The organism is Microbacterium sp. LCT-H2 (genome assembly GCF_001866135.1).
Lineage (GTDB): Bacteria > Actinomycetota > Actinomycetes > Actinomycetales > Microbacteriaceae > Microbacterium.
In genome coordinates this window covers 1-56,680 of sequence record NZ_MODW01000001.1, presented here as the reverse complement: position 1 = coordinate 56,680, position 56,680 = coordinate 1, and the positions used below count along the sequence as shown (strand labels likewise).

The window sequence follows — 56,680 nt, the reverse complement described above, 5'->3', positions numbered from 1 at the left end:
GCCGCCGCGTGCTGCTCGTGGACGATGTCGCCGACTCCGGTCGCACGCTGGCGCTCGCGGTCCGGCTGCTGCAGGAGAAGGGCGCCGACGTGCGCTCGGTCACGATCTACACGAAGCCCTCGACGATCATCCAGCCGGACTTCGCGTGGAAGGACACCGACCTCTGGATCGACTTCCCCTGGTCGTTCCGCGGCACGGTGCGTCAGGAGGACGAAGGACTCCCGCCCACGGCCTGATCAGGCGTCGTCCGTCGCACCCCGCCGCAGGGCCAGGAGCGTCTGGATCGTGTCGGCCTCCGCAGCGGTCTTGTCCGGACGGTAGCCCTTGACCCTGGCGAAGCGGAGGGCGAGGCCGCCGGGGTAACGCGGGGACCGCTGCACGCCGTCGATCGCGATCTCGACCACGAGCTCCGGCCGGAGGAACACCGTCGACGCGGAGCGATGGGTCTCGTGCGCCGGGAACTCGTCGGTCTGCCACTGCAGCAGCGCGTCAGTGAGGCCCTTGAACGTCTTGCCCACCATCACGAACCCGCCGGGTTCGCCGAAGTCGCCGCCCGGGTCCCGCGCGCCGAGGTGCAGGTTCGACAGCCATCCGCGGCGGCGCCCCGACCCCCACTCGGCGCCGAGCACGACGAGGTCGAACGTGAGGACAGGTTTCACCTTGACCCACGATTTGCCGCGACGGCCGGCGGTGTAGGTCGAGTCGATGCCCTTGACGAGCACACCTTCGTGACCGGCTGCGAGAGCCTCGCGAGAGAGCTGCTCGGCGGCCTCGGGGTCAGCAGTGACGATGCCGGGCATGCGCCACTCGCCGGCCACCCGCTCGAGTTCGGCGAGACGCACCGCCAGGGGCTGGTCGATGAGGTCGCGACCGTCGACGTGGAGCACGTCGAAGAACCAGGGGCGGAGCGCGAGCTCCCTGGCGGCGTCGGCGCCGAAGCGCGACATGGTGTCCTGGAACGGGCGGGGGCCGCCGTCTTCATCGAGCGACAGCGTCTCGCCGTCGAGGATCACATCGTCGACGGGAAGGCGGCGGACGATCTCCACGAGTTCAGGGACCCGATGTGTCACGTCGGCAAGGCTGCGGGTGAAGACGCTGACGGCGTCGCCGTGGCGGTGCACCTGGATTCGAGCACCGTCGAGCTTGTACTCGACCGATGCCTCGCCGGTGAGCGCGAGGGCAGCGGTCGGAGTCGCCGCTGTGCCGGCGAGCATGGGAAGGACGGGGCGTCCGACCGCGAGGCCGACCGCGTCGAGCTCCTCTGCTGCGCCCGTGAGCGCCACCACAGCCGTCTCGCCGAGGTCCCCCGACAGCATCGCAGCGCGTCGCACGATGTCGGCCGGGCGAGCGGACGCTCTGGCAACAGCCTCGAGCAGCACTCCGGCAAGGGCGCCGGTGCGCAGCTCGCCGAGCAGGGATCGGGAGAGGAAGTCCCACTCGGGAGCTGTCGAGCGCGAGGCGAGATCGGTGAGGACGCGGATGCGCGCGGCGGCCGACCCGGAACCCGATGCCGCTGCCAACTCCTCGAGAGCAGCGTCCACGTCGGTGAGGGTCAGTACCGGATCGTCGCTGTGCGGCGCGTCCAGCGCCGACAGCCCGCGCCATCCGATACCCAATTTGCCCTGTCGCGGTGCCGCGAGGAGGAGACCGACGAGAACGGGCAGCTCCGCGGCTTCCGCCCGCGAGAGCAGGGTCGCGAGGGCGTCGATCTTCGCGAGGCGTGAGGAGGTGGACGCGACCATCTCGGCGGTGGCGGCGACGTCAGCGAGCTTCATCCCCGCAGTCTGGCACCGCGGACGGACATCAGCCCAGGCCCTTGCGCCACGATGTCCCCGCCGCATGCCACACTGGGCGAATGCTCGTCGAGACCGCTGACATGGGAAGACGCACGCTCGGCGAACCGCTCGCGATCCGCGGCGCCGAGGGTGACCTCACTCTTCGCGCGCTGCTGCGCATTCTCGTCGATCACGAACTCGCGGAGTACGCGTCGCATCGCGAGAGATCGGCGGCGCTGCAGATCCTCACGCCTGCCGACCTCGTGCGGGGAGCCGAGAGGGGGCGTTACGGGAACGAGGGGCGCGAGCTGCCACCAGCGCCGGCCCTCGACGACGCCCATGCGAGGGCGATCGAGGCCTTTGACGACCAGCTCTTCTTCGCCTTCCTCGACGATGTCCGGATCACGGACCTTGACGCCACCCATGCGATCGGACCGTACTCCCGCCTTCGGCTGGTGCGCCTCGTCGCTCTGACCGGATAGGACTCCCGTGCTGAGTGCCGACCAGGCAGCCGACCAGCTGCGCGCATTCTGCTCCTGCAAGGCCGGAGCGATGCAGGACGTCCGCGCGCGCGGGCTCACGGCCCCGCGCCTCGCGCGCCGCATCGCCGACAACCTGAACGACAAGAGCGGTGCGCACGACGAAGCGGCGGCCGAGGTGGTGCGCGCCACGTCTCGCGCCCTCGCTGACGAATTCGACACCCTGCACGAGCGGGCGGCGGCGAAGGTGCTGTCGGCCCTCTGCCCGACGGTCGGGGCGGAACTCGCGTTCTGGTGGGACTGGTCCCGGTCACGCCCGTATCTGCAGGATTGGTGGGGCTCGCAACCCTTCCGCTCCTTCGATCTGGCGTCGACGCTGTCCTCCCGCTGGGAGCGGCTGACGTCGCTCATCCGGCACTTCACCCACTACCCGCAGCCGATGACGTGGCACGCCACCTGGCTCCTTCACCTCTCGGAATACACCCATCTCGGTGACCTCCTCGCGTCGGCGGTGGATGCGGGCGACAGCGAGGTTCGTCGCATCCTGGTGGAGAGCCTCACCGGATCGCCGGCGATCGGCGGACCGTCCGCGCACGCGTATGTCGCGCTGCTCGCATCGGCCGACGAAGGCGCCTGGGATGTGGTCGTGGAGCAGCTGCGCGACGCCGGACGCGCGGAAGGACTGCGCACGACGATCCTCACCGCCCTCGACAGCGCCCATCCCGATGCGATCGAACGCGTCCTCGACGTCGTGGTCGATGCGCAGCTCGAGCGTTTCTCGAGCTCGACCCGAGCCGTCGCGGCATGGGTGGGCGAGGAACTGACCGTGCGCGACACCGAGGCCGTGCGCTCCGCACTCGCGACGACCCTGCGCTTTCTCCGCACGCCACCGGACGCCGAGAGTCTCCGGGGCGTCGATCGCGTCGAGGCGTACTTCGGGGTGTGGGCCCTCGCAATACGTGACATCGCGGTCGCGGTCGACGTGGCGACTGCCTTGCTGCGCGACGGGGAGGTCGGGCACCGGATCGCCGCGGCGAGGATGTTGGTCAGACTGTGGCACCCGGCGACCGCTCAACCGCTCGCTCTCGCGCTCGCGGACCAGGAGTTCGCGGTCTTCGCCGCGGCGCTGCAGGCATGGCCTGTCAGCGACGGAACGGCTCAGCGCGACCTGCCTCTGACATCGGAGGCCGTAGCCGCTCTGCGTCGGCGCCGCGCCGAGTCGACCGCCGCGCGCGAGGCGGACATCGGCATCCTGACCCGCCAGAAGGTGTCGATCAAGAGCGCGGCGATCATCGACGTCATCAGCGTCTATGCGAGCGACGAGGAGGTCGATCTCGCTGACGCCTCGCCGGATGTGCGTCGCGCGGCTGCCATCCGATACGGCAGGGACGTCGACCGCTATCGCGCGCCGCTGTTCGCACTTCTCTTCGACGCGTCCTCGCAAGTACGAGGGGCGGCTCGGCGACAGTTTGACGTCGACCGCATCACGACCGCAGAAGCGGTGGAGCTGGAGGGGTCTCTCACGCGCAAGGCGGAGGACATCCGCAAGACCGCTCTCCGGCTGCTGCAGTTGCAGGATGACGAGGAGATCGCGGCATCCGTCAATCGCCTTGCGGTGGGCGCGGCCCTGCAACGTCGGGCTGCCGACGATCTCGCCGCAGTCGCCGGAGTGTCTTCGGCGCCTCCCGTCCAGGAGACGGTCCCCGAAGACGCCAGCGCTGAGGGGCCATATGCGGACCGCCCGGAGGTCCTCCGATTCAGCGTCGAGGAGCGCACCCCCTCCGTGCGTCCCCCCGCTCCAGCCGAGTCGCGCTGGCAGCGATACCACCCGGGAGTGCGTCGGATCTGGCTGTCATTCACGGCGTGGATGGATGAGCACTCAGGCGTGGAGGTGCAGTCGACGACCGGCGTCCGACTTCTCGCGAACCTCTCCTGGCACGAGCTGCGAGCGAACGAGGACGGGAGCATGCCTTTGTCCGAGCTCGTGGATCCCTGGTGGGAGCGCGTGCGCGGAGGGCTCGTCGACGGCGGAGTGGAGCTCGCTCTGCTCGATGTGCTCCATGCGAGACAGGACGCGCTCGGCCTGCGAGTACTCGGAGACATCGGCCGGAGTGCGAGCGACCAGCAGGCATCGTTGCGGTTGTCGCTCCTCGCGAACCTCGGTCGGCGAGAGAGGCGCACATCCTGGGCGGGGCCGATGATGGAGCTGCTCGCGCTCGCCGCGGCCGAGCTGCCGACAGACAGGCTCATCAGCCCGCGCACCATCGAGTTCAGCGAGAACGGCGCCCGCTCCGTCCAGGATCCCCGTGAGCGCAGCGAGTTCGGGAAACCGCTCGAATATGTGGATCCGGCGGCTCTCGACGACGACGAGTTGCGCCGGCTGTGGAGTATCCTGCGATTCATCGACGAGCCCGGCGGCGCGGTCGACCAGTGGGGCGGGCCGAAGGTCGAATGGTCCCCTCCTTTCTCTCGGGGCGTGGCCGAGGTCGCGGTCGATCAACCCTTCCGATTCCGCCCGCCGCTCGCCATCGTGCGCGCGGCATTCGAGCGCGGGATCGCCACCCGCGCCGATCTGGCCGACTGGGCGTTCGTGCGTCCGCCGCTGCGCGATGAGCCGCACGGAACGGTGCGGAATCCGCTCGCTTCGCTCAGCTCGATCACGGGCGCGGCGCCGGCGACGCAGACGGTCGTCGAGGCTATTCAGCGGACGGTCGTCGAGCTCGAGTTGCCCCGTGGTGATCTCATGACGCCGTATTCACGGATGGCGACCTCGCTGGAGCGGGCGACCGGGACCGAGACTCTGGTCGCGACGCTCCGAGCGCTCGGTCGTCGTCCGTTCGAGCGCAAGTCGATATCACCTGCCGACCGTGAATCGGTTCTGTCGCACCTCGTCAGAGTGCATCACCCCGCGCCGGACGAGTCCGCGGAAACGGCGCGTCGTGCTCTCGCCGGCTCCCAGATCACGGAGACCCGCATCGTCGAGACGGCGATGTATGCCCCACAGTGGGCGGAGGTGTTCGAGCAGTATCTTGGCTGGCCGGGATTCGCCTCGGCGGTCTGGTGGGTGCACGCTCACACGCCTGTGGACACGTATTGGCTCGACGGCAGCATTCGCGCATACCGGGCGCGGGAGATCGCGCAGCGCACGCCGGTGACGACGGAGGATCGGTACCGCGGCTGCGCGGACGCCGCGTGGTTCCGTCGGATGCGCGCCGAACTCGGTGACGAGCGGCTCGACCGCGTACTCAAGGCCGCGAGATACGCCTCCGTGTCGGGGGAGCACAAGCAGGCCGAGCTCTTCGCGGACGTGCTGCGCGGCCAGATCGGCGCGGACGAGCTGCTGACCCGCATGCACGAGAAGCGGCACCAGGATGCCGTCCGTGCCTATGGGCTCCTGCCCCTGCCGGAGCGGGAGTCGGACGTCCTTCTGCGTCGCTACGAAGTGCTGCGCGGCTTCGTGAGTACAGGGAGGTCCAATGGTCCTCAGCGTCGCGCCGCCGAGACGGCCGCGGTGCACACCGCACTGGAGAATCTGGCGCGCGGCGCCGGCTATCGCGATCCGCAGCGGCTGATCTGGGCCATGGAGGCGCGGACCGCCGCCGATCTGGCGCAGGGGGCGGTCGTCGCCGTCGACGGCGACGTCACCGTCAGTCTGTCGATCGACGAGCAGGGGATGCCGGTGATCGGGGTCGACCGTGCAGGCAAGGCGCTCGCCGCCGTGCCGTCGAAGAGCCGCAAGGTCGAGGCGATCGCGGCAGTGACGAATCGGGCCAAAGAACTCAAGAACCAGGCGCGGCGCATGCGGTCGTCTCTCGAGGCGGCGTGCGTGCTCGGCGACGTTTTCGACCCCGAGGAGTTCGTGCTCCTGCGCGATCACCCCCAGCTCGGCAGGATGCTGGCCGATCTCGTGCTCGTCGACGCGGAGGGGAGGGTACGTTTCCTCTCCGCCGATGGTGATCATCTCGTGAGCGTCGATGGGACGACGATCGAGCCGCTCGGACGACTGCGCATCGCGCATCCCGTTGATCTCCTCGCGAGCGGCGACTGGCCCGACCTGCAGCACGCGATCATGATGCGCGGACGCCCGCAGCCGTTCAAGCAGGTGTTCCGCGAGCTCTACACGCCCACCGAGAACGAGCGTGGCGAGGGCGGAGTATCGTCGCGCCGTTACGTCGGGCATCAGATCGACGCACGTCGCGCCTCCGGACTCTTCGCCGCTCGGAACTGGGTTCGGTACCACGGGAACGGCTTCGAGCGCACCTTCCACAACGAGAAGATCCACGTCTTCTGCAACGTCGAGGACGGCTGGGGGACAGCGGCCGAGGTCGAAGGCGCGACGATCAACGACGTGCGGTTCGGGCCGGTGGGATCGTGGCGGGCGATCGCGCTCGACAAGGTGCCACCGAGGGTCTACTCCGAGGCGATGCGCGACCTCGATCTTGTGGTCTCGGTCGGGCACGCGAGCGGTGTCGATCCCCAGGGGTCGGAGTCGGCGGTCGAGGTGCGCGCGCGCATCGTGGATGAGACGTGCCTCATGCTCGGAATCGTCAACGTCGAGGTGTCCGGCCACCACGCGCGCGTGACCGGAGCGCTCGGCACGTACTCGGTACATCTCGGCTCGGGCATCGTGCACCTGATCCCCGGCAACACCTTGTTCGTCATCCCGGTCGGTGCGCAGCACCGCGGGCGTGTCTTCCTGCCCTTCGTCGACGACGATCCGCGGACCGCGGAGATCGTCTCCAAGGTCGTCATGCTCGCGGCCGACGACAAGATCAAGGACCCGACGATCCTGGGTCAGTTGGTGCGGTGAGCGCAGCCCCGGCCATCGTCGGTCAGCGCCCGCGGAACTCCGGCTTCCGCTTCTCCTGGAACGCGGCGAAGCCCTCGCGGTAGTCTTCCGTGTCGCACAGGGCGGCCTGCGCCGCGTTCTCGACGTCGATGGACTCCCACAGGGTGAGGCGTTCGTCGCGGATGCGGGCGACGAGCTCCTTGCTCGCTCGGAAGGCGGCTGTGGCGCCGTGGGCGGCCTTCCCCGCAGCGGCCGTCGCGGCGGCCTGCACCTCGTCGTCCGGGAGCACCTGGGAGAAGAGCCCCGAGCGCACGGCTTCGGTGCCGCTCATGAGCCGGCCGGTGTAGATGAGGTCGAGCGTCTTGTGCGCGCCGAGCCGGTCGAGGAACAGCGCGTGCCCGCCGGAGTCGAGGGTCGCGCCGAGTGCGGCGAACGGGGAGCCGATCTTCGCGGACTCGGCGACGTACACGACGTCGGTCGCGATGAGCAGGCCGAGTCCCACGCCCAGGCAGGCGCCGTGCGCGACGGCGAACGTCGGCGCCGGGAAGCGGGACATCCGCTGCAGCAGCGGTGTCACCCGCCCGCCGAGGTAGCCGAGCACGTCGTCGTCGCGCGGATCGACGGCGGAGATGTCCCGACCGGCGCAGAACGCCCGCCCTTCACCGCGGAGCAGCAGCGCGCGCACCCCGGCGGCCTCGGCATCCCGGTACGCGGCGTCGAGCTCCGCGAGGGCGGCCTCGTCCAGGGCGTTGAGCTTCGCGGGGGCGTCGAGCACCACGGTGGCGACGTCGTCGGCGATGGCGAGATCGATCATCAGGACTCCTCAGACGTCGTAGTCCACGACCACGCGGTCGCTGGTCGGATGGGACTGGCAGGTGAGCACGTAGCCGCGCTCCAGCTCGTCTGGCTCCAGGGCGTAGTTCTCGGTCATCGTGACGCTGCCCTCGATCACGCGCGCGCGGCAGGTGCCGCAGACGCCACCCGCGCATGCGAACGGCGCGTCCGGCCGCACCCGCAGTGCGGCGTTCAGCACCGACTCGCGCGCCGCGACCGGGCTCTCCACCGTCGAGGACACGCCGTCGAGGTTCACCTCGATCCGCACCGTCTTCTCGCCCGAGCGCACCGTGACCGGCCGGGCGGCCCGCACCGGCTCGTCGCCGGTCGTGAACAGCTCGAAGCGCACGTGCTCGCGGGGTACGCCCACGTCGGCCAGCACCTCCCGGCAGAGGTCGACGAGCGCGAGCGGTCCGCACAGGAACCACTCGTCCACGTCGGCCGGGTCGATCAGCGCGTCGAGGATCGTCCGCAGTTTGGGCTCGTCGATGCGGCCGGAGAGCACCGGCGCGGTCCGCTGCTCGCGGGACAGCACGTGGTGCAGCGTGAGCCTCGTCGGGTAGCGGTCCTTGAGGTCGGCGAGGTCTTCCAGGAACATCACGTCCAGCGTCGACCGGTTCGTGTAGAGGAGCGTGAACCGCGAGGTCTGCGACCGGGAGAGCACGGTGTGCGCGAGAGCCATCAGCGGCGTGATCCCGGAGCCGGCCGCGATGCCGACGACGTGCTTCTCGTCCAGGTCGTCGAGGCCGGAGGTGAACGTGCCCTGGGGGCTCATGACGTCGATGCGGAAGCCCGGGTGCAGGCCGGTCTGGGCCCACGTGGAGAACGTCCCGCCCTCGTCGCGCTTCACGGCGACGCTCAGGCGGGTGGGCGCCCCGTCGGTGCGATGCTCGGGCGCCCGGCAGAGCGAATAGGAACGCCGCACCTCCACGCCGTCCAGCGTCGTGCGCAGCGCCACGTACTGCCCGGGGAGGTGGTCGTAGTCGTCGGCGAGCTCCGCGGGCACCGTGAAGGTCACCTCGACGGAGTCCTCGGTGAGCGGCCGGACGTCCTCGACCTCGAGCGTGTGGAACCGGGCACGGCCGCGCGCCCGGGCGGGGGAGGCGGGGGAGGGCGCCGGCGTCGTCGCCGGGCCGGGGGAGAACAGCGACATCAGTGCACCTTGAAGTGATCGAAGGGTTCCAGGCAGGCCCGGCACTCGTACAGCGCCTTGCACGAGGTCGAGCCGAAGCGGGAGACCTCACGGGTGTCGAGCGAGCCGCAGCGAGGGCAGCGCACGCTGAGGGCGAGCCGGATCGGACCGGCGGGGACGGCCGCACGGCCGCTGGGCGGCGCGATCCCGTAGGCGCGGAGCTTCTGCTTCCCGGCGTCGCTCATCCAGTCGGTGGTCCACGCGGGGGAGAGCACGAGCCGCACCTCGACGTCGGCGAACCCGGCGGCCGTGAGCGCGAGCACCACGTCGTCGCGGATCGTGTCCATGGCCGGGCACCCGCTGTAGGTCGGCGTGATGTCGACGACCACGCGCTCGCCGCGGAGCTCGACCGCCCGCAGCACCCCGAGGTCCTCGATCGTGAGCACCGGCACCTCCGGGTCCGGCACGGCGGCGGCGATCCGCCACGCCTCGGCCTTCGCGTCGGCGGTGGTCCGGGTCACCATGACGCCCCCGGGTGCCGTCGCGCCAGCACCTGCATCTCGGCGAGGATGTGCCCGAGCGGGGTCGCGTGCGCGCCGTTCCGGCCGCCCGCCGCCGACGCCGACACCTGCGGGACGGTGAGCTCGGCCTCCGCGAAGACGGTGGCGATGACCGCGTCGAACGGTGCACGGAGGGTCGACGGGCGCACGGCGACGTCGCCCAGTCGATCGATCAGGGATTCGTCGCGGAAGAGCTCGTCGACGTAGGGCCACACGTCCGTGAGGGCACGGATCATCCGCCGCCGCGACTCCTCCGTGCCGCCCGCGAGGCGCAGCACCCACTGCACGGCGTGGTCGCGGTGGTAGTCGACCTCCTTGAGCGCCTTCTCCGCGATCGCGGCGAACGTTGGCTCGGTGCTCGCACGGAGGGCGGTGTACAGCTCCACCAGGTAGACCGAGGCGACGAGCTGTCGGGCGATGGTCTGCGCGAAGTCGCCGTTCGGCTGCTCCATGATCCAGGCGCTGCGGAACTCCGGCTCGTCTCGGAAGTACGCGAGGTCGTCTTCGGAACGGCCGTCCCACGTGCCCGCGAAGTGCAGGAAGGAGCGCGCGTGGCCGAGCAGGTCGAGGGCGATGTTGCCGAGCGCCACGTCCTCCTCCAGCTCAGGGGCCCGGGAGATCCAGGCGCCGAGCTGCTGCGACAGGATGAGGGCGTCGTCGCCGAGCCACAGGGCGTACTCGGCGATGTCGGCGCTCGCCGCGGTCGTGCCCGCGCCGGCCAGTTCCTCGCTGAGCCTCAGCTCGTCGACGGAGACGTCGCCGTGTGCCTCCCCGTGGACGTCGCCGACCACCTGAGCGGAGCCGGTTCCCGGAGCCTGGCTGGGTCCCTGAGCTTGTCGAAGGGTCACAGGTGCGGCACCCCCTCGGAGGCGGTGTAGTACACCGCGTGCCGGTAGTTCTTGCCGGCGGGACTCTCGAAGTACGCCCCCTTGGCATCGGGGTCGCTCGTGGTGATCGCCTCGGCGGGGACCGCCCAGATCGACACGCCCTCGCCCCGGCGGGTGTAGAGGTCGCGCGCGTTGCGGATGGCCATGTCGGCGTCGGGGGCGTGCAGCGAGCCGACGTGCACGTGGCTCAGCCCGCGGTTCGCCCGCACGAAGATCTCCCACAGGGGCCACGGTTCGTGTTCGACGTGTCCGGGGGTCGCCATCACGCCACCGCCCCTTCAGGGGTCAGGCGGGAACGCTGCTTGCGGGCGTACTCCGCGGCGGCCTCCCGCACCCACGCGCCCTCGTCGTGCGCCGTGCGGCGGCGCTCCAGACGCTCGGCGTTGCACGGGCCGTTGCCGCGCAGCACCTGGAAGAACTCGTCCCAGTCGATCTCGCCCATCTCGTAGCGACCGGTCTCCTCGTCGAACCGCAGGTCCGGGTCGGGGAGGGTGACGCCGAGGATCTCGGCCTGCGGCACGAGCATGCCGACGAACCGCTGACGCAGCTCGTCGTTGGAGAAGCGCTTGATCTTCCACGCCATCGACTGGGCGGAGTTGGGGGACTGGTCGTCGGGCGGCCCGAACATCGCCAGGCTCGGCCAGTACCAGCGGTCCACCGCGTCCTGCGCCATCTGCCGCTGCTCGTCGGTGCCGCGCATGAGCGAGAGCAGGATCTCGAACCCCTGGCGCTGGTGGAACGACTCCTCCTTGCAGATGCGCACCATCGCGCGCCCGTAGGGACCGTAGGAGGCGCGGCACAGCGGCACCTGGTTGCAGATCGCGGCGCCGTCGACGAGCCAGCCGATCGCGCCCATGTCGGCCCAGGTGGGGGTGGGGTAGTTGAAGATCGACGAGTACTTCGCCGTGCCGGAGATGAGCTGGTCCATCATCTCGTCGCGGGTGATGCCGAGGGTCTGCGCGGCGGAGTAGAGGTAGAGCCCGTGCCCGGCCTCGTCCTGCACCTTCGCCATGAGGATCGCCTTGCGCTTGAGGCTCGGGGCGCGGGTGATCCAGTTGCCCTCGGGCTGCATGCCGATGATCTCGGAGTGGGCGTGCTGGGAGATCTGCCGGATGAGCGTCTTGCGATAGGCCTCGGGCATCCAGTCGCGCGGCTCGATGCGCTGCTCGTTCGCGATCAGCTCGTCGAACAGGCGTTCCTCGTCGGAGGTCTCGCCGTCCACGAGGGACAGGTCTGCGGGACTGGTCATCGTCGACTCCTCGGGCTCCGGTCCTTCTTTACTGACCGATCGTTAGGTAATTCTGACACACGCGACGGCCCGATTCAACAGGGCGTGTCAGCGGGAGCGCGAGATCAGCGCCAGCAGCGCGCGGCCGTAGGCCTCCGCCGGGTCCGGGTGCTCGAACCACAGGGGAGCGCCGCCGAGCTCGATCTCGACGCGGAACGTGTCGGGGAGGCGGGTGAGGGCGCGGAACGTCCCGCGGAGCAGGTCGCGCAGCTGGTCCTCGCGCGGCAGCCACACCGCATCGGCGAGCGTCACGGCGTCGAGCGCCCACTCCGTCGTGCCGTTGAAGGCGAGATCCGTCCCGGCCGGCGTCTGCCGCGCCTCGATGGTCATCGCGCTGACCGTGAAGACGTCGGCCTCCGCCTCCAGCTCCACCTCGTCCGGCAGATCGAGCTGGAAGCGGTCACCCTCCGTGGGCTTCCAGTTCAGACCGGCATCGCGAAGCGCGACGGCGAGTTCGCGGGTGATCATTCCTCCACGCTACGGCCTCCACGGCGGTCATCCACCGAGACCGGGCGGCGGTCGGAGTCCTGTCGGAGGTCTGCGGCAGAGTGGACGGTATGACCTCCCCGACTGCCGTGCCCCTCCGTGAGGCCGCCCGCGCCGCTCTCGGCGAACTCGTCGGCCGTCCCGACGTCGACTTCCATGCCGGCCAGTTCGAGGCGATCGAGGCGCTGGTGGAGGGGCGTCGCCGCGCGCTCGTGGTGCAGCGCACGGGGTGGGGGAAGTCGGCGGTGTACTTCGTCGCGACGCTGCTCCGCCGCCGGCAGGGGGCCGGCCCCACCGTGCTCGTCTCTCCGCTCCTGGCGCTCATGCGCGACCAGATCGCCGCGGCCGAGCGGGCGGGCGTGCGCGCCGTGGCGATCAACTCGACCAACGCCCACGAGTGGGCGGAGGTGCAGGAGCGGCTCGCCGGAGACGACGTGGACGTGCTGCTCGTCTCGCCGGAGCGGTTGAACAACCCGGCCTTCCGTGAGGAGCAGCTGCCCGCGCTGGTGGCGCGGCTCGGCATGCTCGTCGTCGACGAGGCGCACTGCATCAGCGACTGGGGGCACGACTTCCGCCCGGACTACCGCCGACTGCGCGACCTCATCGCGCAGATGCCCGCCGACGTGCCGGTGCTGGCGACGACCGCGACGGCGAACTCCCGCGTGGTGGCCGACGTGGCCGAGCAGCTCGGGGCGCTGCCTGGTGGCGCGGGCGGAGCGGAGGCGGTGCCCGTGCTCACGATCCGCGGGCCGCTCGCCCGCACCTCGCTGCGGCTCGGCGTGCTCCGCCTCAAGGACTCGGCGAGCCGCCTGGCCTGGCTGCTCAGCCACCTCGACGACCTCCCCGGCAGCGGGATCATCTACACGCTGACGGTGGCGGCGGCGGTCGACACCGCGCGGTTCCTGCGCGACCACGGCCACGACGTGCGCGCCTATACGGGGCAGACCGACCCCGAGGAGCGTGCGGAGTCGGAGGGCATGCTCAAGCGCAACGAGGTGAAGGCACTCGTGGCCACCAGCGCCCTCGGCATGGGGTTCGACAAGCCGGACCTCGGGTTCGTCGTCCACCTCGGAGCCCCGTCCTCACCCGTGGCGTACTACCAGCAGGTGGGACGAGCGGGGCGTGCCAGCGAGAGCGCCGACGTGCTCCTGCTCCCCGGTGTCGAAGACCGCGAGATCTGGCACTACTTCGCGACCGCGTCGATGCCCGATCGGGAGCGTGCGGAACGGGTGATCGCGGCGCTCGGCGACAGCCCGATCTCGACGCCGGCGCTGGAGGCCCTCGTCGACATCCGCCGCACGCCGCTCGAGCTGCTGCTGAAGGTGCTCGACGTGGATGGTGCCGTGCGTCGGGTGCAGGGTGGGTGGGTCGCGACGGGACAGCCGTGGACGTACGACGCCGAGCGCTACGAGCGCATCGCCGCCGAGCGGGTGGCGGAACAGGAGCACATGCTCGAGTACGAGCGCACGGACGGCTGCCGCATGGCCTTCCTGCAGCGGGCTCTCGACGACGACACCGCGGCTCCCTGCGGCCGGTGCGACAACTGCGCGGGCGTGTGGTTCCCGGCGGAGGTCGCGCAGACGGCGAGCGTGCAGGCGGCGGCCTCCCTCGACCGGGTCGGCGTGCCGGTCGAACCGCGTCGCGCGTGGCCGACAGGGGCCGACCGCCTCGATGTGCCGGTGCGTGGCCGCATCCCCGCGGGGGAGCAGGCCGATGAGGGACGTGCCCTCGCCCGGCTCACCGACCTCGGCTGGGGCGGCACGCTGCGCGAGGTCTTCGCGGCAGGCGCCCCGGACGCCCCGATCAGCCCGGCGCTGCTGCAGGCGTGCGTGCGCGTGCTCGCCGGGTGGGGCTGGGCGGAGCGGCCGGTGGCCGTGATCGCGATGCCGTCGCGGTCGCATCCGCAGCTCGTCGACTCCCTCGCCCGCGGGCTGTCCGAGATCGGGCGGCTGCCGTACCTCGGCGCGCTGGAGTGGCGGGGCGGAGGGCCGTCGGGGCAGGCGGGCGGGAACAGCGTGTTCCGGCTCGCGGGGGTGTGGGACCGGTTCGACGCGGCGCATCTCGAGGTCCCCGCCGGTCCGGTCTTGCTCGTCGACGACCTCATCGACAGTCGCTGGACCCTGACGGTCGCAGCGCGCGCGGTGCGGCAAGCCGGGGCCACGGCCGTGCTGCCGTTCGCGCTCGGCCTGCGCGGCTGACCACCGTCGTCAGTCCTCGGCGGGGGCCACGGGCGGTGGCCAGGTCGTCGCGCCGAGTTCGCGGGAGATGTTCCGTGCCGTCTCGCGGAGCGCGTGCATGACGGTGTCGGATGCCGGCGCCTCCGCGGTCGGCAGCACGACGGCCACCGCGGCGACGATCGTGTTCGAGGCGTCGGCGATCGGCGCCGCGAGGGACGACTCGCCGAGGACGGCCTCATCGCTCTCCGCCGCCGTCCCGCGCTCCGCGATCCCCGGCAGCTCGAGGGTCAGTCGGGCCACGTCGGTGATGGTGTCGCCGGTGAGGCTGCGCAGGGGCTCGGCGAACACGCTCTGCTGGAAGCCCTGGTCGTACGCGAGGAGCACCTTCCCCATCGCGGAGGCGTGCGCGGGGACCGCCATCCCCGTCTCCAGCATCTGCGGGCTGTCGTCGGGGCGGAGGTTGTGGTGGATGACGAGGACGTCCGTGAGGTGCGGGGCGCCGAGACGCACGGACAGCTCCGTCCGCCGCGCCAGGTCCTGCGTCCAGCGCATCGCCCGCGCCCGCACGTCCAGGGTGTCGAGGTAGACGTTGCTCAGTCGCAGCAGTGTGGGGCCGAGCATGTACCGCTGTCCGCCGCGCTCCTTCGCGACGAGGCCGTGCGCGCGCAGCGACTTCACCAGGCCGTGCACGGTCGACGGCGGCAGGCTCAGGGCCGCGGAGAGGTCCGTGATGCCGAGGTGGCGGGCGCCCTGGAGCAGGTCGAGGATCTTCGCCGCGCGGTCGATCGCCTGGATCATGCGCGTCCTCCTTCCGGTCGTCGTCGAGCCGGGTCTCCGGTCGCCGGATCGATCTTGACAACCCGGCAGGCTCCGAGCATATTCGACATTGACGAATTCCTTTCGGATTTTCGCTCGAGACTCACGCCGCATCAAAGGAGATCGCAGGATGAAGAAGCTCATCAACGCCCCGGAGGACGTCCTCGTCGAGTCCCTGAAGGGCGTCGCCGCCGCGCACCCCGAACTCTCGGTCGACCTGGAGAACCACGTCATCACCCGAGCGACACCGAAGGAACAGGGCAAGGTCGCCGTCGTCTCCGGCGGTGGATCGGGCCACGAGCCGCTGCACGGCGGCTACGTCGGCACCGGCATGCTCGACGCGGCCGTCGCCGGCGAGGTCTTCACCTCGCCCACCCCCGACCGCGTGCAGGTCGCCACCCAGGCGGTCGACCGCGGGGCGGGTGTGCTGCACATCGTCAAGAACTACACCGGCGACGTGCTGAACTTCGAGATGGCCGCCGAGCTCGCCGCCATGGAGGGGATCGAGGTCGGCACGGTCGTCGTGGACGACGACGTGGCCGTGCAGGACTCGCTCTACACCGCGGGGCGGCGCGGCGTCGGCCTCACGGTCCTGCTGGAGAAGCTCGTGGGGGCGGCCGCGGAGGAGGGCCGCGACCTCGCGGCCGTGGTCGACCTCGCGAAGCGCATCAACGGTCAGGGACGCTCCATGGGCATGGCCCTCACCAGCTGCACGGTCCCCGCGGCGGGCAAGCCCACCTTCGACCTCCCCGACGACCAGATGGAGATCGGCATCGGCATCCACGGCGAGCCGGGACGTCACCGTGAGCCGCTCGCCCCCGCGTCCGAGATCGCACGGCAACTCGTCGAGCCGATCTTGGGCGACCTCGACGCCACCGGGCCCGCGATCGTGATGCTCAACGGCATGGGAGCCACGCCCCTGATCGAGCTCTACCTCATGTACGGCGAGGTCGCGTCGATCCTGGAGAAGTCCGGCGTGCAGATCGCGCGCAACCTGGTCGGCAACTACATCACCTCCCTCGACATGGCCGGGTGCTCCGTCACGGTGCTGAAGGCGGACGACGAGCTGCTGCGCCTGTGGGACGCACCGGTGAACACCCCCGGCCTGCGGTGGGGCGCGTGATGGCGGCCGTCGACACCGACGTCCTCGTCGACTGGATCTCCCGCTACCGGGAAGCCGTCACCGCGCAGCGGGACTGGCTCACGGAACTGGACTCCGCGATCGGGGACGCCGATCACGGCGCGAACATGGCGCGCGGCTTCACGGCGGCCGGGGAGAAGCTCGCGGCGACGACGCCCGCGACGATCGACGAGCTGCTCAAGTCCGTCGGCATGACCCTGGTGAGCTCGGTGGGCGGCGCGAGCGGCCCCCTCTACGGCACGTTCTTCCTGCGCATGGGGATGTCCGCCGGTGCGGTGACGACGCTCGACGGACCGGCGCTCGCCGCCGCGCTCCGAGCGGGGCTGGAGGGCATCGTCGCGCGGGGCAAGCCCGAGGCGGGTGACAAGACCATGTTCGACGCCATGGCTCCCGCGGTGGACGCCTTCGACGCCGCCCTCGCCGGAGGAGCCGATACCGCGGCCGCCGCCAGGGCGGCGGCGGCTGCCGCGGATGCCGGGCGCGACGCCACGGTACCGCTCGTCGCCCGGAAGGGCAGGGCGAGCTACCTCGGTGAACGCAGCGCGGGCCACCTCGACCCCGGTGCCGCCTCGACGGCGCTCCTGTTCGAGGCGCTCGCGGCGGCCCTCGCGGACGCCGGATGATCGGGATCGTCGCCGTCTCGCACAGCGCCCGGCTCGGGGAGGCGGCGCTCGAACTCGCCCTGCAGATGGTCCCGGGCGGCGGCGTGCCGGTGCGTATCGCGGCCGGGGCGGGCGTGGACGCCGACGGCGCGCCCATCCTCGGGACGGATGCCGTCGCGGTGTCCGCGGCGATCGACGAGCTCGCCGCCGAGGTCGACGGCGTGCTCGTGCTGATGGACCTCGGGTCGGCCGTGCTGAGCGCCGAGCTCGCGCTGGAGCTGCGCAGCAGCGAGGTGCCGGTGCGGCTCGCGCCCGCGCCATTCGTGGAGGGGCTCCTCGCCGCGGTGGTGGGCGCGGCGGCCGGGGGCGACCTCGATGCGGTCGCCGCTGAAGCCGCCTCGGCGCTGGCCGCGAAGACCGGTCAGCTCGCCCCGACGGACGATGCGACGGCAGAAGACACCGAGCGGTCGCCCGCGGAGCCCGCTTCTGACGGGCCGAAGCCGGCCGGGGAGACCGTCTCCCGTCGTGTGCGGGTGCGCAACCCTCTCGGCATCCATGCCCGACCCGCCGCGCTGATCGCGGAGTCGGCGGCGGGCGCGGACGTCCGTCTGCGGCGGCTGCCGGACGGCCCGGAAGCCGCCGCCGGGAGCCTGACCCGGTTGCTCGCACTCGGCGCGCGGCAGGGCACCGAGATCGAGCTCACCGGTCGAGGCGCGGACGCGGAGGCGGCGATCGACCGCCTGGTCTCGCTCTTCGAGGGAGGGTTCGGCGAGGGCGTCGAGTCGGACGAGGGCGCCGCCGGAAGCCCCGGAACCGCACCCGCGCCCGCGCGCGACACCGCCCGGGACGACCAGGAAGGAGCCCGGGCCGACGACGAGTCGGCGCCGCCGCCGGAGATCGTCTCCGGGACCGTGCTGCAGGGCCGCGGCGTCAGCCCGGGACGGGTGGCCGCGAGGGCGGTGTCCCTCGCGCCGGCACTCCCGGAACCGGATGTCGAGACCGTCGTCCCGCCGGAGGGCCGGGAGGCCGAGGTCTCCACGATCGAGTGGGCCGCGGTGGCCGTCGCCGATCAGCTGCGTTCGCGCGCCGAACGGGCCCGCGGGGAGGCACGGGCGATCCTGGACGCGTCCCGGCTCCTCGCCTCCGACCCGGAGCTCGTCGCCGAAGCCACCGCCCTCGTGCGCGCACAGGGGCGCACGGCGGCGCGAGCGGTCTGGGAGACGTCCGCGGCGCACGAGGCGGCGCTCACGGCTCTCGGCGGGAGGATGGCGGAACGAGCCGCCGACATCCGTGACGTCCGCGACCGCATGATCGCCGAGATCCTCCGGGTGGACATGCCGGGAGTCCCCGAGCGAGACGAGCCCTTCGTCCTCGTCGCGAGCGACCTGGCCCCCGCCGACACGGCAGCGCTGGACGGCGGGAGCTGCGTCGCTCTCGTGACCGCGGACGGCGGGCCCACGTCGCACACGGCGATCATCGCGCGGGCACTGGGACTGCCTGCCGTGGTCGGGGTGCCAGGGGCGACCGGCATCCGCGAGGGCGCCATGCTTCTCGTCGACGGCGATCGCGGCACGATCCACGTCGATCCGGACGAGGCGGAGATCGCCGAGGCGCGGGCCGCGGCGGTCGTGGTGACCTTCGACGGACGGGGCCGTCTCGCGGACGGGACCCGCGTGCCCCTCCTGGCCAACGTCGGAGGAGCGTCGGATGCCGGGAGCGCGGCCGCGGCGCACGCCGAGGGGGTCGGGCTCTTTCGCACCGAGTTCTGCTTCCTCGACCGGACGGCGGCGCCGAGCATCCAGGAGCAGGTCGAGGCCTACCGCGGGGTGCTGCGCGCATTCCCCGGGCGGAAGGTCGTCGTGCGCACCCTGGATGCGGGGAGTGACAAGCCGCTGCCGTTCGCGAACGACGACGACGAGGAGAACCCCGCGCTGGGCGTGCGGGGTCTGCGCCTCTCGCGTCGCCGGCCCGCTCTGCTCGACGACCAGCTGCGCGCGCTGGCCAGGGCTGCCGATGCGGAATCCGCCGAGGTGGAGGTCATGGCCCCGATGGTCGCCACGGTCGACGAGGCGGCGGACTTCGCGGCGCGGTGCCGTGCCGCGGGGCTGGACAGAGCGGGGATCATGATCGAGACCCCGGCGGCGGCGCTGCTGGCCGCCGAGCTGTTCGAGGTCGTGGACTTCGTGAGCCTCGGGACCAACGATCTCGCGCAGTACACCCTGGCCGCGGACCGGCTGTCCAGTGCGCTCGCCGATCTCAACGATCCCTGGCAGCCGGCGGTGCTGCGGCTGATCGGGACGGTCGGGGCCGCGGGACGGGCGGCGGGAAAGCCGGTCGGGATCTGCGGGGAGGCGGCCGGGGACCCGGCACTCGCCCCCGTGCTCGTCGGGCTCGGCGCGACCTCGCTGTCGATGACGCCGCGCGCCCTCGGGCGGGTGGCGGCCGCACTCGACGCGGCGGACCCGGACGAGTGCCGTCGGGCGGCCGAAGATGCGAGCGGCGCGGCGACCGCCGCGGAGGCGCGGAGCGCAGCAGCTCTCGTGCTCGGCGGAGGCCAGACGGGCTGAGCCGAACCGCTGTCCGACCGCTACTCTTCCCTCAGGGGGCGCCGTGTCCACGGCGCACATGATCATGCGGAGGGTTCATGTCGGCGACGGCACACGACGGAGGGAAGCTGCGAGGAGCGGCGCTCCTCGCAGCGGTGGTGGCGGGAGTGCTGGTGGCGCTCCCGGGGTGCGCGGCGACGCCGGAGGCGACACCCACGGCGACCGCATCACGGGCGCCGGAGACCCCGACCCCCACTCCCGATCCCTATGCCGGGCCCCTCCTCTTCGTCGGCGACGAGCTCGACGCGTTCGCGCTCACGCCGGAGGAGGTCGCGCAGCTGTTCCCGTCCGCTCCGCCCGCAGCCGTGGTCGACGACACGCTGCTGCAGTACTCGGACGGCGGCGGGCCCGAGTTCAGCCCCGCGGTCTGCCTGCTGCTGACCGTCGAGACGTCGATGCGCAGCATCGGGGCGCGCACGGTGCCCTGGGTGGACGAGGACGACACCGGGAACAGCGGCAAGCAGGAGATCCTCCAGTTCGCGTCGGAAGAGGTCGCCGCGGCACGAATGGACGACCTCCTCTCCACCGTCGAGCGGTGTGCGCAGTTCGACGCACAGGGTGCGGGCACCTTCGCGGCGGTCGCTGCGCCGGAGACCGACGGGGTGCGCGCGTTCGGCGGCACCCTGGACCTGGGGTCAGGGGACGGCGCCTGGCGGGCGCATCATGCGTTCGCCGCCGTGGGAAACGTCATCGTGCACGTGTGGCAGCCCGCCCTCGACGGCTCGGAGTTCGACGCGGAGCGCGCGGCACTGCTCGTGCGCGACCGCGCCCGCGAAGCGAAGTCCGCACTCGTCGAGAAGCTGACGGAGAACCCGCCTACGACCGAGACTCCGGAAGCCGCGGATCCCGGCGCCCCCTGGAGCGAATGGGAGATGACGGCGACGGGCGTCGGACCGCTCGAGCTCGGGATGCCCCGCGAGGATGCGCTGGCGGCGATCCCGGGGGCGACCGCTCAGCCCACCGGTGGCACGCACACGCTCGTGCGCCTCGTGAGCGCCGACGGTACGAGCACGCTCCTGCTGCATTTCACTGACGACGGCACGACCCTCGCAGCGGTCACCGCCGGGATCGCGAACGTGCAGGGTGACCTGGAGCCCGACGGTGCGGTCCTTCCCGCCACGGGCGGGCTCCGCATCGGTGCCCCGCTGTCGGACGCCGTCGCCGCTTTCCCGGAGGGCACGTTCCTCCGCGTCGTCTCGTCCGCGGAGTTCTTCTACGAGTGGTCGACGAGGGAAGGCGGCACGATCCGCTTCCGGGCGGACAGGGACTACGAGGACCCTGCTGCAGTGATCACGGGCGTGACGGTGGAGGACGCGGCGCTCTGGCCGCCGCTCGACTTCGAGTGACGCATGGCATGATCCGCCGACCTCCTTGCGTTACTGACCGATCGTTCAGTTAGTATGGGCGGACGGGACGCGGTCGTCCCGTCCCAGCGCGACGAGGAGGTCGGCGATGACGGAGGCGACGGATACGGCGGAGGCCGTGCGGCCGAACCGGGCCATGATGGAACGCGACCGGGCCTCGGCGATGCTCGGGCTCGTCGTCGAACGCGACGACCCGGGGCACGCGGTCGTGTCCATGCGCGTCCGTGACGACATGACCAACGGCTTCCAGATCACCCACGGCGGGCTCGTGTTCGCGCTCGCCGACACCGCCTTCGCGATCGCCTGCAACGAGGACGACCGGGTGACGGTCGCCGCCGGCGCCGACATCTCGTTCCTCAAGCCCACCGTCGCGGGGCAGACGCTCACCGCGACGGCCGTCCGCCGCACCCGCAGCGGTCGCTCCGGCCTCTACGACGTGACGGTCGTGGACGAGCAGGGCGACGCGGTCGCCGAGTTCCGCGGGCGCTCCCGCACCACCTCCCGCACCTTCTGATCCCACCCGTTCCGAGGAGTCCCCGTGTCGACGATGACCGCCCCCGCCTCCGCCCTCCGCCCGCCGACGACAGACGAGCTCGACCCCGAGGAGCGGATGAGCCGCGCCGAGATCGAGCGCCTGCAGCTCGAGCGCCTCCAGTGGACCGTGCAGCACGCCTATCGCAACGTGCCGCTGTACACGCGGAAGTTCGACGAGGCGGGCGTGCATCCCGACGACATCCGCACGCTCGACGACGTGCACCGGCTGCCCTTCACCACCAAGGACGACCTGCGCGAGACGTACCCGTTCGGGATGTTCGCGGTACCGATGGCCGACGTCGCCCGCATCCACGCGTCCAGCGGCACCACGGGCCGCCCGACCGTCGTCGGCTACACGCGCGGCGACCTCGACCGCTGGGGGACGCTGGTGGCCCGGTCGCTCCGCGCCAGCGGCATCCGGCGCGGCATGAAGGTGCACAACGCCTACGGGTACGGCCTGTTCACGGGCGGGCTCGGGGCGCATGCCGGCATCGAGGCACTGGGCGCCACCGTGATCCCGATGTCGGGCGGACAGACCGCCCGACAGGTGCAGCTCATCCGCGACTTCGAGCCGGACGCGATCCTGTGCACCCCGAGCTACCTCCTCACGATCGCGGACGCGATGGCCGCGCAGGGCATCGACCCGCGGTCCACCTCGCTCCAGGTCGCGGTGCTCGGCGCGGAGCCGTGGACCAACGAGATGCGGCACGAGCTGGAGCAGCGGCTCGGCATCGACGCCCTCGACATCTTCGGACTCAGCGAGGTCATGGGGCCGGGTGTCGGCAACGAGTGCCTCGAGACCAAGGACGGCCCGCACCTGTGGGAGGACCACTTCCTGCCGGAGGTGATCGACGGCGACACCCTGGAGGCACTGCCGGACGGCGAACGGGGCGAGCTCGTCTTCACCTCGCTCACCAAGGAGGCGTTCCCCGTCATCCGGTACCGCACGCGCGACATCACCCGCCTGCTCCCCGGCACGGCGCGTCCGGGTATGCGGCGGATGGAGAAGGTCACCGGGCGCAACGACGACATGATCATCCTGCGCGGCGTCAACCTCTTCCCGACGCAGATCGAGGAGCTGGTGCTCGGGATCGAGCAGCTCACGCCGCACTTCATCCTGGAGCTGACGAAGGAGGGCCGGATGGACGCCCTCACGGTGCGCATCGAGCGTCACCCCGACCTGTCCGTGGAGACGTGCGAGGCGGCGGCGCAGGTGCTGGTGCAGCGCATCAAGGTGTTCATCGGCTCGTCCGTCGCCGTGCGGCTGGAGGAGCCGGGGGCGCTGCCGCGCAGCGAGGGCAAGTACAAGCGCGTCTACGACCTGCGCTGACACGCGGGGGTCTCGGCGTCGACCTCCGCGATGCGCGCGGCGGGCGGTGCGAGACTGAGGGGGATGTCCGAGATGCAGACCACGCGGCGCGGCCGCCCCGGGTACGACCAGCAGGGGATCCTCGCGGTCGCGGTGGCCGCCTTCAACGAGCACGGCTACGACGCGACCTCGATCGGGATGCTCGCCGAGCGCCTCGGGCTGTCGAAGTCGGCGATCTACCATCACTTCGGGTCGAAGGACGAGATCCTCGACCGTGCCCTCGACAGCGCTCTCGGCGGGCTCGAAGCGGTGGTCGACGCACCCCTCCCGGTCGACGCGGGAGCAGCCGACGCCGTTGCCCGGCTGGAGCACGTGCTCCGCGGGGCCGTCCATGTGCTCGTGGATCAGCTCCCCGCCGTGACGCTGCTGCTGCGCGTGCGCGGGAACACCGACGTCGAGCGCCGCGCCCTCACCCGGCGGCGGGCGTTCGACCGCCGCATCACGGCCCTCGTCGCGGAGGCGCAGGCCGAGGGTGCCCTGCGCTCCGACATCGACGCGGCCGTCGTCGCCCGCCTGACGTTCGGCATGATCAACTCGATCGTCGAGTGGTACCGCCCCGGTGGTCGCGAGGGCGCCGATCGCCTCGCCGACGACGTCGTCGCGATCGCCCTCGACGGCCTCCGCCACCCCTGACTCGCGAGCCCCCGTCTTCGCGCCGAGGCCCCGCCGTCTCCGCGTGGGAAGGGCGGGGCCTCGACGAGAACCCGGGGTCTCGGGACTATGCGGCGGGAGTGAGCTCCTTCGCGACGAGAGTCAGGACGTCGTAGGTCGCGACGAGCTCGTCGTCCTGGTTCTTCAGCACCGCGTCCCAGCGCACCTCGCCGTACTCGTCGGTCTCCCGCGGCGTGATCTGCTTGGCGGTGAGCTCGACGCGGATCTCGTCGCCGGGGGAGACCGGGGTCACGAAGCGCAGGTTCTCCAGCCCGGAGTTCGCGAGCACGGGACCGGGAGCCGGATCGACGAAGAGCCCCGCCGCCCACGACACGAGCAGGTAGCCGTGCGCTACGCGTCCGGGGAAGAAGGGGTTTGCCGCCGCGGACGCCTCGTCCATGTGCGCGTAGAACGTGTCGCCCGTGAACGCCGCGAACGTCTCGATGTCGTCGAGGGTGACGGTGCGCGAGGGACTGACGACCTGGTCGCCGATGCGCAGCTCCGCCAGCGACTTGCGGAAGGGGTGCACGCCGTCGCCCGAGTCGAACGGACGGGCCGAGGCCCCCTGGTGCCACACCCCGGTGAGCGCGGTCATCATCTCCGGGGAGCCCTGCACCGCGGTGCGCTGCATGTGGTGCAGCACCGCCCGGATGCCGCCGAGCTCCTCTCCGCCGCCGGCGCGGCCGGGACCGCCGTGCACGAGGTTCGGGAGCGGGGAGCCGTGGCCGGTCGAGCTGCGGGCGTCGTCGCGGTCGAGGAAGAGCACGCGGCCGTTGTACGCGGCGATCCCCGCGGCGAGCGTGGTCGCGACCTCCGGGTCGTGCGTCGCGACACTCGTCACGAGCGAGCCGCCGCCCCGGGCCACGAGTGCCGCCGCCTCGTCCAGCGTGCGGTAGCCGAGGATGCTGGAGACGGGGCCGAACGCCTCGATCTCGTTCACGGCGGGGCTGGTCGCATCGGCGAAGCGCAGGAGCATCGGCGCCACGAACGCGCCGTCCTCCGCAGGGCCCTCGCTGCCGTCCGCACGGCGGACCGTCGGCGTCTCCGGGGACCCGATCACGAGCTCGCCCCCGCCCTCGCGGAGTCGCGCCACCTGCCGGAGCACCTCGTCGCGCTGGGCCGTGGAGGCGAGCGGTCCCATCGTCACGCCCTCGGCGCGCGGGTCGCCCACGACGATCCGCGCCGCGAGCCGGTCGCGCACCGCGGCGATCACGTCGTCCACCGCGTCCTCGGGCACGATCGCCCGCCGAATCGCGGTGCACTTCTGCCCGGCCTTCGACGTCATCTCCGCGACGAGCTGCTTCACGTAGGCGTCGAACTCCGGCGTGCCGGATGCCGCATCCGTGCCGAGCACCGAGGCGTTGATCGAGTCGGTCTCGCTGGTGAAGCGGACCCCGCCGGTCTGCACCGCGTCGTGCGCCCGCAGCCGCTCCGCCGTCGACGCTGAGCCGGTGAACGCGACGAGGTCGCCCAGGCGGAGGTGCTCGAAGAGGTCGGGCACGCTGCCGGAGACGAGCTGCAGCGACCCCTCGGGCAGCAGTCCGGACTCGACCATCACGCGCACCATGGCCTCGGTGAGGTAGCCGGTGGGGGTGGCGGGCTTCACGACCGTGGGGACACCGGCGAGGAAGGCCGGCGCGAACTTCTCCAGCGAGCCCCACACGGGGAAGTTGAAGGCGTTGATCTGCACCGCCACCCCGGGCAGCCGGGTGTAGATGTGCCGACCGAGGAAGGAGCCGTCCCGCGACAGGTTCTCCACGGCGCCGTCGACGTAGACCTTCGCGTTCGGCAGCTCGCGGCGGCCCTTGCTGGAGTACGCGAAGAGCACGCCGATGCCGCCGTCGATGTCGACCCAGGAGTCCTGCGCGGTGGCGCCGGTGCGGCTGGAGAGCGCGTACAGCTCCTCCTTGCGGGCGGTCAGCGCGAGCGCGAGCTGCTTGAGCAGCACGGCGCGCTGGTGGAATGTGAGCTCCCCGAGCGCGGCCTGGCCGGTGGTGCGGGCGTAGTCGAGCGCCGCGCCGAGGTCGAGGCCGGCGGTGGAGACGCGGGCCACCGTCTCCCCGGTCGAGGCGTCGCGCACCGCGGTGGCGTCCGCGTCGGAGGCGGGCGTCCACCAGGAGCCCTGCACGTAGCTGGGGAGGATCTCGGTCATCGGGGTTCCCTTCATCAGTCGTCCCATTCGTAGAAGCCGCGTCCGCTCTTGCGGCCGAGGTGCCCCTCCGCGACGAGGCGGCGCAGCAGGGCCGGGGGTTCGAAGCGCGAGCCGAGCTGCGCCGCGAGGTACTCGGCGATGCCGAGCCGGACGTCCAGCCCGACGATGTCGGTGAGCCGGAGCGGTCCCACCGGGTGCTTGTAGCCCAAGGTCATGGCCGCGTCGATGTCGGCGGCGGAGGCGACGCCGTCCTCGAGCATCCGGATCGCCTCGAGGCCGAGGGCGACGCCGAGGCGGGACGACGCGAAACCCGGGGCGTCGGCGACGACGATGGGCGTCTTCCCCAGCGCGCGGACCCAGGAGGCCGCGTCCGCGACGAGAGTCTCCGCGGTCGCGCCGCCACGCACCACTTCCACGAGGGTCGAGGCGGGCACCGGGTTGAAGAAGTGCATCCCGAGGAAGCGCTCGGGGCGGTCGAGCACCGCCGCGAGCTCGTCGATCGAGATGGACGAGGTGTTGGACGCGAGGGCCGCATCGTCGGCGAGGTGGCGCTCGACGCGGGTGAGGGCGTCGATCTTGAGCGACAGCTCCTCCGGGACGGCCTCGATGACGAGGGTGCAGTCCGCGAACAGGGCGGCGTCGGTCCCGGTCGCGAACCGGGCGCGATACGCGTCGGTGGTCTCGATCGCCGTGCCGCGGGAGAGCGAGGCGTCGATCGACCCGAGCACGCGGGCGGCGGCGGCCGCGGCGGCGTCGTCGTCCCGCTCGACGACGGTCACGGGGGATCCGGCGAGGAGGAAGGCGTGGGCGATGCCCGCGCCCATGCGTCCGCCGCCGAGCACGCCGACGCGGGCCGGCGCTGCGGCTTCGGGGGAGGAGGGCGTGCTCATCGGTCTCTCCGTTCCAGGAAGGCGGTCATGCGGCGGTGCTTCTCCGGGCTCTCGAACAGCGTGGCCTGCTCCTCGAGGTCGACCGCGGGGTGCTGGTCGCGCGGCGCCCGGAACACCCGCTTGGTCGCGACGGTCGCCGCGGGGTCGTTGCGGGCGATGCGGTCGGCGACCGCATGGGCGGCGTCGAGGAGGTCGGCGACCTCGTGCAGCGAGGAGACGAGACCGATGCGGAGGGCCTCCTCGGCGTGCACCGTGCGGCCGGTCAACAGCAGCTCGATGGCGCGGGCGTCGCCCACGATCTCCTTGAGGCGCCAGCTCGCTCCCGCCGCGGCGAGGATGCCCAGGCCGGTCTCCGGGTTGCCGATCTTCAGCGTCGGCGTCGCGAGGCGGATATCGGCGGCATACGCGAGTTCCGCGCCACCGCCGAGCGCGTAGCCGTCAATCGCGGCGATCACGGGCATCGGCAGCTCCGCGACGCGGACGAACGCGTGGGCGTTGATGCCGCGGCGGGCGTCGTCGGCGCGACGGTCCCGGAGCTCGGCGATGTCGGCGCCCGCCGCGAACACCCCGTCGGCGCCGGTGAGGATGAGCGTGCGCGGCGTCTCCTCCAGCTCGGCGCACAGCGCGTGCAGGGCGTCGATCGTGGCCTGGTCGATCGCGTTGCGCTTGTGCGGACGGTTCAGGGTCGCGACGACGCGGTCCGCGGTGCGGGTGACGAGCAGCGGCTCGTCCGCGCCGCTCACACCTTCTCCAGGATCACGGCCGCGCCCTGGCCGACGCCGACGCACATCGTGGCGAGGCCGTAGCGGGAGTCCTCGCGCTCCATGCGTCCCATCAGCGTCACGAGCAGGCGCGAGCCGGACGAGCCGAGCGGGTGGCCGAGAGCGATGGCGCCGCCGTCGGCGTTCACGCGGTCCTCGTCGAGGCCGAGCCGCCGGATGCAGGCGAGCGACTGCGAGGCGAACGCCTCGTTGAGCTCCACGGCGCCGATGTCGTCGAGGGAGAGCCCCGAACGGCGCAGCGCCTTCTCCGTCGCGGGGACCGGTCCGAGTCCCATGATCTCCGGAGCCAGCGCGGCGGAGGTGCCGATGACGATCCGGGCGCGGGGCGTCAGTCCGTGGCGCTCGACGGCTTCGGCGCTCGCCACGAGCACGGCCGAGGCGCCGTCGTTGAGGGCGCTGGAGTTGCCGGCAGTGACGACCTCTCCGCCGGCCACGACGGGACGGAGGCGCGCGAGCACCTCGAGGGTGGTATCCGGGCGCGGCCCCTCGTCGACGAGCACCTCGCCGTCGCGGACGGGAACGCCGACGATCTCCGGGGCGAAGCGGCCGGCGGCGATCGCGGCGGCGGCGCGCTGCTGCGAGCGGACGGCGAAGGCGTCGGCCTCGGCGCGGGTGATGCCGTCGACGCGGGCGACCTCCTCCGCCGTCTCCGGCATCGTGAAGGTGGCCTTGTCCCGCGCGGCGAGCCGCGGGTTCGGGAAGCGCCAGCCGATCGAGGTGTCGAAGGCGGCTCCGGGCTTCGCCCACGCCTTCTCCGGCTTGGCCTGCACCCAGGGGGCGCGGGTCATGGACTCGACGCCGCCGGCGACGAGGAGATCGGCGTCGCCCGCGCGGATCGCCTGTGCGGCCATGGTGACCGCGGACATCCCGGAGGCGCACAGCCGGTTGACCGTGATGCCCGGCACGGTGTCGGGGAGACCGGCGAGGAGCACCGCCATCCGGGCGACGTTCCGGTTGTCCTCTCCGGCCTGGTTGGCGGCGCCGAGGATGACCTCGTCCAGCTCCGTACGCGCCGGGTCGAGCCCGGCGCGGCGCACGGCCTCGCCGACGACGAGCGCCGCGAGGTCGTCGGGACGGACGGCGGAGAGGGTGCCGCCGTAGCGGCCGACCGGGGTGCGGACCCCTCCGACGAGGTAGGCCTCTGGCATGCGGATCTCCTGACTTCGTCGTCCTGGTGTGGTCCGGGAGCGGCCGGTCGCGAATTACTGACCGATCGTAAGGTAATTATGGCACAGGCGCACGGCCGGCCGCGATCCCGGACCAGGAGTCAGACGCTGAGATCCACGCCCTTCGTCTCCTTCACCAGCGAGACGCCGATGAGCGAGATGATCGACGCGACCGCGATGTAGACGCCGATCGTCCACGCGGCGTGGAACTGGTTCAGCAGCGCCTCCGCGATCATCGGTGCGAACGCGCCGCCGAGGATGGCGCCGAGGGCATAGCCGATCGAGACGCCCGAGTAGCGCACGTTCGCGGGGAACATCTCGGCGTACAGCGCCGCCTGCGGGCCGTACGAGAGCCCGAGCGCGAACGTCATGACGAACAGGGCGACGAAGTACCAGACGATGTTCGCGGTGTCGATGAGGAACCACATCGGGATGGCCCACACCGCGAGGGCGACGTACCCGATCTGGAACGTGCGGATGCGGCCGAGGCGGTCGGACAGCGCGCCGCCCCACAGTGTGAAGATCAGCCAGCCGAACGAGGCGAGCGTGGTCGCCAGCAGCACCGGCGGGCGCTCCATGCCGAGAGCCGTGACGGCGTACGTCGCGAAGAACGCGATCAGCAGGTATCCCGCGGCGTTGTTGGCGATGAAGATGACGGCTGTGAGCACGACCTGCTTCGTGTGCGCCCGGAAGAGCTGCCCGAGCGGCGCCGAGGCCTCCTTGCGGCGGCGACGCAGGTCTTCGAACACGGGGCTCTCGTCGACCGCGCGACGGATCACGTAGCCGACCGCGATGAGCACGATCGAGAGCAGGAACGGGATGCGCCAGCCCCACTCGAGGAAGGCCTCGGGGGACATCGAGCTCGTGAGGGCCCAGAGGGTGAAGGTGGCGAGGATCATGCCGACCGGCACGCCGATCTGCGGGAACGCGCCGAACAGGCCGCGTCGCGCCGTCGGGGCGTGCTCGACGGCCATGAGCGCCGCGCCGCCCCATTCGCCGCCGGCGGAGAAGCCCTGCAGGATGCGCAGGAGGATCAGGAGGATCGGGGCGGCGACGCCGATGGCGGCGTACGTGGGCAGCAGGCCGATGAGGGAGGTGGACAGTCCCATCATCACGAGGGTGAAGACGAGCATCTTCTTCCGGCCGAGCTTGTCGCCGAGGTGTCCGGCGACGATCGCGCCGAGCGGGCGGAACAGGAACGAGATGCCGATGGTCGCGAACGAGAGCACCTGGGCGAGCCCGGGGCTCGACTCCGCGATGGGAGCGAGGAAGAGCGGGGCGAGCACGAGGCCCGCCGCCTGGGCGTAGATGAAGAAGTCGTACCACTCGATCGACGTCCCCACGAGGGTGCCGGCGAGGACGCGCCGCTCCTCGGCGGGCATCCTTCCGGTCGACGAGGCGGCTGCGGTGGCTGAGGTCATGCGAACTCCGTTGTTCTGCGAGGGGGAGCGCCGACGCGGGTACGTCGGCGATGACTTACCGAATGATCGGTCAGTAATCGCCGAGCGTAGCGTATCGGCGCTCCGCCCACGAGGGTTCGCCGGCCGGGTCGAGCTCAGACCCGCCCGAAGGCGCGGAGCGGATGCTCGATGAGCTCCACCACGCGGCGGAGGAATCCGGCCGCATACCCGCCGTCGCAGACGCGGTGGTCGAACACGAGCGAGAGCTGGACGATGCGACGCGGCACGATCGCCCCGTCCACGACCCAGGGCCGCTCGATGATCCGGCCGATGCCGAGGATCGCGACGTCGGGGTGATTGATGATCGCCGCGGAGCCGTCGACGCCGAGCCCGCCGTAGTTGTTGAGCGTGAAGGTCGATCCGCGGAGCCGCTCGGGCGGCAGCGTGCCGGCGCGCGCGGTGGCCGCGAGCTCGCGCAGGGCGGCGTCGAGGTCGGCGACCGTGAGCCGGTGCGCGTGCGGGACGACCGGGACGAGGAGGCCGCGTTCGGTGTCGGCCGCGACGCCGAGGTTCACGCCGTCGAACGAGATCAACTCGGAGCCGTCGTCGCTGAGCCGCGAGGCGAGGACCGGGTAGTCCTCCAGTGCGAGCAGCACGAACCGCGCGAGGAGCGCCGTGATCGACGGGGCCTTCGCGCCCTCGGGAGCCATCCGCCCGCGGAGGTCCCAGAGCTCGGTGGCGTCGACGTCGACCCACACGGTGGCCTCGGGGATCTCGGAGCGGCTGCGGGCGAGCCGGGCGCTCACGGTACGGCGCAGCGGGGACAGGCGCTCGCGGCTGCGGACCGGGAGGCCGTCGATCTCGCCGGTGGGAGCGGTCGCGGAGGTCGGCGTCGGGGTCGCGACGCCGTCCACGGCGTGGTCCACGGCGGCGCGCAGCACGTCGGCGCGGGTGATCGCCCCGTCCGCTCCGGTGGCGGCGATCGCGTACACGTCGAGGCCCAGGTCGCGGGCGAGGCGCCGAACGAGCGGCGACCGCACGGCGACCGGCGCGGGACGCGCGGGCTCGCGGGAGGCGGATGCGGGGGACTCCGGAGCGGTCGAGGCGGGTGCTGCCGGTGCGGGCGCTGTCGAGGCGGGCGCCGGAGCGGGGCGTGGCGCCGCGGGGCGACGGCGCCGCCCCGTCGCGGAGGAGGCCGAGGTGCCGTACCCGATGAGGACGTTGCCCGACCCCGCCCGCTCCTCCTGCCGGTACGCCTCGTGCTCGGGCGGCGCGGCAGGGGCCTTCGGCGCGGATGCGGTCTCCTCGCTGCCGGGGTCGGCGACCTCCAGCACCGGGGCGCCGACATCGATCGTGTCGCCGGGCGTGCCGTGCAGCGCCGTCACGACGCCGGCGAACGGCGAGGGCAGTTCGACGACGCTCTTCGCGGTCTCGACCTCGGCGATGGCCTGATCGGTCGCGATGCTGTCGCCGACGGACACCAGCCACTGCACGAGGCCGGCCTCGGTGAGTCCCTCGCCGAGGTCGGGGAGGCGGAACACGCGGGTCGCGGTCTTCACAGGCGTGCTCATGCGTCGTCCTCCCAGTGCAGCGTGTCGATCGCGTCGAGCACGCGATCGACGTCCGGCAGGTACCAGTGCTCGAACTTGGGCGGTGCGTACGGGGTGTCGAACCCGGTCACCCGTCGCACGGGGGCCTCCAGGTACTCGAAGCAGCGCTCGAACACCCGCGCCTGGATCTCGGAGGCCACGCTGACGAATCCCGGCGCCTCGGCGATCACGACCGCGCGTCCCGTGGAGCGCACCGCCGCGGTGACCGTCTCGTCGTCGAAGGGGGACAGGGAGCGCACGTCGACCACCTGCACGCTGCGCCCTTCGCCCGCGGCGACCTCCGCCGCCTCCAGCGCGAGCGGCACGGAGGCCCCGTACGCGAGGAGGGTCACGTCGGTGCCCTCCCTGGCGATGCGCGCCGAGCCGATCTCCGCCGTCACCGCGGTGTCGACCTCGCCCTTCGACCAGTAGAGCTTCTTGGGCTCGAGGAAGACCACCGGGTCCGGCGAGGCGATGGCCGCCCGGAGCAGCGAGTAGGCGTCCTGCGGGGTGGACGGACTCAGGACGGTGAGGCCGGGGGTGTGCGCGTAGTACGCCTCGGACGAGTCGCAGTGATGCTCCACGCCCCCGATGCCGCCCCCGAACGGGATGCGGATCACGAGCGGCATGCGCATCCCGCCGCGGGTGCGGTTGCCGAGCTTCGCCACGTGGCTGACGATCTGCTCGAAGGCGGGGAGGGCGAAGGCATCGAACTGCATCTCGACCACGGGGCGCATCCCGTTCATCGCCATGCCGACGGCGGTGCCGATGATGCCGGACTCCGCGAGCGGGGTGTCGAAGCAGCGGTCCTCGCCGAAGCGGGCGGTGAGCCCGTCGGTGATGCGGAACACGCCGCCGAGGGCTCCCACATCTTCGCCGAAGACGACCACGTCGGGGTCGGCGGCGAGGGCGTCGGCGAGGGCGCGGTTGAGGGCGGCGGCCATGGTCATGGTCGTAGTGGTGCCGGTGTGCGCCGCGACCGGCGTCTCGTGCTCGGCGATGGTCATCGGGGGCCTCCGGTCGTCATCGTCTCGGCGGGGTGGGAGCGGGCGATCTCGTCCCGGAGGAGCTGCCACTGCTCCTCACGCTGCGGCGAGCGGGTCGCGGTCACGAAGCGGAAGAGGTCTTCCGGGTCGAGGTCCGCGTCGGTGTTCAGGGCGGTGCGCATGGCGGCGGCGATCTCCTCCGCGCCTGCGGCGAAGCGCGACTCTGCCTCGTCGTCCAGCGTCCCCGTCGCCGTGAGGTGCGCGCGCAGGCGGAGCAGCGGATCGCGGGCGAGCCAGGCCTGCACCTCCTCGCGTTCGCGGTAGCGGGTGTCGTCGTCGGCGTTGGTGTGCGCCTGCATGCGGTAGGTGTGCGCCTCGACGAGGGAGGGGCCGCCCCCGGCGCGGGCGCGGTCGACGGCCTCCGTGAGCACCGCGAGGACCGCGGCCACGTCGTTGCCGTCGACGCGCTGCCCCGGCATGCCGTAGCCGACCGCCTTGTGGGCGAGGGAGGGCGCGGCGGTCTGCCGGGAGAGGGGGACCGAGATCGCGAACTCGTTGTTCTGCACGAAGAACACGACCGGGACGTGGAAGACGGCGGCGAAGTTCATCGCCTCGTGGAAGTCGCCCTCGCTCGTCGCGCCGTCGCCGCAGAGCGCGAGCACCACGGTGTCCTCGCCGCGGTGCTTCGCCGCCTGCGCGAAGCCGACCGCGTGCAGCAGCTGGGTCGCGAGCGGGGTGGCCTGCGGGGCGACGCGGTGCGCCCGTACGTCGTAGCCGGAGTGCCAGTCGCCCTTGAGGAGCACCATCGCCTCCGCAGGCGCGACGCCGCGGGCGATCACGGCGACCGAGTCGCGGTAGGTGGGGAAGAGCCAGTCGGTGTCGCCGAGCACCATCGCCGCGGCCACCTGGCAGGCCTCCTGGCCGTGCGAGGAGGGGTAGACCGCGAGGCGTCCCTGGCGCACGAGCGCGCCGGCCTGATCGTTGATGCGACGGCCTTCGACGAGACCCCGGTAGGCCGCCAGCAGGACGTCGGCGGCGGGGAGCGCGTAGGCCTCGTCGGGGAGGGCGGTCCCGTCCTCGGCGATCAGTCGTACCGCGATGTCTCGCGGGAGCATGTCGTGGGGGTGCATCCGTCCGCCTTCCTTGCCGAACTCGATGAGGACAGCATGCCGCGCGTACGACAGTCATCCAAGATCCGTCGCGGGATCGTGGACGATTGCTCGCGACGTGCCACAATGGCTTCCGAAATGTCAGGATTTCCCGGGCGGGAGAGGGGTGCCATGGCGGCGCTGGACGAGACGGATCGCGCGATCCTCGCGGAGCTGCGGCGGGATGCGCGGGCGTCCATGACCGCGATCGCCGAAGCGGTGCACATCTCCCGCGCGGGGGCGCATGCCCGCATCAAGCGCCTCACCGACGCCGGGGTGATCACGGGGTACACCGTGCGCACCGACCCCGTGCTGCTGGGGCATCACGCGAGCGCGTACGTGACCCTCGCCATCGAACAGGCCACGTGGCAGGAGGTGAGCGCGCGGCTCCGGGCGATCCCGGAGATCGAGCACATGGCGCTCGTCGGCGGCGACTTCGACGTGCTGCTGCTCGTGCGTGCCAACGACGCGCGCGACCTGCGCCGCATCGTGCTGGAGGACATCCAGGCGATCCCGTCGATCCGCTCGACGCGGACGATCCTGATCTTCGAGGACTTCGACCGGGCGTGATGTCCTCTCCGGCGATGGGGGCCGTCGGGGGCGGATGCTGGGTGATGTGGAGGTTTGATCACGGGTCGGTTCGTCTGCAGGAGGACTCCTCCGCGCGTACTGGAATATCGCTCTGAACAGGGGTAATCAGGTCTCGCAATGTCGGTGGCCCTCGGTTGAATCGTCGTATGGAAAGCACCCCGGCAGCGGTTCTCGACGACACGGTCGTCGCTCTCGACGCCGTGCTGCAGTCGGGCACCGTGGGCGCTCTCGATGCCGGGGCGATGATGGACCTGCTGCGGGTCGCGGGCGAGATCCAGCGACGCGTGGAGGCCGTGATCGTGGAGGCGGTCGCGAGCGTCGATCCGCGTCCGGCGGGGTCCGGGGAACCGGCGTTCTGCGGACGGTTCGGCTGTCGCTCGATGAACGAGCTGCTGCAGCGTGTCCTTCGTGCCGACGCCGCATCCGCCGCACGCCTGGTGAAGGGCGCGCGGTTGGTGCGGCGCGAGGTCGACCTCTCCTCCGGGGAGTGGCTGCCGGCGCGATGGCCGGCGCTGCGCGAGGCCCTCCTCGACGGGGCGATCGGCGTGACCGGGTTGTTGGCCGCGACCGGGCCGATCGAGCAGGCCGGCCCTCGCGTGCGCCTCGCCGACCGCTGGGAGGCGGACGCGTATCTGGCCGAGGTCGCTCGTGGCGAGGAGAGCGGCGACGGCGCCGAGAACAGTGACGCCGAGAACGAGACCGGTCCGGCACCGACAGCCGAGGATCTGCGGGTGCGGGCGCAGCTGATCGTGCAGTACCTCGACCCCGACGGCGCGGAGCCTGCGGAAGACATCGCGCTGCGGGCTCGGGGTGTGGTGCTGGGGCGCGCCAAGGACGGCGTGATCCCGGTCCGGGGCGCACTGCTGCCCGAGGTCGCGGGGCAGCTGCAGCGGATCTGGGACGCGTATCTGAACCCGAAGGTCGACGGGCCGCCGCTTCCCGGCGTGCACTTCGTGCCGTCCGCGGAACTCGAGGACTCCGATGCCGAGCGGCGGGACACCGCGGTGTCCCCGGTCGACGATGTGCTGCCGTGCGGCGATCCCGGCGGGATGGTCGATGGGCGCACGCGGGCACAGAAGCAGCACGACGCGCTCGCAGCGGCCCTGGGGATCGCGGCCCGGCACGACGACATGCCGCGGCTGGGTGGTGCCGCCCCGACACTCGTGGTCACGGTCGGCGCCGAGGACTATGCCACGGGGCGCGGCTGGGCGCGGGTCGAGGGCGTCGAGACGCCGGTGTCGACCCGAGTGGCCGCGCACACGGCGTGCGGAGGGACGGTCCAACGGGTCGTGCTCGGGGCCGGCGGAAGGATCGTCGGGCTCGGGTCGAGCGACCGGATCTTCACCCCCGCGCAGCGCCGGGCGATCGGCGTACGGGACGGCGAGTGCCTGATCCCCGGATGTCACGTCCCCGCCGCCTGGTGCGAGATCCACCACGTCACGGAGCACGCGCACGGGGGTCCGACGCACACCGACAACGGGGTCGCGCTGTGCTGGCATCACCACCGCACCCTGGACACCTCGGGGTGGCAGATCCGCATGCGCGGGGGAGTACCGCAGGTGCGAGGGCCGGCCTGGTGGGATCCGAGGCGACGATGGCGCACGCCGCGCCCGGCGCTTCCCGACCCCACGCACCGGACGGGGTCCCGATTCGCTCACGCGGGACCGGCTCGGGGGCGCATCCTTCGCGCGGGGACATCTCCGGCGCGCTCCGCGACAAGTACGGCGGCACGGGCCGACCGAGAATGAGAAGAAGACCGGCGTCCGCGCCGTGACCCGCTCGAAGGAGAGACACCGATGTCCGATTCCGCCGTTCCCGTAGCCGTCGACTCCGGATCCGCCGATTCCGCGGCGTCCGCCGCTGCGGCGCTGCTCGACCGCATCCAGGCCCCGCAGGGCGAGGGGCGCGAGATCCCCGATGCCGCGACGCGGGAGGTCATCGGACGCGCGCCCGTGGCCACGGTCGCCGACCTCGACGACGCGATCGCCCGCGCGAAGGCCGCGCAGCCCGCGTGGGAAGCGCTCGGACACGAGAAGCGGAGCGCACTCCTCCTGGCCGCGGCCGACGCGATCGACGCGAACGCCGAAGGGCTCGCCTACCTCCTGTCGCGGGAGCAGGGGAAGCCGCTGAACGGTCCCAACGCGCGGTTCGAGCTCGGCGCCTGCTCGGCCTGGCTGCGCACCAACGCCACCACCGTCCTGGAGCCGCAGGTGCTCGTCGACGACGAGACGCTGCACGCCGAGCTCGTCTACAAGGCGGCCGGCGTGGTCGGGGCCATCGGGCCGTGGAACTGGCCGCTCATGATCACGATCTGGCAGATCGGCCCGTCGCTGCGCATGGGCAACACGGTCGTCGCGAAGCCCAGCGAGTACACCCCGCTGAGCGTGCTCGCGCTGCTCGCCGTGATGAATGACGTGCTGCCCGCCGATGTGCTCATCGGGGTCTCCGGAGACCGTGAGGTGGGCGCCCGCCTCGCCTCGCACCCCGACATCGCCAAGATCATGTTCACCGGCTCGACCGCGACCGGTCGCCGCATCATCGAGAGCTCCGCGGGCAACCTCGCCCGCCTCACGCTCGAACTGGGCGGCAACGACGCGGGCATCGTGCTCCCCGGCACCGATCCCTCGGCCATCGCGGAAGACCTCTTCTGGGGTGCGTTCATCAACACCGGACAGACCTGCGCCGCCATGAAGCGCCTCTACGTGCACGACTCCGTGTACGACGAGGTCGTGGACGCGCTTGCCGCCATCGCCGCGCAGGTGCCGATGGGCAACGGGCTCGATGAGGGCAACGTGCTCGGGCCGCTGCAGAACCGGCCGCAGTTCGACATCGTCAGTCGCTTGGTCGACGATGCGCGGAGCCGCGGCGCCCGGATCGTCACCGGTGGAGAGCCGGCCTCCGAGCTCGGCGAGCTGTTCTACCGGCCCACCATCGTCGCCGACATCGACAACGACGCGGCGCTCGTGCAGGAGGAGCAGTTCGGTCCCGCGCTCCCCGTCATCCGGTACAGCGACATCGACGAGGCCTTCGCGCTCGCGAACGCCCTCGACGTGGGTCTCGGCGCCTCGGTGTGGGCGAGCGACCCGGAGGAGGCCCGCGCCGTCGCCGCGCGCATGCAGTCCGGCACGGTGTGGGTCAACTCGCACGGCGGGCTGCACCCGATGGTGCCGTTCGGCGGCGTGAAGAGCTCGGGCTACGGGCTGGAGTTCGGCGTCGAGGGGCTCAAGTCCGTCGCCGTCACCCAGGTCGTCTCCGGACCGGGCCGGAAGGCGTGAGCGTGGCCGCGGCGAACAGCGGCGCGGTGCGCTCCGCGATCGTCGTCGGGGCGGGTACGTCGGGCGCCATCGTCGCGCGGCGTCTCACCGACGCCGGTGTCGCGGTGACGCTCGTCGAGGCGGGCGGCTACGACACGAACCCGGCCATCCATGATCCCTCCCGGGCGGGCGAGCTGTGGCACTCCGCCGAGGACTGGGACTTCTTCACCGTGCCGCAGCCGCACGCGGCCGGTCGTCGGCTGCATCTCCCTCGCGGCAAGGTCACCGGTGGGTCGCACGCGCTGAACGCCATGATCTGGGTGCGCGGCGCGGCCTCCGACTACGACGCGTGGGAGGCGGCGGGCGCGACCGGATGGGGCTGGGCCGAGGTCGAGCCGATCTACGACGCGATCGAGAACGACCTGCTGCCGGTGACCGACGACTACGCGCTCGCGCCCATCCAGGCCTCGATCATCGACGCCGCCGTGGAGGAAGGGCTGCCGCGCAACCCGAACTACAACGGGGGCACGCTCGACGGCGTCTCGCAGGAGCAGGTCACGATCACGGACGGTCGTCGCGTCAACACCTGGACCGCCTACGCGCAGCCCGTCGCCGACAGGATGACGATCCTCACCGGTCGCGCCGTCCACTCCGTGATCGTGCGCGACGGGCGCGCGGTCGGCCTCCGGCTGGGGGAGGGCGACGAGGCCGAGGAGGTGTTCGCGGACGAGGTCATCCTCTCGGCGGGCGCACTCGGCACGCCTGTCATCCTGCTCCGCTCGGGCATCGGTCCCGCCGACGAGCTGAGTGCCCTCGGCATCCCCGTCGTGCTCGACGCCCCCGCTGTGGGCAAGAACCTGCACGACCACCTCCTGTCGCCGGTGATCTTCACGACCGAGAAGAAGCCCGTCGGCCCGCCGCAGCCCGGAGTGTCCGTCACGCAGAGCCACCTGTTCTGGCGGAGCCGCGACGGCCTCGCGCAGCCGGACACGCAGCCCATCCACTTCTCCGTGCCGATGTGGGGCGACCTGGAGCCGAAGGGCACCGACGGGTTCACGCTCATGGCGGGTCTGGTGACGCCGTACAGCCGCGGCGAGCTGCGCCTCACCGGTCCCGGCCTCGATGACCTGCCGCACATCGACCTGGCGGCGCTGGAGGATCAACGCGACGCTGACGCCCTCGCGGCCTCGGTGCGCCAGTGCCGCCGTATCGGCACGCAGCCCGCGCTCGCCGAGGAGTGGGGAGCGGTCGAGGTCTACCCCGGGCCGGACGTGGCGGACGACGACGTGGATGAGTGGGTGCGCCGCACCGCCATCACCTATCACCACCAGGTCGGCACCTGCCGCATGGGCTCCGACCCGGAGTCGGTGGTCGACCCGCAGCTCCGGGTGCGCGGGATCGAGGGGCTCCGGGTGATCGACGCCTCGGTCATGCCGACCGTGCCCACCGGCAACACCAACGCGCCCGCGGCCATGATCGGCGAACGCGGCGCGCGGTTCGTCCTCGCGGACTGAGGGAGGGCGGCGAGGGGACGCGGGGCGATCACGACATCTGTCGCGTTCGCCCCACGCTCCTGTCCGTCAGCGGGTGAGCAGCGTCACCGCCACGAGCGCGAGGGCGACGAGACCGAAGCCGGTCGCGAACACCGTCAGCACGAGCGGGAGTCCGCCGCCCGGCAGCGGTCCGCGCGCCCGGGCGGTGAGCACCGCGGTCGTCCGGCGCTGCCGACGGCGCGCGGCGATCCAGAGCAGTGCCGCGGTGCCGACGCCCAGCACGCCCGGCACGAGCCCCCACCCCTCGGCGCCGCTCGGCAGCACGAGGGGGAACACCCGCAGCGACAGCAGCGAGCCGACCGCGATCGCGAGGGCCGTGCGCCGCCAGGCCAGCTCCGTCCGCTCCGGCTGCAGCCCGGGATCGTACAGATCGGACGCCGGGGCGTCGGGCACCGGGGTATCGGGGGCGGTCATCGGCAGGCCTCGTTCAGCGCCACAGCACCCCGGCGAGGACGAGCAGCCCCGTCGTCACCACGACCACGGCGAGCACCACCGCCGACAGCGCGCCGGGCAGCGGTCGTCCCTGCCGGAGGGCGCGTTCGGCCCGCATCCACTCGAACCAGGCGAGCGGCGCCACGGCCGTGCCGGCGACCATCAGCAGCAGCGAGGCGGCCAGCCGGAAGCCGGGGTGCAGGTCGAGGCCGAGGACCTCGAGCGCGACGCCCCCCGCGATCAGGGCCAGGCCGGTCCGGGTCCACGCCAGGAACGTGCGCTCGTTGGCGAGGGAGAACCGGGGATCGGGCTCGTCCCCGACCCGGTAGACGGAGGCGGGGAAGCGGCGCATGCGCCCATCGTACGGCGCAGCGCGCTCAGCGCTCGTGCACCGTGCGCCCGGCGAACCACGTCGAGACGACCTCGGTGTGCACGATCTCCTCCGCCGGTCCGCCGATCGCGTCCCGTTCCAGGATCACGAAGTCGGCGGACTTGCCGGGGGTCAGGGAACCGGTCTCCGCGCCGAGCCCCATCGCCGTCGCGGCGTTGATCGTGAAGACCTCCAGCGCCTCCTCGGCGGAGATCGCCTGCTCCGGCCACAGCGTGCCCGCGGCCCGACCGAGCGGATCGGCGCGTGTCACCAGCCCCTGCAGGCCTTCGAGCGTGTTCGGCGACTCGCTCACCGGCCAGTCCGAGCCGCCGGCCACGAGGGCTCCGGCGTCGAGGAGGGCGCGGTTGGGCTGCGAGTGCTCGGCCCGCTCTCCCAGCACGTCCGCCAGCGCCTGAGGGATGACGCCCGGGTACCAGATGAACGGGGAGATGTCGGCGGAGACGTCGAGGGCCGCCAGGCGGGGGATGTCGCTCTCCGCGAGGAACTGCCCGTGCGCGATCTGCACCGGCGTCGTGAAGCCCTCCGCGCGCACGCGCGCGGTCGCGTCGAGCACGAGGCGTGCCGACCCGTCGCCAGTGCAGTGCACCTTGGCCCCGAGACCGCGGGCCGCGACGGCCCGCAGCCAGCCGGTGAGCTCGTCGAGGGTCATGGTCGTCTCGCCGTGGAAGTGCGCACCGTGCACCGGATCCGCGGGATACGGGTCGAGGAAGGAGGCGGTGCGGGCGGGCGGCACGCCGTCGAGGAAGATCTTCACGAAGTCCGGGCGATGGTGCGGGGTGCGGAACTCCTCGCCCCGGTCGAGCAGGGGAGCGCCGATGGGGTCGAACCCGAAGATCTCGTCGTTGATGAGGAGCGAGGAGACGACCCAGGCGTGCAGCTCGTCGGCGCGGTCGAGCCCGGCGAGTGCGGCGAGGATGTCGACAGAGACCCCCGCGTCCTGGAACGCCGTGATCCCGAAGGAGTTGAGCAGCTCGATGCCGTGCCGGGATGCGGCGGCATGCTGGTCCGCGGTGAGTCCGCCGCTGCGGTCGTACGCCTCCTGCACCGGGATGCCGGCGGCTTCCAGGAGCACGCCGGTGGGGGTGCCGTCGTCGGGGTCGAGCACCGTGACCCCGGAGGTCGGGATGCTGGCCGCCGTGATGCCGGCGAGCTCCAGGGCCCGGGTGCTGGCCCAGCGGTTGTGGCGGGAGTCCTCCATGAGCGCCACCGGCCGTCCGCCCGCCGCCTCGTCCAGCCGCCGCCGGGTGGCGGTGTCCGCGAGGGTCGGCAGCAGGGTCGTGGCCACGGCGCCGCCGACGATCCAGGCGTCCTCGGGCAGAGTCTGCGCCTTCTCCCGCACCCGGTCGAGGATCTCGTCGAGCGTGAGGGACGGGGCGAGCGACAGTTCGAAGAGCTCGGTCCGCCCGGCGAGCGCGTGGTGGTTGTGCACGTCCACGAAGCCGGGGTAGACGGCGGCGTTGCCGACCTCGACGACCCGCGTGCGGCGGCCCCGGAACGCCTCCACGTCGGCGCGGTCGCCGACGGCGAGGATCCGTCCGTCGCGCACGGCGAAGGCCTCGGCGCGCGGACGGGCGCGGTCGGACGTGCGAATCACGGAGCCGGTGACGAGGAGGTCGGCGACGTCGGTCATGTCAGGCGTCTCCGAAGGTTGCGGGCTCGAGCGCGGGCGTGTGGTGGGTGGTCGACAGCAGGCGGCCGTGCGCGCCGAACGTGAAGTGCGTCGGCACCTCACCGGTCTCGTCCAGACCGAACAGCACGCCGTGGGAGCGGATCGCGTTCACGTCGCGGTGGTCGGCGATCGTGACCGAGGCGCACGGGATCACCTTCTCGCGCCACGCGAAGACGTAGATCCCGGGGCGCACCTCCCACACGCTGTTCTCGTCGGTGTCGGCGAGTCCGCGCTCCGGACCGGCCAGACACTGCCACGAGTACCAGCGCGGGGAGAGGTACACGTGCTCGTAGGCGTGCTCCTCGCTGTAGACCCATTCCACGCGGCGCCCGATGAGCGTGGTCGTGGGGGCGGCCTCGGTGCCGGTGACGTCGGCGCCCTCGATGGTGCCGGGGGCGAAGTGGTGCTGCACCCGGGTGCGGCCCTGCTCGGGCGCGGGAAGGATCTCGGAGATCACCGCGAGGGAGCGTCCGTGCCGCAGGTCGAGCACGAGCGAGACGGCCTCGTTCGGGAGGTAGCGGTGGTGGAACTGCACGAAGTAGAGCTCGTCGTCCACCTCGAAGGCCTCGTAGTCGTCGGTGTCGGCCGCGGCCTCCGTGGGGTCCTCGGCGCCGGGCTGGTACTCCCAGGCGACGGTCGAGTCGTCGAAGCGGTGGACGATGCGGGTGCCGCGGGCGTCGACGACGGCGAGCTCGCGACCGCTGAGGGCGGTGCTGTGCGGGGCCTTGTTGGCGTCGAAGCCGGGGGCGAGGCCTTCCAGCGGCAGCCAGGTGGAGGTGTCGGCGGGGTTGAGGGTCGTCATGGGGATTCCTTCCTTCGGAGAACGGGGTCGGCGCGGGCGTCAGCGGTCGCTGAACCGCTCCAGGTCGGTGGCGAGGCCGTCGTAGACGGCGGGCTTGGCACGGCGGAGGTATGCGGCGTAGACGATGCCCCCGATCAGTGCGAGCACGAGCAGGAGCGGCATCAGGCGGATCGCGAGCTCCTCGGAGCCGGCGACGATGTTGAAGTTCACGATCGCCAGGATCGAGATGGCCGCGATGCCGAGGAAGCCGATGCCCGGCGCGATGAACGTGCTCCACCACCGCGGGTCGTTCCGGCGCCGGAAGTACACGACGATCGAGATCGCCGCGAGCCCCTGCAGGATCAGCACGCTGAGGGTGCCGAAGCCGAGCATCGCGGGCACGAGCGTGACGATGGGATCGGCCCCGGCGAGGGCGAACAGGATCGCCACGATCGCCGCGAAGCCGGCCTGCACGATGCCCGCGAGCTGCGGGGCGCCGTTCGGGCGGGTGCGGGCGAGAGCCTGGGGGAGGATCTTCGCGCGACCCAGCGAGTACAGGTAGCGGGTGGCCGAGTTGTGGAAGGCGAGCATCGCCGCGAACAGGCTCACCAGGAGCAGCACCATCATCACGGTCGTGAGCGGGCCGCCGAGGTACTGCTGCGAGAGCGAGAAGATGAGGTCGCCCGTGGGCAGGTGCTCGAGCGCCGTGGCCTGCGCCTGCGCGACGCCGGTCGCGCTCACCACGGCCCAGGTCGTGACGCCGAGGATCACGCCGATCGCGATGATCGAGGTGTAGGTCGCCCGTGGGATGGTGCGCAGCGGCTGCTTGGCCTCCTCGCTGAAGAGCGCGGTGGCCTCGAAGCCGAGGAAGCCGGTCGCCGCGAGCAGCAGGCCGATGGGCAGCGAGCCGGAGAACACGGCCTCCGGGCTGAACGCGGCGACGTCGTAGCCGGTCTGCACGAGCACCGAGATGTCGAACACGACGAGCATGAGCACCTCGAGCACGAGGCACACCCCGAGCACCTTCGAGCTGAAGTCGACGCCGATCCGGGCGAGCACGAAGCAGACGACGATCGACAGCAGGCCCCAGACGAGCCAGTGCACGTCGAGCCCGGTGAGGTCGCGGATGATCGTCTGCATGAAGAAGCCGCTGGTGCCGATCGTGCCGACCACGAAGAAGTTGTAGCCGAGCGTCGCGATGAGGCCCGCGACGAGTCCGCCGGTGCGGCCGAGGCCCTTCACGACGAAGGCGTAGAAGCCCCCGGCGTTCACGAGCTGCTTCGACATCTGGGCGTAGCCGATCGCGAACAGCAGCAGGATGGCCGCGACGAGGAAGAACGACATCGGGGTGCCGCCGCCGTTGCCCAGCGCGATGGCGAGGGAGGCGACGACGACGATCCCGGTCAGCGGCGCGACGGCGGCGAGGACGAGGAAGACGATGCCCGCGACGCCGAGGGCGCCGGGGCGGAGGGAGGTGTGGTGCGGCGTCGTGGGTGCGGAGGTCTGCTCTGCCACGTCGGCTCCTTTGCTCGGGTGACGGCCGTGCGGACACGGCATCGACGACGAGGAGAATCGTCGATAGAGCGAGTCTGCTCGTCGCCCCGTCCCGACGCTTGACCGTGAGCGAAGGACGATGGTGCCACCGCGCACACCCCGGCGGCGGGCGTGCGCCCCCTCCGCCCTGCGGAGCAGGATGACCGAGACGACACCGCTGTCTCGTCGGCGCCGCGCGGCGCCGGGCCGCGGTCGGAGGATGCGATGGACCTGCAGCTCGATGGCACGACGGCCCTCGTCACGGGGGCTGCCTCCGGCATCGGTCGCGCCGTCGCCCGGGCGCTCGCGGCCGAGGGGGTGCGGGTCGCGCTGCTCGACCGGGACGCCGCCGCGCTCCGGGACGCGATGGGGGAGGCCGGCATCGATCCGGTGCTGCTCGCCGCCGACGTCACGGACGAGCAGCAGGTGGCTGCCGCGGTCGACGCGGGTGCCCGGGCGCTGGGCGGTCTCGATGCCGTGGTGTGCGCCGCCGGGATCTCCGGCCCGGTGGGGACGCCCATCGAGGAGACCGCCCTGGAGGCGTGGAACCGTGTCCTCGCCGTCAACGTCACCGGCGCGTTCCTCGTGCTCAAGCACGCGATCCCGGCGCTCCGGGAGTCCGCCGCCGGATCCGTCGTGCTGCTCGCGAGCGACTCGGCCGTCGTGGCCTCACCGGGCATGGCCCCCTACGCCGCGTCGAAGGGCGCGCTCGTCCAGTTCGGGAGAGCGCTCTCGGTCGACCTCGCCGGCACCGGGGTGCGGGTGAACGCGGTGTCACCGTCCATCGTCGACACCCCGATGAGCCGGGGCGACCTCGGCGCCGCGGCGTTCGACGAGCCCGCCTTCCCGGTGCAGAGCGCCGACGAGGTCGCCGCGCACGTCGTCTACCTCCTCTCCCCGCGGAGCCGGGCGGTCAACGGCACCACCCTCCTCAGCGACTTCGGGTACACCGCCCGGTCGGGATTCCCCGCCTGACGCGCCCGCGTCCGGCCCCACCGCGCACGCGCGCAGAACACACAGGAGCACACATGGCAACCGTGGTCGGATCGAGCGTCTCCGGACGCGTCGTCGTCATCACCGGAGGCGGCACGGGCATCGGCGCGGCGGTCGCGGAGCGGTTCGCGGCCGAAGGGGCGCACGTCGTCGTGGTGGGCCGCCGCCCCGAGCCGCTGCACGAGGTCGAGCGGGCCGTCGGGGCCTTCCCCGTCGTCGCGGACGCGGCGGACACGGCGTCGGCACAGGCCGCGATCGCCGAGATCCTCGCGCGGTTCGGCCGGATCGACGTCCTCGTCGCGAACGCCGGGGGACACGGGTTCTCCCCGGTCGCCGAGACCGACGACGCGAGCTGGGACGCCGCGATCCGCGCCAACCTCACCACCGCGTTCGTGATGGCACGAGAGGCGCTGCCGGCGCTGATCGAGGCCAAGGGGCAGATCGTGGTCGTCTCCTCGCTGGCCGGGCTCTTCGCGGGGCCGTCGGTGGCCGGATACACGGTCGGCAAGCACGCCCTCATCGGCCTCACCCGGACGCTCGCGCGCGACTACGGGCGCCACGGCGTGCGCGTCAACGCGATCTGCCCCGGGTGGGTGCAGACGCCGATGGCCGACGAGGAGATGGACGAGTTCGCGGCGCACGCCGGTCTCGGCTCCCGCGAGGAGGGGTACGCGACGGTCACCGCCGACGTGCCGTTGCGCCGCCCGGCGCGGCCCGCCGAGATCGCCTCCGTCGTGCGGTTCCTGGGGTCGGGGGAGTCGTCGTACATCACCGGTGCCGTGATCGTGGCGGACGGCGGGTCGCACGTGGTCGACGTGCCGACCATCGCCTTCGACCACGCCGGGATGTAGCGCCGGGTCAGGGGCGGGCGCTGGCCGTCGCCCCGAGATCAGTTGATCCGGAGCTCAAAGCCCTCGTCGGTCGGGACCACGGCGACGTGCGTGAGGTCGTCGACGTGCACGGTCGGGGCGTGGGCTCCCGCGTGCGGACCGATGCCGATCACGCGCATGCCCGCCGCGTGGGCGGCCTGGATGCCGGCGCCGGAGTCCTCGAACACGACGCAGTCCGCAGGGTCGATGCCGAGGGTGCGGGCGGCGAGGAGGAAGCCCTCCGGATCGGGCTTCGAGGCCGAGACGTTCTCCGCCGTCACGGCGAGCTCGGGGACCATGAGCCCGGCCTGGCCCATCCGCGCGGTCATGAGGGCGATGTTGGCCGAGGTGACCACCGCGTGCGGGAACGGCTGAAGCGCGGCGAGCAGGTCCTCGGCGCCCGGGATGCCGATCACACCGTCCACGTCGGAGGCCTCGGTCGCGAGCATGACCTCGTTCTCGCGGAGGTTGATCGCGTGGTCGCGCTCGGGGAGCAGGATCGCCATGCTCTGGTGTCCCTGGCGCCCGTGGACGGTGCGGAGCACGGTCTCCGGATCGATCCCGTGCGGCTCCGCCCAGGCGAGCCAGAGGCGCTCCACGACGGCGGTCGAGTCGACGAGGGTCCCGTCCATGTCGAGCAGGGCGGCGCGGGCGTGGAGGATCTCGGTCACTCCCTCAGGCTAACCCCCACGCCGCCGACCCACCCCCTTTCGCGCGCCCCGGCCCCTTGCGCACGTACGCAAGGGGCCGGGAGGAACGCAACGGAGTGAGTCGACGGGGAGTCAGCCCCCGAGGTAGGCGCGGTGGAGGAGGGCGGGGTCGTCTTGGAGGGCCTGCGGCGCGCCCTGGAACGACACGCGGCCGCCGGCGACGACCACCGCCTCCTGCGCGAGACCGAGGGCGAGCTGCGTGAACTGCTCCACCAGCAGCACCGCCACCCCGGACTCCGCGATCGACGACACGATCGGCATCAGGCGCAGGAACACCACCGGCGCGAGGCCCAGGGACATCTCGTCGATGAGCAGCACCCGGGGCTTCGCCGCAAACGCCCGTGCCAGCACCACCATCTGCTGCTCCCCACCCGACAGCAGCGCCGTGGGGGAGTCGATGCGCTTCTCCAGCTCCGGGAACTGCGCGAGCACGGCTTCGATCTCGCCGGCCGTGCGTGCCGTGAGGGAGAGGTTCTCGCGCACGGTCAGCGACGGGAACACGGCCCGCCCCTGCTCGATGTGCACGATGCCGCGCCGGGCCCGCGCCACGCGGGAGAGCCGGTCGATCGGATCCCCGTCCAGCAGGATCGACCCGGACGAGTGCGGCGTCACGCCGGACACCGCCTCGATCAGGCTCGTCTTGCCTGCCCCGTTCGGGCCGACCAGGGCCAGGACCTCGCCGCCGGCGACCCGCAGCGAGACGTCCGAGATGACCGGTCCGGCACCGCGGCTCACCGTGACGCCGTCGAGCACCAGTGCGCTCATTTCAGCAGCTCCGTCTCTCCCATGTACGCCGTGACGACGTCGGGGTTCGCGAGGACCTCCGCCTGCGGGCCGCTCGCGAGGACGCGGCCGAAGTCGAGGACCGTGAGGGTCGGGCACACCGAGCGGACGAGGTCCAGGTCGTGCTCGATGATGATGAGGGCCACGCCGTAGCGCCCCGGGAGTTCGCGGAGGCGAGCCGCGAGCGCCAGATGCTCCTCGTGCGAGAGGCCCGCGGCGGGCTCGTCGAGGATGAGCAGGCGCGGGCGGGCGGCGACGTTCGCCGCGACCTCCACGAGCCGCCGGGTGCCGACGTCGACGCTCGAGAGGCGCGCCCGGGCAGGCGGGCACCCGAAGAACGCGAGGACCTCGTCGATGTCCGCCGCGGCGAGCCGCCGTCTGGCCACGAAGCGCACGTAGCCGCCCACCGTCAGCGCCGGAGGGACGCGGTCCTGCTGGAAGGTCCGTCGCAGTCCGAGCCGCGCACGCCGCGTGGGGGAGAGCCCGGCGAGGTCGCGGTCGCCGAGGAGCACGCGGCCCTCGTGCTGGGGGAGGAAGCCGCTGATGGCGTCGACGAAGGTCGACTTCCCTGCGCCGTTCGGACCGATGAGCCCCATGATCGAGGCGGCGGGCACCGCGAACGAGACGTCGTCGAGGGCCTTGAGCGCCCCGAACCGCACGGTCAGGCCGTCGACCGTGAGCACCGGAGCGCCGTCGAGGGCGGCCTCGTCGACGGTGGCGGTCGTGGTCGTGGTGATCGCCGTCGCCTCGGTCCCCGCGTCCGGCGGGAGTGCCGTGAGGTCCGCGGTGGCCGTGCGCCGGTCGGCCCGCCGGTACAGGAGGTTGCGGATGCCCTGGCCGAGGTTCGTGCCGCTCGTGAGGGCCTGCACTCCCAGCACGCCGAACACGACGAAGCCCCAGTCCTGCGGCACGCCCCAGCGCTTGAGCAGCTCCGGCACGAGCACCCAGAGGAGTCCGCCGAAGATGGCCATGTCGATGAGGTGCGCGCCGGACATGATCGCCAGCACGTACAGCGCGAGGGACTGCAGCGGCGTGAAGCTCGAGGCGAAGGGGAGCTGCACCTGTCCGGCGAGCAGCCCGCCGGAGATGCCGCCGAGGGCCGCCGACACCGCGAACGCCGTGAGCTTCGCGGTGCGCACGCTCTGCCCGGCCGCGGCCGTGCCCCGCTCGGAGAACGCAACGGCCTTCCAGCTCGCGCCCCACCGGCCGCGCTGCAGGAAGAACACCGCCAGGCCGCAGACGGCGAGCACGACGATGGAGAGGAAGAAGAACTCCCGGTCGCTCCCGAACAGCGCCGGTCGCTCGATCGCGATGCCGTCCGCGGAGCCGGGGAACTGGATCTGCACGAGCGTGACGTCGGCCGCCGCGGCGAAGCCGAGCGTCACCACCGCCAGGTTCACCCCGCGCAGCCGCAGGGCGGGGAGCCCGACGAGGATGCCGACGAGACCGGCTGCGACACCGCCGAGCACGAGCCAGACCAGGAACCCGCCCGGTGCCTGCATCACGTTCAGCAGCGAGACGATCCAGGCCCCGACCGCGGCGAACGTGAGCTGGCACAGGGCGATCATCCCGGCCGAGCCGGTGACGATGCCGAGGCCGAGGATCGCGATCGCGGCCGTGACGGCGCTGATCGCGAGGAAGACGAAGTAGCCGGGAAGGGCGGCACTGAGCAGCGCGCCCACGCCGATGCCGACGAGGGCGACGGCGAACGGCCAGGTGATCCGGAACCAGGGGCGGTCAGCGAGCGGCATCCCACACCTCCTTGCGTTGCGTCCACAGCAGCAGGACGACGATGAACAGGAACGGCAGGAAGTTGCGCACGAGCGCCACTTCGTCGATCTGCGCGACGAGTCCGCCGAGGACGCCGAGGAGCAGCCCGCCGACGACGGCGAGGTCGAGCCGGCGGAAGCCGCCAAGGAGCGCGGCCGCGGCGGCGGGGACGATGAGCATGGACAGGCTCGTGGCGTCGTTCGACTGCGAGGGCGCGACGATGATGATCGCGATGGCGCTGATGATCCCGGTAACGAACCAGACGGCTATCGACAGCGGCCGGGAGCGGATGCCGAGCAGCTCCGCCGTGGTCGGCCGCTCCGACAGCGCGCGCAGCTGGGTGCCGACCCGGGTGCGGCGCAGCACGATGCGGACGGCGACGGCGGTGACGACGGCCATCGCCACCGTCGCGACGGTGACCTGGCTGATCACCACGCCGCCGAAGGAGAACGCGGGGCCGGCGATGATCGGGGTGAACGGCTGCGGCTTGTTGCCGAACAGGATGAACGACAGCGAGATGAGCAGCAGGAGCGGGCCGACCGTCATGGCAGAGCGGTTCGTCGTCGAGGCCTCCGACAGCCAGGTCGCGGCGATGAACCCGATCGCCGCGGCGAGAACGCCTGCGACGAGGACGCCGAGGATCGAGCCCAGCCAGATGGGCAGCCCGATCTCGCGGACGAACCACACGGCGGTGAATGCGCCGAACATGCCGGTCGCGGCCTGGGCGAAGTTCACCACGCGCACGAGGCGCGACATGAGGGTGAGGCAGACGCCGAGGACGGCGTAGAGGCCGCCGGCGGCGAGACCGGCGATGGCGCCTTGGAGCATCAGGCGTCCTTTCTGGTGAGGGGCCCTTCGACAGGCTCAGGGACCCAGGGTGGGTCGCTGAGCCTGTCGAAGCGCGGGGACTATTCGCCGATCCGGAGCCAGTCGTCGGCGACCTTCTCCCAGGCGTTCGTGCCCGACTTCAGGACGATCGGCCAGCCCGCGGTGTTCTGCGTGCCGAAGGCGTAGGGCGTCCCCACCATCGGGTTCTCGATCGGGTCCATGCCCTTCAGCGCCTCGGAGACGCTCTCCCGGGTGATGTCGCCGTCGATGCTCTTCAGCACCTCGATGAAGTACGTCGCCGCGAGGTAGCCGCCCTGGCTGAACGAGGTGAGGGGGATGTCGTTCTCCTCCATCAGCGCCCGCCAGTCCGCGTTGATGTCGCTGTCGTCCGTGAAGGGATAGAACTCCGCGGGGACGTAGATGCCGGCGCCCGCGTCGTCGATCGCGTCGGCGAAGTTCTCGCTGTAGACGCTCGTGAGGTAGAGCCAGGTCACGTCGTCCCAGCCCTGCGCGTTCGCGGCCTTGACCTGTCCGATCGCGTCGGGCTCGACGGGGTTGATCGCGAGGGCCTTGCAGCCCTGGTCCCGCGCCTTGACGATGTAGGGCGTGTAGTCGGAGGCGCCGTACGGCACGGTGTCGTCGACGTACTTCGGCTCCTTGCCCGTGATCTCGGTCCACCTGTCGATCGCGGCCTGGTAGGTCGGGCGGGTGGAGCCGGCGATCTCCAGCAGGATGCAGATGTCGTCGAGTCCGAGCACCTCGGAGCCGTACTGCAGCGTGAGGGTCATGTCGTTGAACGGGCCGACGTTCGCCGGCGAGATGTTCTCGCTGTCGAAGCAGCCCGTGTCGACGCCGATGCCGGGCACCGAGAGGATGCCCTCCTGCTCGTAGTACTTCGCGTTGATCTCGCACTCGATGAGGCTCGCGGAGCCCACGAGCGCGACGGCTTCGTCGCTGCCCACGATCTCCCGCGCCGAGGCGGTGGCCGTGGCGGGGTCGCCCTTGTCGTCGAGCATCTTGTACTCGATGGTGCGGCCGTCCAGGCCGCCTTCCTCGTTGAACGCGTCGAAGACGGCGGCGGCCGCCTGCGACGCTTCCGGGAACGTCGCCGGGCCGCTGATCGTGTTCACGGAGCCGACGACGATGGGGGCGCCGTCGCCCCCGGCTCCGTCGCCACCGGCGCAGCCGGCGAGAGCGAGGGCGGCCACGGCGATGACCGCCGCGGTGCCGGATGCTCGTCTGTTCATGTGCTTCTGCCTCTCCTGTTCGGGTCCTGCTGTCAGCTCGAAGGCTGGGTCTCGGTGCTCGTCGACGGCGCGCGCAGAGCGCGGTTCACGAGCTCCGTGTCGGTGAACTGCTCGAAGGCGACGATCTCGCCGCCCGCCACGCGCCAGACGTGGGCCACCCGGGCGGCGAAGAACCGCCCGGTGCGCTTGTAGGTGCCGGAGTAGGTGCCGATGCCGACCACGACGTCGCCGCCGTCGACGACCTCGTCGATCGCGACGGTGTAGTCGTCCCACTCCTCCTGGATGCGGCCGAAGACGTTCTCGGCGACCGCGTCCGGGCCGATGTACGTTCCGGCGTAGGGGAACCCGGCAGACTCCGTCCACTCGATGTCGGCCGCGAAGGGCGCGAGCATGCCGTCCAGGTCGCCCCGGTCGTTCGCGGCGTAGTGGTCGCGGATCAGGTCTGCGTTGCTCATGTGCTCTCTTTCGTTCCGGGGCCCCGAGCCCGTCGAAGGGTCGAGGGGTCAGACGGGCTGTGCGTCGGGGTAGGCGACGGCGCCCAGGGGGTAGATGTGTCCGCCGGCGCGGGAGTGCTCGGACTCGCCGTCGCCGTTGAGTCCGAGGAAGATCCCCGTCGTCATGAGCTGGTAGCCGAGGTCGTGGAGCCAGACGCTCGCCACTGCGATCCGGAACTCGCGGAAGCAGAACAGGTAGAGGCCGTCCGCGAACTTCCACACCGTGGAGAGGTCCATGTCGCCGTGACCGCGCTGGACGCCCTCGAGGCACTGCCACGCGTAGCGCTGGCTGGAGACGTAGACGTGCTCGTACAGGTGGTGGGGGCTGTAGCGGTAGATGTTCCGCTTGCCGATGAGGTCGCGGCTCGGACCGGGGACCTCTCCGGTCGCGGGGCCGGCGTCGGTGGTCGCGGCCCAGAAGTCCTGTCCGACCTGCGGGGTGCCCTCGACGGCCTCCGCCGCGATGCGGGAGCGGATGACGGTGGCGCGGTGGGTCGTGGTGGAGAACACGACGGTGAGGGCTTCGCGCTCGCGGGTCTCGAAGGGGATGTTCACGAAGACGACGTCGTCGCGCACGCGGACCGCGTCATACGGGTCGCGGCCGGAGGCGCCCCCTCCCTCCCACGTCACGGAGTCCTCGTCGAAGCGGAGCGTGAAGGTGGCGTCGTCGTCCAGGGTGAGCGTGAGCGTGGTTCCGGCGAGCGTCGTGTTCGGCAGGCGGAACGTGTCGATGCCCGCGGCGAACTCGTCGTACGTGCGCCATTCGTCCAGAGCGGGGTCGGTGGAGATGTCGGTCATGAGGGTCCTGACGTCGCACACGGCGGGGCCTCGTCGCCCCGGGCACCGCGTCGTCGCGATGCGCTTGCCTCATGCTCCGGCCGGGCCGGGGGAGCCCTCAAGCGCGCGGCGTCCATCCCGCGCCGAGAGTCAACCGGCGTGCCCTCCCGGGCAAGCCCCCGCCCCCGCCGGTTCCGCCCCCGGTCCGTCCCCGCAGCCCCCGCAGCCCCCCGTGCGGGACGGGAAACGCCCCTGCCGGACGCGCAGGGGGCCCGTTCCTGATCCCGCACCGCCGTTCCACCCGCCGCCGCCCCGGTGCGAGACGGGTGCCTCTCGTCGGTGCGGGATCGAAAGTGCCCTCGCCAGACGCACGTCGGGTTGCGTTCTTGATCCCGTATCGAGTCACGCGTCCCGCCCCGTACGGTGCGGGATCGAAAGGGTTCCTGTCGGTCGCGGGTGCGGTGCGTTCTTGACCCTGCACGCGGACGGCGCGTGCCGTCGCGCGCGGCGCATCGGTGCGGGATCAGGATCGTCCCTGTCGGTCGCGGGTGAGGCACGTTCGTGATCCCGCCCGGGGATCTCATGCCCGACGCGTTGCGTGTGGCGTCGCCGTGGTGCGGGATCGAAGGTGGCCTTGCCGGACGGGGATGGGGCGCGGTTTTGATCCCGCGTGCGGGGCGGGAGAGGGTGCGGGCGGGACGGGGAGGACGGGAATCAGTGGATGGCGCGGTACTCGCTGGGGGAGACGCCGAAGGCGGCCTTGAATGCACGGCTGAAATGCGCAGCGTCGACGAAGCCCCAGCGGGCGGCGATCGCGGCGACGGGGCGGTCGGCGAGCATCGGGTCGAGGAGGTCGCGGCGGCACTGCTCCAGGCGGCGCGTGCGGATCCAGGTCGACACGGTCACCCCCTGCTCCTGGAACAGCCCGTGCAGATGGCGGGTGGAGATGAAGTGCGCCGCGGCGATCGAGGCCGGACCGAGGTCTGTGGAGGCGAGGTTGCGGTCGATGTGCGAACGGATCCGCTGCATGAGGGCGCGGTGCGGGTCGGCGGAGGCCTGGTCGAGACCGAGCTCCCGCGTGAACACGGTGGTCACGAGGTCGAGGGCGCTGTGCGCGAGCCGGGCCCCCGTCGTGCCGGCCAGCTCGTCGAGGTTGCCGGCGAGCTGCGTCAGGTACGGCACGACCATGCCGCCCAGCCCCTCCTGCCCGGAGATGCGGACGGCCGTGAGCTGCCCGATCATGTCCGCGGGCAGGCTGAGGAGGTGCTTCGGGAACATGACCACCATGGTGCGGAAGTCCTGATCGAAGACGAGGGAGTACGGCCGATCGGTGTCGTAGACGGCGAGGTCGCCTGGCTGCAGGACGGCCTCGCGGTCGTCCTGGATGAGCAGTCCGGTCCCGGCGAGCATCAGGCTCACCTTGAAGTACGAGCGGTCGCCGCGGGCGATGAGCTCGGTGGTGCGCTCGACGACGTGCGAGGTGGCGCGGATGTCGTTGACGTGGACCTCGTCGACGGCGGCGCCGCGGATCACGCCGCGGAACTGGTCGGCGCCCGCGGAGGACACCTGCAGCGGGACGAACGACTCGGAGACGGCGGCGCGGAACTCGCTGATGTTGCGCGCGACGAGGGTCGACACCGATTCGGCGGGGGTGGTGAGGGCACCGTTCATGACTGATCACCTCGGGCTGGTGGGAACGACGACGTTGTATACGATCCGTTCCGCGATGCTACCACCGGCGACCACCGCGCGGGGGGTGCCGTCTAGGATGTGGTCCGTGAAGGACGGGATGATGTCGACGGTGGGGCAGCGGATCCGGCACGTGCTCCGTCAGGTGCGCGGTCCCGCCACCTCCGACGCGGTGTTCGAGGCGACGGCGCTGATCGTCGGCGCGGCGTTCCTGCTGGTGGGGTTCCTCGTGGCCCTCCCGGTGTTCTGGGGGCACCAGCTCTCGATCAGCGGCACCGGCTCGATCGGCATGTTCGCGGCGTACGGCGGTGCGATCGCGGCCGCGCTCGCCTTCGCCCTGGGGCGCCTCGCCGTGCGGGCTCCGGAGGTCGACCCGTCGGTCGCGAGGGACGGATTCGCGGTCCCCGGCGACCGGCTCCGCTGGTACGACCTCGCCGCCATCGCCTTCGCGCACGCCGCCATCGCCTACCTCGGCTGGCTCGGCATCGCGCAGCTGCTGGAGCAGAGCTTCGTCGACGCCCCGGTCTTCGCGTTCCCCGGGGCGATCCTCGTCGCGGTGGCCTTCGCGCTCACCGGCTACGTCGCCTTCCTCAGCGCGGTCGCGCTGACGCCGACCGTGCTGTCGCTGGTGCTCGCGGTGTTCCTCGTCGTGGGCGCGTTCGCGGCGATGCTGGCGTCGAGCGACGTGCACTGGTGGCGCGACAACCTGCCCGCCTGGGCATGAGCAGCAACAGCGCCTCGGTGGCCTTCAACGTGACCCTCATCATCGCGGGGGTCATGGTGACGACCATCTCCCGCTATGCGACCGCGGGGCTGCCCGTCGACGACCCGGTCGACCGCCGTGGCCGGACGATCGTGCGCGGGGGCCTCATCCTCATGGGGATCTTCCTCGCGTGCGTGGGCATCTTCCCGGTGGACGAGTTCTTCGGCCTGCACAACACGGTCGCGACGGGCATGGCGGTGGTGTTCGCGGTGATCGTCGTCGGCCTGCCCTGGTTCGTGCGCAGCATCCCGCGGGTGTTCGTGGGGCTCGGCTGGGCGTACGTGCTGGTCATCGCGCTGCTGGGGGCGTTCTTCGCGGTCGGCTACTACAACCTCACGGCGGTCGAGCTCATCGCGGCCGTGCTGATCTTCAGCTGGATCATCGTGTTCCTGCGCACCGCCGGGGCGATGGGGACCCCGGCGACGCACGCGGACGGACTCGCCGCCGCGGACGTCGAGACGGTTTGAGTACCGTCGGCCCGCGGGGCGTCAGTCGCGGAGGAGGCGCGTCGCCTGACGCGTGCGCTGCAGGGCGTCGACGGTCTCGGCGTACCGGCGCTTGGCGACGCCGATGAACAGGCAGTCCACGAGCGCGAGCTGGGCGATCCGGCTCACCATCGCCCCGGCGCGGAAGGTCGACTCGCGCACCTCGGTGAACAGCGCATGGTCGGCGACCTGGGCGAGGGGGGAGTCCTTCACGGAGGTGACGGCCACCGTCGTCGCGCCGTTCGCGGCGGCCGCCTCGAGGAACCGCACCGTCTCGATGGTCGACCCCGCATGCGAGAACCCGATCGCGACGGTCGTGCCCACGGGGAGGACGGCGGCGGCGATCGCCTCGTGGGGGTCGGAGAGGACGTGGGCGTTGCGGCCGACGCGGAGCAGCTTGTGCGCGAGGTCCTCCGCGACGAACTGGCTGGCGCCGATGCCGTAGAGGAGGATCCGGTCGGCGCCGTCGATGGCCGCGACCGCCGCCGTCAACACGGCGAAATCGAGCTGCCCGACGGTCTCCTCGATCGCGAGGAGTTCCAGGGCGGCGAGCTTGGAGACGGCCTCCTCCAGGGAATCCTCGTCGGAGATCTCGGAGCCGTAGGCGCCGCGGGCGGAGAACTGGGCGGCCTCCTTGCCGAGCTCGGTGGCCAGGGCCATGCGCAGCGGGGCGTAGCCGGTGAAGCCGATCGCCCGGCAGAACCGGACGACGGACGCGACCGAGGTGCGGCACTCCGTCGCGAGCTCGCTGATCGTCTTGTCGATCACGAGGCTCGGGTTCTCCCGCACGGCGACCGCGACGCGGGCCAGGGACGGGGGCAGGGTCGCAGCGGCGGCTTCGATCGTCGACTGGATGCTCACGGTATCCTCCGGAACGGCGGAACAGGATGGTAAATTCTTTTCAGCGAGTCTACGTGTTGTGTAGTCGCTTTTCTTTCTTTCCGCCGGATCCGAGGAGTGCCGATGAGCGAGACGACCGCCACCGTCGACCTCGGCAAGTCCCGCTGCCGCCTCGTCGTGCACGGCGCGACGGCCGGGGAGCGCTCCGGGATCGGAGCGCCGGGCCTCGCCGCGGCGGGCGGAGTGGAGGCGGCGCTCACCGCGATTCTCCCGCTGCTCGACGATGTCGAGCGCATCGACACGCTCGGCGTGGGGGCGGCCGGCGCCTGGTTCGCCCCGGAGGCGGCCGCGGAACTCGCCGCCGCGCTCGCCGCACGGACCGGAGCGCGCGTGGCCGTGGCGTCGGACGTGGTCACCGCCCATGCGGGCGCCCTCGACGGCGCGGCCGGCGTGCTGCTCATCGCCGGCACCGGAGCCGTGGCGCTGGGCGTCGACCCCTCCGGTGCGCGTCTGGTCGACGGCTGGGGCCCCGAGCTGGGCGACTTCGGCAGCGGATCCTGGCTCGGCCGCGAGGCGTTGCGTGCCGTGCTCCGTGCCCACGACGGGCTGGCCGCGCCCACCGCCC

The 56,680-nt window shown here is 72.0% G+C and carries 51 protein-coding genes (1 of these 51 cut by a window edge); 20 read left to right on the top strand and 31 right to left on the bottom strand.

Features of this window, described 5'->3' with window-relative positions; genetic code table 11:
- A protein-coding gene (locus tag BK819_RS00250; RefSeq protein ID WP_071328033.1) for a phosphoribosyltransferase crosses the window boundary here: on the top strand, window positions 1-236 show its 3' portion. It extends 274 nt beyond the left edge of the window; only the last 236 of its 510 coding nucleotides appear in the window; its start codon lies off the left edge, out of view; the stop codon is at window positions 234-236.
- On the opposite strand, the gene BK819_RS00245 is transcribed toward BK819_RS00250, so the two are convergent.
- Window positions 237-1,775: an ATP-dependent DNA ligase gene (locus tag BK819_RS00245; protein ID WP_071327413.1), complete on the bottom strand. Its 1,539-nt coding sequence runs from the start codon at window positions 1,773-1,775 to the stop codon at window positions 237-239.
- Between the two features lie 101 nt (window positions 1,776-1,876).
- On the opposite strand from BK819_RS00245, the gene BK819_RS00240 reads away from it, so the two are divergent.
- Window positions 1,877-2,257, top strand: coding sequence for a hypothetical protein (locus BK819_RS00240; RefSeq protein ID WP_143049216.1), 381 nt, complete (start codon window positions 1,877-1,879; stop codon window positions 2,255-2,257).
- Window positions 2,258-2,264: 7 nt separating this feature from the next.
- Entirely contained in the window at window positions 2,265-7,064 is a 4,800-nt protein-coding gene (locus tag BK819_RS00235; protein ID WP_071327411.1) for a DUF5724 domain-containing protein, read from the top strand.
- 22 nt (window positions 7,065-7,086) lie between these two features.
- On the opposite strand, the gene BK819_RS00230 is transcribed toward BK819_RS00235, so the two are convergent.
- The 7 genes from BK819_RS00230 to BK819_RS00200 all read right to left on the bottom strand — a co-directional run bounded on the left by BK819_RS00230 (window position 7,087) and on the right by BK819_RS00200 (window position 12,212).
- On the bottom strand, window positions 7,087-7,857 hold the full coding sequence (locus BK819_RS00230; RefSeq protein WP_071327410.1) for an enoyl-CoA hydratase/isomerase family protein: 771 nt from the start codon (window positions 7,855-7,857) through the stop codon (window positions 7,087-7,089).
- Window positions 7,858-7,866: 9 nt separating this feature from the next.
- Window positions 7,867-9,030 carry a 1,2-phenylacetyl-CoA epoxidase subunit PaaE gene (paaE, locus tag BK819_RS00225; RefSeq protein WP_071327409.1) on the bottom strand — a complete coding sequence of 388 codons (1,164 nt, stop codon included), beginning with the start codon at window positions 9,028-9,030 and terminating at the stop codon, window positions 7,867-7,869.
- Window positions 9,030-9,533 (bottom strand): 1,2-phenylacetyl-CoA epoxidase subunit PaaD, encoded by a 504-nt coding sequence (gene paaD, locus BK819_RS00220; RefSeq protein WP_071327408.1) that lies wholly within the window; start codon window positions 9,531-9,533, stop codon window positions 9,030-9,032. Before paaD ends, paaE begins: the two co-directional genes overlap by 1 nt.
- Window positions 9,527-10,360 (bottom strand): 1,2-phenylacetyl-CoA epoxidase subunit PaaC, encoded by an 834-nt coding sequence (gene paaC / locus BK819_RS00215; RefSeq protein WP_071327407.1) that lies wholly within the window; start codon window positions 10,358-10,360, stop codon window positions 9,527-9,529. The genes paaD and paaC overlap by 7 nt, the downstream gene beginning before the upstream one ends.
- Before the next feature lie 53 nt (window positions 10,361-10,413).
- Window positions 10,414-10,719 (bottom strand): 1,2-phenylacetyl-CoA epoxidase subunit PaaB, encoded by a 306-nt coding sequence (paaB, locus tag BK819_RS00210; protein WP_062635989.1) that lies wholly within the window; start codon window positions 10,717-10,719, stop codon window positions 10,414-10,416.
- A complete protein-coding gene (paaA, locus tag BK819_RS00205; RefSeq protein WP_071327406.1) occupies window positions 10,719-11,705 on the bottom strand; it encodes a 1,2-phenylacetyl-CoA epoxidase subunit PaaA in 987 nt (328 codons plus the stop codon). The genes paaB and paaA overlap by 1 nt, the downstream gene beginning before the upstream one ends.
- 87 nt (window positions 11,706-11,792) lie before the next feature.
- Window positions 11,793-12,212, bottom strand: coding sequence for a pilus assembly protein CpaE (locus tag BK819_RS00200; protein ID WP_071327405.1), 420 nt, complete (start codon window positions 12,210-12,212; stop codon window positions 11,793-11,795).
- 89 nt (window positions 12,213-12,301) lie between these two features.
- Here BK819_RS00200 and BK819_RS00195 point away from each other — a divergent pair, with 89 nt between their 5' ends.
- On the top strand, window positions 12,302-14,428 hold the full coding sequence (locus BK819_RS00195) for a RecQ family ATP-dependent DNA helicase (RefSeq protein WP_071327404.1): 2,127 nt from the start codon (window positions 12,302-12,304) through the stop codon (window positions 14,426-14,428).
- 9 nt (window positions 14,429-14,437) lie between these two features.
- Here BK819_RS00195 and BK819_RS00190 read toward each other — a convergent pair whose 3' ends face one another.
- Window positions 14,438-15,205: an IclR family transcriptional regulator gene (locus BK819_RS00190; protein ID WP_071327403.1), complete on the bottom strand. Its 768-nt coding sequence runs from the start codon at window positions 15,203-15,205 to the stop codon at window positions 14,438-14,440.
- A gap of 148 nt (window positions 15,206-15,353) precedes the next feature.
- Here BK819_RS00190 and dhaK point away from each other — a divergent pair, with 148 nt between their 5' ends.
- From dhaK to BK819_RS00155, 7 genes are all read left to right on the top strand, one after another.
- Window positions 15,354-16,346 (top strand): dihydroxyacetone kinase subunit DhaK, encoded by a 993-nt coding sequence (gene dhaK / locus BK819_RS00185; RefSeq protein WP_071327402.1) that lies wholly within the window; start codon window positions 15,354-15,356, stop codon window positions 16,344-16,346.
- Window positions 16,346-16,987, top strand: coding sequence for a dihydroxyacetone kinase subunit DhaL (gene dhaL, locus BK819_RS00180; RefSeq protein WP_071328032.1), 642 nt, complete (start codon window positions 16,346-16,348; stop codon window positions 16,985-16,987). The genes dhaK and dhaL overlap by 1 nt, the downstream gene beginning before the upstream one ends.
- The gene (gene ptsP / locus BK819_RS00175) at window positions 16,984-19,533 is read left to right on the top strand and encodes a phosphoenolpyruvate--protein phosphotransferase (protein WP_083391594.1); all 2,550 of its coding nucleotides are present in this window, start codon (window positions 16,984-16,986) and stop codon (window positions 19,531-19,533) included. Before dhaL ends, ptsP begins: the two co-directional genes overlap by 4 nt.
- Before the next feature lie 77 nt (window positions 19,534-19,610).
- Window positions 19,611-20,918 (top strand): sensor domain-containing protein, encoded by a 1,308-nt coding sequence (locus BK819_RS00170; RefSeq protein ID WP_071327401.1) that lies wholly within the window; start codon window positions 19,611-19,613, stop codon window positions 20,916-20,918.
- Window positions 20,919-21,024: 106 nt separating this feature from the next.
- Window positions 21,025-21,450 carry a hydroxyphenylacetyl-CoA thioesterase PaaI gene (gene paaI / locus BK819_RS00165; RefSeq protein WP_071327400.1) on the top strand — a complete coding sequence of 142 codons (426 nt, stop codon included), beginning with the start codon at window positions 21,025-21,027 and terminating at the stop codon, window positions 21,448-21,450.
- A 33-nt stretch (window positions 21,451-21,483) separates the two neighbouring features.
- Entirely contained in the window at window positions 21,484-22,800 is a 1,317-nt protein-coding gene (gene paaK, locus BK819_RS00160) for a phenylacetate--CoA ligase PaaK (RefSeq protein ID WP_071328030.1), read from the top strand.
- A 63-nt stretch (window positions 22,801-22,863) separates the two neighbouring features.
- The gene (locus tag BK819_RS00155; protein WP_071327399.1) at window positions 22,864-23,472 is read left to right on the top strand and encodes a TetR/AcrR family transcriptional regulator; all 609 of its coding nucleotides are present in this window, start codon (window positions 22,864-22,866) and stop codon (window positions 23,470-23,472) included.
- Between the two features lie 85 nt (window positions 23,473-23,557).
- Here BK819_RS00155 and paaZ read toward each other — a convergent pair whose 3' ends face one another.
- The 8 genes from paaZ to BK819_RS00115 all read right to left on the bottom strand — a co-directional run bounded on the left by paaZ (window position 23,558) and on the right by BK819_RS00115 (window position 33,570).
- Window positions 23,558-25,642, bottom strand: a complete 2,085-nt coding sequence (paaZ, locus tag BK819_RS00150; RefSeq protein WP_083391654.1) for a phenylacetic acid degradation bifunctional protein PaaZ — start codon at window positions 25,640-25,642, stop codon at window positions 23,558-23,560.
- Between the two features lie 14 nt (window positions 25,643-25,656).
- Window positions 25,657-26,532 (bottom strand): 3-hydroxyacyl-CoA dehydrogenase family protein, encoded by an 876-nt coding sequence (locus tag BK819_RS00145; protein WP_071327397.1) that lies wholly within the window; start codon window positions 26,530-26,532, stop codon window positions 25,657-25,659.
- Complete coding sequence (locus BK819_RS00140; protein ID WP_083391593.1) at window positions 26,529-27,275, bottom strand: enoyl-CoA hydratase/isomerase family protein; 747 nt, start codon at window positions 27,273-27,275, stop codon at window positions 26,529-26,531. Before BK819_RS00140 ends, BK819_RS00145 begins: the two co-directional genes overlap by 4 nt.
- Window positions 27,272-28,462, bottom strand: a complete 1,191-nt coding sequence (locus BK819_RS00135) for an acetyl-CoA C-acyltransferase (RefSeq protein ID WP_071327396.1) — start codon at window positions 28,460-28,462, stop codon at window positions 27,272-27,274. The genes BK819_RS00140 and BK819_RS00135 overlap by 4 nt, the downstream gene beginning before the upstream one ends.
- A 119-nt stretch (window positions 28,463-28,581) precedes the next feature.
- Window positions 28,582-29,901, bottom strand: coding sequence for an MFS transporter (locus BK819_RS00130; protein ID WP_025103845.1), 1,320 nt, complete (start codon window positions 29,899-29,901; stop codon window positions 28,582-28,584).
- Window positions 29,902-30,035: 134 nt separating this feature from the next.
- The gene (locus tag BK819_RS00125) at window positions 30,036-31,451 is read right to left on the bottom strand and encodes a dihydrolipoamide acetyltransferase family protein (RefSeq protein WP_071327395.1); all 1,416 of its coding nucleotides are present in this window, start codon (window positions 31,449-31,451) and stop codon (window positions 30,036-30,038) included.
- On the bottom strand, window positions 31,448-32,476 hold the full coding sequence (locus BK819_RS00120) for an alpha-ketoacid dehydrogenase subunit beta (RefSeq protein ID WP_071327394.1): 1,029 nt from the start codon (window positions 32,474-32,476) through the stop codon (window positions 31,448-31,450). The genes BK819_RS00125 and BK819_RS00120 overlap by 4 nt, the downstream gene beginning before the upstream one ends.
- A complete protein-coding gene (locus tag BK819_RS00115; RefSeq protein ID WP_371259794.1) occupies window positions 32,473-33,570 on the bottom strand; it encodes a thiamine pyrophosphate-dependent enzyme in 1,098 nt (365 codons plus the stop codon). The genes BK819_RS00120 and BK819_RS00115 overlap by 4 nt, the downstream gene beginning before the upstream one ends.
- Window positions 33,571-33,735: 165 nt before the next feature.
- Between BK819_RS00115 and BK819_RS00110 the strand changes: the two genes are divergently transcribed.
- From BK819_RS00110 to BK819_RS00095, 4 genes are all read left to right on the top strand, one after another.
- On the top strand, window positions 33,736-34,173 hold the full coding sequence (locus BK819_RS00110) for an Lrp/AsnC family transcriptional regulator (protein WP_071327392.1): 438 nt from the start codon (window positions 33,736-33,738) through the stop codon (window positions 34,171-34,173).
- Window positions 34,174-34,340: 167 nt separating this feature from the next.
- A complete protein-coding gene (locus BK819_RS00105; RefSeq protein ID WP_071327391.1) occupies window positions 34,341-35,942 on the top strand; it encodes an HNH endonuclease signature motif containing protein in 1,602 nt (533 codons plus the stop codon).
- Window positions 35,943-35,990: 48 nt separating this feature from the next.
- Window positions 35,991-37,469, top strand: coding sequence for an aldehyde dehydrogenase family protein (locus BK819_RS00100; protein ID WP_256209328.1), 1,479 nt, complete (start codon window positions 35,991-35,993; stop codon window positions 37,467-37,469).
- A 2-nt stretch (window positions 37,470-37,471) separates the two neighbouring features.
- Window positions 37,472-38,962 (top strand): GMC family oxidoreductase, encoded by a 1,491-nt coding sequence (locus tag BK819_RS00095; protein WP_083391592.1) that lies wholly within the window; start codon window positions 37,472-37,474, stop codon window positions 38,960-38,962.
- 66 nt (window positions 38,963-39,028) lie between these two features.
- On the opposite strand, the gene BK819_RS00090 is transcribed toward BK819_RS00095, so the two are convergent.
- Genes BK819_RS00090 through BK819_RS00070 form a run of 5 tightly spaced genes read right to left on the bottom strand, consistent with a single transcriptional unit; the run spans window position 39,029 to window position 43,789 of the window.
- On the bottom strand, window positions 39,029-39,415 hold the full coding sequence (locus BK819_RS00090; RefSeq protein WP_071327390.1) for a DUF202 domain-containing protein: 387 nt from the start codon (window positions 39,413-39,415) through the stop codon (window positions 39,029-39,031).
- A 13-nt stretch (window positions 39,416-39,428) separates the two neighbouring features.
- Window positions 39,429-39,785 (bottom strand): YidH family protein, encoded by a 357-nt coding sequence (locus tag BK819_RS00085; RefSeq protein WP_062636014.1) that lies wholly within the window; start codon window positions 39,783-39,785, stop codon window positions 39,429-39,431.
- A gap of 25 nt (window positions 39,786-39,810) precedes the next feature.
- A complete protein-coding gene (locus BK819_RS00080; RefSeq protein ID WP_071327389.1) occupies window positions 39,811-41,454 on the bottom strand; it encodes an amidohydrolase in 1,644 nt (547 codons plus the stop codon).
- A gap of 1 nt (window position 41,455) precedes the next feature.
- Window positions 41,456-42,295 (bottom strand): molybdenum cofactor biosynthesis F family protein, encoded by an 840-nt coding sequence (locus tag BK819_RS00075; protein WP_071327388.1) that lies wholly within the window; start codon window positions 42,293-42,295, stop codon window positions 41,456-41,458.
- A gap of 39 nt (window positions 42,296-42,334) precedes the next feature.
- Window positions 42,335-43,789: an APC family permease gene (locus BK819_RS00070; protein ID WP_071327387.1), complete on the bottom strand. Its 1,455-nt coding sequence runs from the start codon at window positions 43,787-43,789 to the stop codon at window positions 42,335-42,337.
- 243 nt (window positions 43,790-44,032) lie between these two features.
- On the opposite strand from BK819_RS00070, the gene BK819_RS00065 reads away from it, so the two are divergent.
- Window positions 44,033-44,782, top strand: coding sequence for an SDR family NAD(P)-dependent oxidoreductase (locus tag BK819_RS00065; protein WP_071327386.1), 750 nt, complete (start codon window positions 44,033-44,035; stop codon window positions 44,780-44,782).
- Between the two features lie 53 nt (window positions 44,783-44,835).
- Complete coding sequence (locus BK819_RS00060) at window positions 44,836-45,651, top strand: SDR family NAD(P)-dependent oxidoreductase (protein WP_071327385.1); 816 nt, start codon at window positions 44,836-44,838, stop codon at window positions 45,649-45,651.
- A 38-nt stretch (window positions 45,652-45,689) separates the two neighbouring features.
- Here BK819_RS00060 and BK819_RS00055 read toward each other — a convergent pair whose 3' ends face one another.
- From BK819_RS00055 to BK819_RS00020, 8 genes are all read right to left on the bottom strand, one after another.
- Complete coding sequence (locus BK819_RS00055; protein WP_083391591.1) at window positions 45,690-46,340, bottom strand: HAD-IA family hydrolase; 651 nt, start codon at window positions 46,338-46,340, stop codon at window positions 45,690-45,692.
- A gap of 111 nt (window positions 46,341-46,451) precedes the next feature.
- A complete protein-coding gene (locus tag BK819_RS00050; protein ID WP_071327384.1) occupies window positions 46,452-47,144 on the bottom strand; it encodes an ABC transporter ATP-binding protein in 693 nt (230 codons plus the stop codon).
- Window positions 47,141-48,913, bottom strand: a complete 1,773-nt coding sequence (locus BK819_RS00045) for an ATP-binding cassette domain-containing protein (protein ID WP_071327383.1) — start codon at window positions 48,911-48,913, stop codon at window positions 47,141-47,143. The genes BK819_RS00050 and BK819_RS00045 overlap by 4 nt, the downstream gene beginning before the upstream one ends.
- A complete protein-coding gene (locus tag BK819_RS00040; protein WP_071327382.1) occupies window positions 48,900-49,760 on the bottom strand; it encodes a branched-chain amino acid ABC transporter permease in 861 nt (286 codons plus the stop codon). The genes BK819_RS00045 and BK819_RS00040 overlap by 14 nt, the downstream gene beginning before the upstream one ends.
- 80 nt (window positions 49,761-49,840) lie before the next feature.
- Window positions 49,841-51,007: an ABC transporter substrate-binding protein gene (locus tag BK819_RS00035; RefSeq protein WP_071327381.1), complete on the bottom strand. Its 1,167-nt coding sequence runs from the start codon at window positions 51,005-51,007 to the stop codon at window positions 49,841-49,843.
- A 32-nt stretch (window positions 51,008-51,039) separates the two neighbouring features.
- Window positions 51,040-51,462, bottom strand: coding sequence for a nuclear transport factor 2 family protein (locus tag BK819_RS00030; protein ID WP_071327380.1), 423 nt, complete (start codon window positions 51,460-51,462; stop codon window positions 51,040-51,042).
- A 48-nt stretch (window positions 51,463-51,510) separates the two neighbouring features.
- A complete protein-coding gene (locus tag BK819_RS00025; RefSeq protein ID WP_071327379.1) occupies window positions 51,511-52,299 on the bottom strand; it encodes a MoaF C-terminal domain-containing protein in 789 nt (262 codons plus the stop codon).
- A 693-nt stretch (window positions 52,300-52,992) separates the two neighbouring features.
- A complete protein-coding gene (locus BK819_RS00020) occupies window positions 52,993-53,949 on the bottom strand; it encodes a helix-turn-helix domain-containing protein (RefSeq protein ID WP_071327378.1) in 957 nt (318 codons plus the stop codon).
- 106 nt (window positions 53,950-54,055) lie between these two features.
- Between BK819_RS00020 and BK819_RS16935 the strand changes: the two genes are divergently transcribed.
- Together BK819_RS16935 and BK819_RS16930 are read left to right on the top strand one after the other, a co-directional pair.
- Complete coding sequence (locus tag BK819_RS16935) at window positions 54,056-54,691, top strand: hypothetical protein (RefSeq protein ID WP_256209327.1); 636 nt, start codon at window positions 54,056-54,058, stop codon at window positions 54,689-54,691.
- Complete coding sequence (locus BK819_RS16930) at window positions 54,688-55,197, top strand: DUF998 domain-containing protein (RefSeq protein WP_256209326.1); 510 nt, start codon at window positions 54,688-54,690, stop codon at window positions 55,195-55,197. The genes BK819_RS16935 and BK819_RS16930 overlap by 4 nt, the downstream gene beginning before the upstream one ends.
- A gap of 21 nt (window positions 55,198-55,218) precedes the next feature.
- Here the strand turns inward: BK819_RS16930 and BK819_RS00010 are convergent, their stop codons facing one another.
- A complete protein-coding gene (locus BK819_RS00010) occupies window positions 55,219-56,076 on the bottom strand; it encodes a MurR/RpiR family transcriptional regulator (protein ID WP_071327377.1) in 858 nt (285 codons plus the stop codon).
- Window positions 56,077-56,178: 102 nt separating this feature from the next.
- Here BK819_RS00010 and BK819_RS00005 point away from each other — a divergent pair.
- The coding region (locus BK819_RS00005; RefSeq protein ID WP_305728800.1) for a BadF/BadG/BcrA/BcrD ATPase family protein at window positions 56,179-56,680 on the top strand (502 nt) is incomplete at its 3' end.

Bases quoted from the DNA above. Each gene is read 5' to 3' on its own strand.
- paaE (WP_071327409.1), bottom strand. From the start codon at position 9,030: ATGTCGCTGTTCTCCCCCGGCCCGGCGACGACGCCGGCGCCCTCCCCC.
- BK819_RS00120 (WP_071327394.1), bottom strand. From the start codon at position 32,476: ATGACCATCGCCGAGCACGAGACGCCGGTCGCGGCGCACACCGGCACC.
- BK819_RS00145 (WP_071327397.1), bottom strand. From the start codon at position 26,532: ATGAGCACGCCCTCCTCCCCCGAAGCCGCAGCGCCGGCCCGCGTCGGC.
- BK819_RS00125 (WP_071327395.1), bottom strand. From the start codon at position 31,451: ATGAGCACGCCTGTGAAGACCGCGACCCGCGTGTTCCGCCTCCCCGAC.
- dhaL (WP_071328032.1), top strand. From the start codon at position 16,346: ATGGCGGCCGTCGACACCGACGTCCTCGTCGACTGGATCTCCCGCTAC.
- BK819_RS00135 (WP_071327396.1), bottom strand. From the start codon at position 28,462: ATGCCAGAGGCCTACCTCGTCGGAGGGGTCCGCACCCCGGTCGGCCGC.
- BK819_RS00040 (WP_071327382.1), bottom strand. From the start codon at position 49,760: ATGCTCCAAGGCGCCATCGCCGGTCTCGCCGCCGGCGGCCTCTACGCC.
- BK819_RS00230 (WP_071327410.1), bottom strand. From the start codon at position 7,857: ATGATCGATCTCGCCATCGCCGACGACGTCGCCACCGTGGTGCTCGAC.
- BK819_RS00245 (WP_071327413.1), bottom strand. From the start codon at position 1,775: ATGAAGCTCGCTGACGTCGCCGCCACCGCCGAGATGGTCGCGTCCACC.
- paaD (WP_071327408.1), bottom strand. From the start codon at position 9,533: ATGGTGACCCGGACCACCGCCGACGCGAAGGCCGAGGCGTGGCGGATC.
- BK819_RS00085 (WP_062636014.1), bottom strand. From the start codon at position 39,785: ATGCGCCGCTTCCCCGCCTCCGTCTACCGGGTCGGGGACGAGCCCGAT.
- paaZ (WP_083391654.1), bottom strand. From the start codon at position 25,642: ATGACCGAGATCCTCCCCAGCTACGTGCAGGGCTCCTGGTGGACGCCC.
- BK819_RS00025 (WP_071327379.1), bottom strand. From the start codon at position 52,299: ATGACCGACATCTCCACCGACCCCGCTCTGGACGAATGGCGCACGTAC.
- BK819_RS00035 (WP_071327381.1), bottom strand. From the start codon at position 51,007: ATGAACAGACGAGCATCCGGCACCGCGGCGGTCATCGCCGTGGCCGCC.
- BK819_RS00110 (WP_071327392.1), top strand. From the start codon at position 33,736: ATGGCGGCGCTGGACGAGACGGATCGCGCGATCCTCGCGGAGCTGCGG.
- BK819_RS00190 (WP_071327403.1), bottom strand. From the start codon at position 15,205: ATGATCCAGGCGATCGACCGCGCGGCGAAGATCCTCGACCTGCTCCAG.
- BK819_RS00155 (WP_071327399.1), top strand. From the start codon at position 22,864: ATGTCCGAGATGCAGACCACGCGGCGCGGCCGCCCCGGGTACGACCAG.
- BK819_RS00080 (WP_071327389.1), bottom strand. From the start codon at position 41,454: ATGACCGACGTCGCCGACCTCCTCGTCACCGGCTCCGTGATTCGCACG.
- BK819_RS00170 (WP_071327401.1), top strand. From the start codon at position 19,611: ATGTCGGCGACGGCACACGACGGAGGGAAGCTGCGAGGAGCGGCGCTC.
- paaA (WP_071327406.1), bottom strand. From the start codon at position 11,705: ATGACCAGTCCCGCAGACCTGTCCCTCGTGGACGGCGAGACCTCCGAC.
- dhaK (WP_071327402.1), top strand. From the start codon at position 15,354: ATGAAGAAGCTCATCAACGCCCCGGAGGACGTCCTCGTCGAGTCCCTG.
- BK819_RS00045 (WP_071327383.1), bottom strand. From the start codon at position 48,913: ATGCCGCTCGCTGACCGCCCCTGGTTCCGGATCACCTGGCCGTTCGCC.
- BK819_RS16930 (WP_256209326.1), top strand. From the start codon at position 54,688: ATGAGCAGCAACAGCGCCTCGGTGGCCTTCAACGTGACCCTCATCATC.
- BK819_RS00100 (WP_256209328.1), top strand. From the start codon at position 35,991: ATGTCCGATTCCGCCGTTCCCGTAGCCGTCGACTCCGGATCCGCCGAT.
- BK819_RS00090 (WP_071327390.1), bottom strand. From the start codon at position 39,415: ATGACCGCCCCCGATACCCCGGTGCCCGACGCCCCGGCGTCCGATCTG.
- BK819_RS00200 (WP_071327405.1), bottom strand. From the start codon at position 12,212: ATGATCACCCGCGAACTCGCCGTCGCGCTTCGCGATGCCGGTCTGAAC.
- paaB (WP_062635989.1), bottom strand. From the start codon at position 10,719: ATGGCGACCCCCGGACACGTCGAACACGAACCGTGGCCCCTGTGGGAG.
- BK819_RS00050 (WP_071327384.1), bottom strand. From the start codon at position 47,144: ATGAGCGCACTGGTGCTCGACGGCGTCACGGTGAGCCGCGGTGCCGGA.
- BK819_RS00105 (WP_071327391.1), top strand. From the start codon at position 34,341: ATGGAAAGCACCCCGGCAGCGGTTCTCGACGACACGGTCGTCGCTCTC.
- paaI (WP_071327400.1), top strand. From the start codon at position 21,025: ATGACGGAGGCGACGGATACGGCGGAGGCCGTGCGGCCGAACCGGGCC.
- BK819_RS00030 (WP_071327380.1), bottom strand. From the start codon at position 51,462: ATGAGCAACGCAGACCTGATCCGCGACCACTACGCCGCGAACGACCGG.
- BK819_RS00115 (WP_371259794.1), bottom strand. From the start codon at position 33,570: ATGCTCCCGCGAGACATCGCGGTACGACTGATCGCCGAGGACGGGACC.
- BK819_RS00065 (WP_071327386.1), top strand. From the start codon at position 44,033: ATGGACCTGCAGCTCGATGGCACGACGGCCCTCGTCACGGGGGCTGCC.
- BK819_RS00240 (WP_143049216.1), top strand. From the start codon at position 1,877: ATGGGAAGACGCACGCTCGGCGAACCGCTCGCGATCCGCGGCGCCGAG.
- paaK (WP_071328030.1), top strand. From the start codon at position 21,484: ATGACCGCCCCCGCCTCCGCCCTCCGCCCGCCGACGACAGACGAGCTC.
- ptsP (WP_083391594.1), top strand. From the start codon at position 16,984: ATGATCGGGATCGTCGCCGTCTCGCACAGCGCCCGGCTCGGGGAGGCG.
- BK819_RS00060 (WP_071327385.1), top strand. From the start codon at position 44,836: ATGGCAACCGTGGTCGGATCGAGCGTCTCCGGACGCGTCGTCGTCATC.
- BK819_RS00130 (WP_025103845.1), bottom strand. From the start codon at position 29,901: ATGACCTCAGCCACCGCAGCCGCCTCGTCGACCGGAAGGATGCCCGCC.
- BK819_RS00195 (WP_071327404.1), top strand. From the start codon at position 12,302: ATGACCTCCCCGACTGCCGTGCCCCTCCGTGAGGCCGCCCGCGCCGCT.
- BK819_RS00020 (WP_071327378.1), bottom strand. From the start codon at position 53,949: ATGAACGGTGCCCTCACCACCCCCGCCGAATCGGTGTCGACCCTCGTC.
- BK819_RS00075 (WP_071327388.1), bottom strand. From the start codon at position 42,295: ATGACGACCCTCAACCCCGCCGACACCTCCACCTGGCTGCCGCTGGAA.